At 36.6% G+C, this 57671-nt stretch carries 58 protein-coding genes and 1 riboswitch (2 of these 59 only partly in view); of the genes, 31 read left to right on the top strand and 27 right to left on the bottom strand.

Annotated elements, in window-relative coordinates:
* The 5 genes in view from aspS to W908_RS02895 are tightly spaced (at most 26 nt apart) and all read left to right on the top strand, a layout consistent with a single transcriptional unit that may run on beyond the window.
* Positions 1–828, top strand: the final stretch of a protein-coding gene (gene aspS / locus W908_RS02915) for an aspartate--tRNA ligase (protein ID WP_053819855.1). 927 nt of this gene lie to the left of the window's left edge; the window shows 828 of its 1755 coding nt (coding positions 928–1755); its start codon lies off the left edge, out of view; it ends in the stop codon at positions 826–828.
* Positions 829–830: 2 nt separating this feature from the next.
* Positions 831–1799, top strand: a complete 969-nt coding sequence (nadA, locus tag W908_RS02910; protein WP_053819854.1) for a quinolinate synthase NadA — start codon at positions 831–833, stop codon at positions 1797–1799.
* Between the two features lie 22 nt (positions 1800–1821).
* The gene (locus W908_RS02905; RefSeq protein WP_053819853.1) at positions 1822–2562 is read left to right on the top strand and encodes a YebC/PmpR family DNA-binding transcriptional regulator; all 741 of its coding nucleotides are present in this window, start codon (positions 1822–1824) and stop codon (positions 2560–2562) included.
* A complete protein-coding gene (gene purL, locus W908_RS02900; protein WP_053819852.1) occupies positions 2559–6398 on the top strand; it encodes a phosphoribosylformylglycinamidine synthase in 3840 nt (1279 codons plus the stop codon). Before W908_RS02905 ends, purL begins: the two co-directional genes overlap by 4 nt.
* 26 nt (positions 6399–6424) lie before the next feature.
* Positions 6425–7084, top strand: a complete 660-nt coding sequence (locus W908_RS02895; protein ID WP_053819851.1) for a M48 family metallopeptidase — start codon at positions 6425–6427, stop codon at positions 7082–7084.
* Between the two features lie 5 nt (positions 7085–7089).
* Here the strand turns inward: W908_RS02895 and grxD are convergent, their stop codons facing one another.
* The 3 genes from grxD to trhO all read right to left on the bottom strand — a co-directional run bounded on the left by grxD (position 7090) and on the right by trhO (position 9050).
* Complete coding sequence (grxD, locus tag W908_RS02890) at positions 7090–7416, bottom strand: Grx4 family monothiol glutaredoxin (protein ID WP_020024515.1); 327 nt, start codon at positions 7414–7416, stop codon at positions 7090–7092.
* 69 nt (positions 7417–7485) lie between these two features.
* On the bottom strand, positions 7486–8076 hold the full coding sequence (locus W908_RS02885) for a class I SAM-dependent methyltransferase (protein ID WP_053819850.1): 591 nt from the start codon (positions 8074–8076) through the stop codon (positions 7486–7488).
* Between the two features lie 44 nt (positions 8077–8120).
* Positions 8121–9050, bottom strand: a complete 930-nt coding sequence (gene trhO / locus W908_RS02880) for an oxygen-dependent tRNA uridine(34) hydroxylase TrhO (RefSeq protein WP_053819849.1) — start codon at positions 9048–9050, stop codon at positions 8121–8123.
* A gap of 177 nt (positions 9051–9227) precedes the next feature.
* Here trhO and dxs point away from each other — a divergent pair, with 177 nt between their 5' ends.
* Both dxs and W908_RS02870 read left to right on the top strand, forming a co-directional pair.
* Positions 9228–11036, top strand: a complete 1809-nt coding sequence (dxs, locus tag W908_RS02875; RefSeq protein ID WP_053819848.1) for a 1-deoxy-D-xylulose-5-phosphate synthase — start codon at positions 9228–9230, stop codon at positions 11034–11036.
* Positions 11033–11518 (top strand): DUF2062 domain-containing protein, encoded by a 486-nt coding sequence (locus W908_RS02870; RefSeq protein ID WP_053819847.1) that lies wholly within the window; start codon positions 11033–11035, stop codon positions 11516–11518. Before dxs ends, W908_RS02870 begins: the two co-directional genes overlap by 4 nt.
* On the opposite strand, the gene ispG is transcribed toward W908_RS02870, so the two are convergent.
* From ispG to W908_RS02845, 5 genes are all read right to left on the bottom strand, one after another.
* Positions 11502–12584, bottom strand: coding sequence for a flavodoxin-dependent (E)-4-hydroxy-3-methylbut-2-enyl-diphosphate synthase (gene ispG / locus W908_RS02865; protein WP_020024520.1), 1083 nt, complete (start codon positions 12582–12584; stop codon positions 11502–11504). The genes W908_RS02870 and ispG overlap by 17 nt on opposite strands.
* Positions 12562–12870, bottom strand: coding sequence for a hypothetical protein (locus W908_RS02860; protein ID WP_020024521.1), 309 nt, complete (start codon positions 12868–12870; stop codon positions 12562–12564). Before W908_RS02860 ends, ispG begins: the two co-directional genes overlap by 23 nt.
* Positions 12842–13936, bottom strand: a complete 1095-nt coding sequence (gene rlmN, locus W908_RS02855; RefSeq protein ID WP_053819846.1) for a dual-specificity RNA methyltransferase RlmN — start codon at positions 13934–13936, stop codon at positions 12842–12844. Before rlmN ends, W908_RS02860 begins: the two co-directional genes overlap by 29 nt.
* A gap of 21 nt (positions 13937–13957) precedes the next feature.
* Positions 13958–14383, bottom strand: a complete 426-nt coding sequence (gene ndk / locus W908_RS02850) for a nucleoside-diphosphate kinase (protein ID WP_020026027.1) — start codon at positions 14381–14383, stop codon at positions 13958–13960.
* Between the two features lie 102 nt (positions 14384–14485).
* On the bottom strand, positions 14486–15811 hold the full coding sequence (locus W908_RS02845) for an NAD(P)/FAD-dependent oxidoreductase (RefSeq protein ID WP_053819845.1): 1326 nt from the start codon (positions 15809–15811) through the stop codon (positions 14486–14488).
* Between the two features lie 123 nt (positions 15812–15934).
* On the opposite strand from W908_RS02845, the gene W908_RS02840 reads away from it, so the two are divergent.
* Positions 15935–16951 carry a hypothetical protein gene (locus W908_RS02840; RefSeq protein ID WP_053819844.1) on the top strand — a complete coding sequence of 339 codons (1017 nt, stop codon included), beginning with the start codon at positions 15935–15937 and terminating at the stop codon, positions 16949–16951.
* A gap of 96 nt (positions 16952–17047) precedes the next feature.
* Here the strand turns inward: W908_RS02840 and W908_RS02835 are convergent, their stop codons facing one another.
* Complete coding sequence (locus tag W908_RS02835; protein ID WP_026364982.1) at positions 17048–17320, bottom strand: HU family DNA-binding protein; 273 nt, start codon at positions 17318–17320, stop codon at positions 17048–17050.
* A 179-nt stretch (positions 17321–17499) separates the two neighbouring features.
* Positions 17500–17976, bottom strand: coding sequence for an SsrA-binding protein SmpB (gene smpB / locus W908_RS02830; RefSeq protein WP_020024527.1), 477 nt, complete (start codon positions 17974–17976; stop codon positions 17500–17502).
* Between smpB and W908_RS02825 the strand changes: the two genes are divergently transcribed.
* Genes W908_RS02825 through W908_RS02815 form a run of 3 tightly spaced genes read left to right on the top strand, consistent with a single transcriptional unit; the run spans position 17975 to position 19716 of the window.
* Positions 17975–18406: a type II toxin-antitoxin system RatA family toxin gene (locus W908_RS02825; protein ID WP_053819843.1), complete on the top strand. Its 432-nt coding sequence runs from the start codon at positions 17975–17977 to the stop codon at positions 18404–18406. The two genes, smpB and W908_RS02825, sit on opposite strands and share 2 nt — an antisense overlap.
* Positions 18399–18929 carry a pseudouridine synthase gene (locus W908_RS02820; protein ID WP_053819842.1) on the top strand — a complete coding sequence of 177 codons (531 nt, stop codon included), beginning with the start codon at positions 18399–18401 and terminating at the stop codon, positions 18927–18929. The genes W908_RS02825 and W908_RS02820 overlap by 8 nt, the downstream gene beginning before the upstream one ends.
* Complete coding sequence (locus tag W908_RS02815; RefSeq protein WP_053819841.1) at positions 18916–19716, top strand: ferritin-like domain-containing protein; 801 nt, start codon at positions 18916–18918, stop codon at positions 19714–19716. The genes W908_RS02820 and W908_RS02815 overlap by 14 nt, the downstream gene beginning before the upstream one ends.
* On the opposite strand, the gene rnhA is transcribed toward W908_RS02815, so the two are convergent.
* Complete coding sequence (gene rnhA, locus W908_RS02810) at positions 19709–20146, bottom strand: ribonuclease HI (RefSeq protein WP_053819840.1); 438 nt, start codon at positions 20144–20146, stop codon at positions 19709–19711. The two genes, W908_RS02815 and rnhA, sit on opposite strands and share 8 nt — an antisense overlap.
* Before the next feature lie 3 nt (positions 20147–20149).
* On the bottom strand, positions 20150–21922 hold the full coding sequence (locus tag W908_RS02805) for an N-acetylglutaminylglutamine amidotransferase (RefSeq protein WP_053819839.1): 1773 nt from the start codon (positions 21920–21922) through the stop codon (positions 20150–20152).
* Positions 21923–22053: 131 nt separating this feature from the next.
* Between W908_RS02805 and leuC the strand changes: the two genes are divergently transcribed.
* The 3 genes from leuC to ruvA are packed head-to-tail and all read left to right on the top strand — an operon-like array spanning position 22054 to position 24658.
* Entirely contained in the window at positions 22054–23457 is a 1404-nt protein-coding gene (leuC, locus tag W908_RS02800) for a 3-isopropylmalate dehydratase large subunit (RefSeq protein WP_053819838.1), read from the top strand.
* On the top strand, positions 23454–24068 hold the full coding sequence (leuD, locus tag W908_RS02795; RefSeq protein ID WP_020027817.1) for a 3-isopropylmalate dehydratase small subunit: 615 nt from the start codon (positions 23454–23456) through the stop codon (positions 24066–24068). Before leuC ends, leuD begins: the two co-directional genes overlap by 4 nt.
* The gene (ruvA, locus tag W908_RS02790; protein WP_053819837.1) at positions 24065–24658 is read left to right on the top strand and encodes a Holliday junction branch migration protein RuvA; all 594 of its coding nucleotides are present in this window, start codon (positions 24065–24067) and stop codon (positions 24656–24658) included. The genes leuD and ruvA overlap by 4 nt, the downstream gene beginning before the upstream one ends.
* Here the strand turns inward: ruvA and W908_RS02785 are convergent, their stop codons facing one another.
* Complete coding sequence (locus tag W908_RS02785) at positions 24659–27844, bottom strand: efflux RND transporter permease subunit (RefSeq protein WP_053819836.1); 3186 nt, start codon at positions 27842–27844, stop codon at positions 24659–24661.
* Positions 27845–27912: 68 nt separating this feature from the next.
* The gene (gene typA, locus W908_RS02780; protein WP_053820775.1) at positions 27913–29724 is read right to left on the bottom strand and encodes a translational GTPase TypA; all 1812 of its coding nucleotides are present in this window, start codon (positions 29722–29724) and stop codon (positions 27913–27915) included.
* A 138-nt stretch (positions 29725–29862) separates the two neighbouring features.
* On the opposite strand from typA, the gene rlmE reads away from it, so the two are divergent.
* From rlmE to dinG, 3 genes are read left to right on the top strand one after another with little or no spacing between them, the layout of a single operon-like run.
* Entirely contained in the window at positions 29863–30480 is a 618-nt protein-coding gene (rlmE, locus tag W908_RS02775) for a 23S rRNA (uridine(2552)-2'-O)-methyltransferase RlmE (RefSeq protein WP_082345002.1), read from the top strand.
* 6 nt (positions 30481–30486) lie between these two features.
* Positions 30487–31458, top strand: a complete 972-nt coding sequence (locus W908_RS02770; RefSeq protein WP_053819834.1) for a polyprenyl synthetase family protein — start codon at positions 30487–30489, stop codon at positions 31456–31458.
* A gap of 8 nt (positions 31459–31466) precedes the next feature.
* Positions 31467–33524 (top strand): ATP-dependent DNA helicase DinG, encoded by a 2058-nt coding sequence (gene dinG, locus W908_RS02765; RefSeq protein ID WP_053819833.1) that lies wholly within the window; start codon positions 31467–31469, stop codon positions 33522–33524.
* A 10-nt stretch (positions 33525–33534) separates the two neighbouring features.
* Here dinG and W908_RS02760 read toward each other — a convergent pair whose 3' ends face one another.
* Entirely contained in the window at positions 33535–34134 is a 600-nt protein-coding gene (locus W908_RS02760) for a peroxiredoxin (protein ID WP_053819832.1), read from the bottom strand.
* Positions 34135–34714: 580 nt separating this feature from the next.
* Between W908_RS02760 and W908_RS02755 the strand changes: the two genes are divergently transcribed.
* Entirely contained in the window at positions 34715–35851 is a 1137-nt protein-coding gene (locus tag W908_RS02755) for a cation diffusion facilitator family transporter (RefSeq protein ID WP_053819831.1), read from the top strand.
* 2 nt (positions 35852–35853) lie between these two features.
* Here W908_RS02755 and ruvC read toward each other — a convergent pair whose 3' ends face one another.
* The gene (ruvC, locus tag W908_RS02750) at positions 35854–36324 is read right to left on the bottom strand and encodes a crossover junction endodeoxyribonuclease RuvC (RefSeq protein WP_020026044.1); all 471 of its coding nucleotides are present in this window, start codon (positions 36322–36324) and stop codon (positions 35854–35856) included.
* Between the two features lie 87 nt (positions 36325–36411).
* On the opposite strand from ruvC, the gene trxA reads away from it, so the two are divergent.
* Entirely contained in the window at positions 36412–36777 is a 366-nt protein-coding gene (gene trxA / locus W908_RS02745; RefSeq protein WP_053819830.1) for a thioredoxin, read from the top strand.
* Here trxA and W908_RS02740 read toward each other — a convergent pair.
* The 8 genes from W908_RS02740 to ruvB form a co-directional block, all read right to left on the bottom strand.
* Positions 36774–37115, bottom strand: coding sequence for a Spx/MgsR family RNA polymerase-binding regulatory protein (locus tag W908_RS02740; protein ID WP_053819829.1), 342 nt, complete (start codon positions 37113–37115; stop codon positions 36774–36776). The genes trxA and W908_RS02740 overlap by 4 nt on opposite strands.
* Before the next feature lies 1 nt (position 37116).
* On the bottom strand, positions 37117–37554 hold the full coding sequence (gene dtd, locus W908_RS02735; RefSeq protein ID WP_053819828.1) for a D-aminoacyl-tRNA deacylase: 438 nt from the start codon (positions 37552–37554) through the stop codon (positions 37117–37119).
* Between the two features lie 4 nt (positions 37555–37558).
* Positions 37559–39592 carry a glycine--tRNA ligase subunit beta gene (gene glyS / locus W908_RS02730; RefSeq protein WP_053819827.1) on the bottom strand — a complete coding sequence of 678 codons (2034 nt, stop codon included), beginning with the start codon at positions 39590–39592 and terminating at the stop codon, positions 37559–37561.
* 65 nt (positions 39593–39657) lie between these two features.
* Positions 39658–41304, bottom strand: a complete 1647-nt coding sequence (locus W908_RS02725; protein ID WP_053819826.1) for a TonB C-terminal domain-containing protein — start codon at positions 41302–41304, stop codon at positions 39658–39660.
* Between the two features lie 13 nt (positions 41305–41317).
* Positions 41318–41770: an ExbD/TolR family protein gene (locus W908_RS02720; RefSeq protein ID WP_053819825.1), complete on the bottom strand. Its 453-nt coding sequence runs from the start codon at positions 41768–41770 to the stop codon at positions 41318–41320.
* Positions 41767–42438 (bottom strand): protein TolQ, encoded by a 672-nt coding sequence (gene tolQ / locus W908_RS02715; protein WP_053819824.1) that lies wholly within the window; start codon positions 42436–42438, stop codon positions 41767–41769. Before tolQ ends, W908_RS02720 begins: the two co-directional genes overlap by 4 nt.
* Positions 42425–42829, bottom strand: coding sequence for a tol-pal system-associated acyl-CoA thioesterase (ybgC, locus tag W908_RS02710; protein ID WP_053819823.1), 405 nt, complete (start codon positions 42827–42829; stop codon positions 42425–42427). The genes tolQ and ybgC overlap by 14 nt, the downstream gene beginning before the upstream one ends.
* Entirely contained in the window at positions 42826–43854 is a 1029-nt protein-coding gene (ruvB, locus tag W908_RS02705; RefSeq protein ID WP_053819822.1) for a Holliday junction branch migration DNA helicase RuvB, read from the bottom strand. Before ruvB ends, ybgC begins: the two co-directional genes overlap by 4 nt.
* A 159-nt stretch (positions 43855–44013) precedes the next feature.
* Between ruvB and hemA the strand changes: the two genes are divergently transcribed.
* Positions 44014–45282: a glutamyl-tRNA reductase gene (gene hemA, locus W908_RS02700; protein WP_053819821.1), complete on the top strand. Its 1269-nt coding sequence runs from the start codon at positions 44014–44016 to the stop codon at positions 45280–45282.
* A complete protein-coding gene (prfA, locus tag W908_RS02695) occupies positions 45282–46370 on the top strand; it encodes a peptide chain release factor 1 (protein WP_053819820.1) in 1089 nt (362 codons plus the stop codon). Before hemA ends, prfA begins: the two co-directional genes overlap by 1 nt.
* Here prfA and W908_RS02690 read toward each other — a convergent pair.
* On the bottom strand, positions 46367–47152 hold the full coding sequence (locus W908_RS02690; protein WP_053819819.1) for a metal ABC transporter permease: 786 nt from the start codon (positions 47150–47152) through the stop codon (positions 46367–46369). The genes prfA and W908_RS02690 overlap by 4 nt on opposite strands.
* Before the next feature lie 22 nt (positions 47153–47174).
* Positions 47175–47582, bottom strand: a complete 408-nt coding sequence (gene fur, locus W908_RS02685; RefSeq protein WP_053819818.1) for a ferric iron uptake transcriptional regulator — start codon at positions 47580–47582, stop codon at positions 47175–47177.
* A gap of 50 nt (positions 47583–47632) precedes the next feature.
* Between fur and W908_RS02680 the strand changes: the two genes are divergently transcribed.
* From W908_RS02680 to miaB, 10 genes are all read left to right on the top strand, one after another.
* On the top strand, positions 47633–48076 hold the full coding sequence (locus W908_RS02680; RefSeq protein ID WP_053819817.1) for an outer membrane protein assembly factor BamE: 444 nt from the start codon (positions 47633–47635) through the stop codon (positions 48074–48076).
* A 70-nt stretch (positions 48077–48146) separates the two neighbouring features.
* Entirely contained in the window at positions 48147–48749 is a 603-nt protein-coding gene (gene ccmA, locus W908_RS02675) for a cytochrome c biogenesis heme-transporting ATPase CcmA (RefSeq protein ID WP_053819816.1), read from the top strand.
* Positions 48750–48766: 17 nt separating this feature from the next.
* The gene (gene ccmB / locus W908_RS02670; protein WP_053819815.1) at positions 48767–49411 is read left to right on the top strand and encodes a heme exporter protein CcmB; all 645 of its coding nucleotides are present in this window, start codon (positions 48767–48769) and stop codon (positions 49409–49411) included.
* 152 nt (positions 49412–49563) lie between these two features.
* Entirely contained in the window at positions 49564–50697 is a 1134-nt protein-coding gene (gene metK, locus W908_RS02665) for a methionine adenosyltransferase (RefSeq protein ID WP_053819814.1), read from the top strand.
* Positions 50698–50731: 34 nt separating this feature from the next.
* A riboswitch (S-adenosyl-L-homocysteine riboswitch) is annotated at positions 50732–50802 on the top strand.
* A 19-nt stretch (positions 50803–50821) separates the two neighbouring features.
* Positions 50822–52234 (top strand): adenosylhomocysteinase, encoded by a 1413-nt coding sequence (gene ahcY / locus W908_RS02660; protein WP_053819813.1) that lies wholly within the window; start codon positions 50822–50824, stop codon positions 52232–52234.
* A 119-nt stretch (positions 52235–52353) separates the two neighbouring features.
* Entirely contained in the window at positions 52354–53250 is an 897-nt protein-coding gene (gene glyQ / locus W908_RS02655; protein WP_053819812.1) for a glycine--tRNA ligase subunit alpha, read from the top strand.
* Between the two features lie 14 nt (positions 53251–53264).
* Complete coding sequence (locus W908_RS02650; protein WP_053819811.1) at positions 53265–53843, top strand: YqaA family protein; 579 nt, start codon at positions 53265–53267, stop codon at positions 53841–53843.
* Complete coding sequence (locus W908_RS02645; protein WP_053819810.1) at positions 53833–54330, top strand: murein hydrolase activator EnvC family protein; 498 nt, start codon at positions 53833–53835, stop codon at positions 54328–54330. Before W908_RS02650 ends, W908_RS02645 begins: the two co-directional genes overlap by 11 nt.
* On the top strand, positions 54330–55364 hold the full coding sequence (locus W908_RS02640; RefSeq protein WP_053819809.1) for a mechanosensitive ion channel family protein: 1035 nt from the start codon (positions 54330–54332) through the stop codon (positions 55362–55364). The genes W908_RS02645 and W908_RS02640 overlap by 1 nt, the downstream gene beginning before the upstream one ends.
* Complete coding sequence (gene miaB / locus W908_RS02635; protein WP_053819808.1) at positions 55365–56702, top strand: tRNA (N6-isopentenyl adenosine(37)-C2)-methylthiotransferase MiaB; 1338 nt, start codon at positions 55365–55367, stop codon at positions 56700–56702. It begins immediately after the preceding gene.
* On the opposite strand, the gene W908_RS02630 is transcribed toward miaB, so the two are convergent.
* On the bottom strand, positions 56691–57671 hold the 3' portion of the coding sequence (locus tag W908_RS02630; RefSeq protein ID WP_053819807.1) for a polysaccharide deacetylase family protein. Its footprint extends 42 nt past the window's final position; 981 of the gene's 1023 nt are visible here — the last part of the coding sequence; its start codon lies off the right edge, out of view; the stop codon is at positions 56691–56693. The genes miaB and W908_RS02630 overlap by 12 nt on opposite strands.

Below are 57671 nucleotides of genomic sequence, written 5' to 3'. Positions count from 1 at the left end.
TCAGGGCCTGCAAATAATAAAAATGGAAGAGTTGCTGCGCTCAAAGTTGAAGGCGGGGCATCAATTAGTCGTAAGCAAATAGATGACTACACAAAGTATGTAAGCATCTATGGCGCTAAGGGCTTAGCCTATATTAAACTTAATGAAGATGGGCCTTCATCTCCCATTATTAAATTCCTAGGTGACGATGTCACTCAAAAAGTAATTGACCTAACTGAAGCAAAAACTGGAGATATTATCTTTTTTGGCGCCGATAAATCTAAAGTAGTCAATGAGGCTCTTGGTAATTTAAGGGAAAAACTTGCTCATGATTTAAATCTCTACAATAAAGAATGGGCTCCTATTTGGGTTCTCGACTTCCCTATGTTTGAAGTTTCAGATGATGGCTCCCTTAATGCCATTCATCATCCATTTACCGCGCCAAGTGTAGACTCAAAAACACTGATAGATAACCCTGAGGATTCGCTCTCAAGAGCTTATGATTTAGTAATCAATGGCTCTGAAGTTGGAGGTGGATCAATTCGTATTCACCAGAGTGACATGCAGAAAACTGTGCTAACACTTCTTGGTATTGATGATGAAGAAGCAAAAGAAAAATTTGGTTTTTTACTAGATGCGCTTGACTATGGTTGCCCGCCTCATGGTGGGATAGCTTTTGGCTTAGATAGACTCGTTATGACTTTAAGTCAAACTGAATCGATTAGGGATGTTATTGCATTCCCTAAAACACAAACTGCTGCATGTTTATTAACTGATGCGCCTTCAAGCGTTTCTAAAGCGCAGCTTAAAGATTTAAACATTAAGGTGACTCTTCCGACTAGAGTTTAATAATGCAAAACATTGAAATAGAACAATCGATTGAAAATTCAATTAAAGAGGCTCTTAAGCAAAATAACGCAACTTTGGTTGCTCATTACTACGTAAGCTCTGATCTTCAGGCCTTGGCTGAAGAATCGGGAGGTATTGTCTCGGACTCTCTTGAAATGGCAAGATTTGGTCAGAATAGTGATGCAGATACTATTATTGTTGCAGGGGTTAAATTTATGGGCGAAACTGCCAAAATTTTATCTCCTGAAAAGCGTGTTCTCGTTTTAGATACTGAGGCAAACTGCTCACTAGATTTATCATGTCCAATTGACGAATTTTCAAAATTTTGTGATCAAAAACCTGATCACGTCGTTGTCGTCTACGCAAACACTTCTGCAGAAGTAAAAGCCAGAGCGGACTGGGTTGTAACTTCTGGAAGCGCACTAAAAGTGGTCCAAAAGTTACACGATGAAGGGAAAAAAGTTCTCTGGGCCCCAGATAAACACCTAGGTCACTATGTGCAATCGATGACAGGTGTGGAGATGCTCATGTGGGATGGAGCTTGTATTGTTCATGAAGAATTTAAAGCAGAAGGACTCAAAAGGCTTATGGAGATACATCCAGAGGCTGGTGTATTGGTCCACCCTGAATCACCCAAAGAGGTGATCGCACTTGCTGATATTGTTGGATCGACAACTCAGCTTATCAATGCCGCTGCATCAAGGCCTGAAAACACCTTTATAGTTGCAACTGATAATGGCATTTTCCATAAAATGAAAGAGGTAGCGCCTCACAAAAAATTTATTGAAGCCCCAACTATGGGAGAGGGAGCTGATTGTGAATCATGTGCTCACTGTGGCTGGATGGCAATGAATAACCTTGAAAAATGCTTAGATACTTTAAATACTGGTAATAATGAAATCCTCATTAATAATCAAATTATTGATAAAGCAAAAAATTCAATTCAGCGCCTTCTGGACTTTACTAAGTAACTATAGGAGAAACTTTAAGAAAATGGCAGGACACAGCAAATGGCACAATATTCAACACAGAAAAGGTGCGCAAGATGCTAAGCGTGGAAAAATCTTCACCAAACTCATTAAAGAAATTGTTGTGGCGGCAAAAATGGGTGGTGGGGTTCTAGAAAATAATCCCTCTCTTCGTGCTGTAATAGACAAAGCTCTAGCAGCAAATATGAAAAGAGATACCATTGAAAATGCTGTAAAGCGAGGCTCAGGCGATTTAGATGGTGAAAACTATGAAGAAATTCGCTACGAAGGCTATGGCCTTGGTGGTACTGCCATTATGGTAGATTGTCTGACTGATAACAAAAACCGTACCGTTTCTGATGTTAGGCATGCATTCAGTAAACATGGTGGAAACCTTGGAACAGACGGCTCAGTATCCTACATGTTCTCCAAACAAGGTTTTTTAAGCTTTGGTTCTGGGGATGAGGACACAATTATGGAAATTGCAATTGAATCAGGAGCAGAAGATATTATCTCTAATGAAGATGGGTCAATTGATGTTGTGACGACTCCAGAGAATTTTTTTCCAGTTAAAGATGCATTAATTGCTAAAAACCTTATACCTGATCATTCACAGATCACTATGGAGCCAGCTAATAGAATCGAACTCAATCTTGAGGATGCAGATAAATTTATGAAGCTAATTGATAGACTTGAAGATCTTGATGACACTCAAGAAGTCTATCATAATGCTGATATTTCAGACGAAATACTGTCTGAACTATGATCGCTTTTCATACTGGAATTCAAGCGCTTAGAAATTTTAAAGTAAAGGCACTTAATAAAAAAATTAGTGCGCTCATCCCCAACATTGAGCTAATCTCTTCTGAATATATTCACTTTATTGAATCAAAAAATGATCTTAACCCTTCAACCAGATCTTCGCTTGATAAACTCTTAAATTATGCTCCAAAAGCGAATCTAGTTAACTCAAACTTCCAAATTACAATCTCACCAAGAATAGGAACTATTTCACCTTGGTCCTCCAAAGCATCTGAAATATGCAAACTTTGTGGATTATTGGATATCAAAAGACTAGAGCGAGGCATAACTTATCATTTCAACCGAAGCGCTAATGATAGGGAATTAAAAACTATCCTTGAATTCGTGATGGACAAAATGACTGAATCCTATCTTGAAAATATTGAGGATTCAAAATTATTATTTCATGAACTTCAACCCAGCAACTTTGATAGTATTGATATTCTTGAAAATGGGAAATCAGCAATTATTAAGGCTAATATTGAACTTGGACTTGCATTAAGTGGAAGTGAAATTAATTATCTATTTGATAGCTTTAAAGACTTACAAAGAAACCCTAGAGATATCGAATTAATGATGTTTGCTCAAGCAAACTCTGAACACTGCAGACATAAAATCTTTAATGCTGACTGGACAATTGACTCTGAAAAACAGGCGATTTCACTTTTTGGTATGATCAAAAATACTTATCATCAAAATCCTGATGGTCTTTTATCAGTCTACAGTGATAACTCTGCAGTTATGAGTGGCTATAAATCAGACTTCTTCGAGCCTGATGAAGAAGGTATTTATAAGACATCAAATGCTGAAAAAGCAGTCCTTATGAAAGTTGAAACACACAACCACCCTACTGCGATTGCTCCAGATCCTGGAGCAGCAACCGGCTCTGGGGGTGAAATTAGGGACGAAGGGGCAACCGGGAGAGGCTCTAAACCAAAAGCCGGTCTATGCGGCTTCTCAGTATCAAATTTAAAGATACCTAATTCAACTCAGGACTGGGAAAAGGATTATGGAAAGCCAAACCAAATAGCATCGGCACTTGATATTATGATTGATGCACCAATTGGCGCCGCATCTTTTAACAACGAATTTGGAAGGCCCAATACTTGTGGGTACTTTAGAACCTATGAGCAGCGATCTTATAATGAAGAGATAAGAGGCTACCATAAGCCAATCATGCTTGCCGGTGGAATCGGAAATATTAAGGAGAATCATGTTGATAAAGGTGTAATCTCGAATGGAGATAAGATTATTGTGCTTGGAGGACCTGCGATGCTTATTGGTCTTGGTGGGGGAGCAGCCTCGAGTATAGGAAGTGGTGATCAAAATGAAGATCTCGATTTTGCTTCTGTTCAAAGAGCCAACCCAGAAATGCAAAGACGCGCTCAAGAAGTGATCAGTGCTTGTGCCAATTTGGGTGATGCTAATCCAATTGTATCAATCCATGACATTGGAGCTGGCGGCCTTTCAAATGGAATACCTGAACTGGTAAATGACTCAAAAAAAGGTGCAAAGCTCCAATTAAGGTCAATACCCAATGACGAAAAAAAAATGTCGCCTCTAGAAATATGGTGTAATGAGTCTCAAGAAAGGTACGTCATTGCAATTAAGGAAAAAAGTATCGATCTGTTTAATGAGATTTGCGTTAAAGAGAGAGCACCTTACGCAGTTCTTGGAAATGCAACGAATGATAGACATTTAACGCTTGAAGATTCATATTTTGATAATAAACCTATCGATCTAGAGATGTCGCTCCTCTTTGGCTCATCACCTAAAACTCATAAAGATGTTGCTACCCTGCCTAATGCTGAAAAAGCTTTTGATGCGAGTAATATTTCTATAAGCGATGCCATTGATCGGTTATTAGCACTTCCTACAATAGCGAGTAAAAAATTTTTAATTACGATTGCAGATCGATCAGTGACTGGCCTTATTGCTAGAGATCAAATGATTGGACCCTGGCAAGTACCTGTAGCAGATTGCGCGATATCACTCTCAGATTTCAGAGGCTATCAAGGTGAAGCAATGTCTATTGGTGAGAAAACACCACTATCTCTTATCAATGCAGCTGCAGCAGCAAGAATGAGTGTTGGAGAGGCGCTGACTAATCTAATGAGTGCATACATTGAGGATATTAAACACATTAACTTATCTGCAAATTGGATGTGCGCCAGTGGGCATCCGGGTGAAGATGCAAAACTTTATGAGGCGGTTAAATCGATTGGGATGGAACTTTGTCCTGAGCTCGGATTAACTATTCCTGTTGGAAAAGACTCCATGTCCATGAAGAGCTCTTGGGATGAGAATGGGGAGAGTAAATCAGTTACAGCTCCTCTTTCGCTTATTATTAGTGCCTTCTCAAAAACACCTGATACTAGACAGCAAATTACACCTTTACTTGCTAATGAAATAGAGTCAGAACTTTTTTTAGTTGATCTTGGATTAGGAAAAAATAGAATGGGGGGATCGTGCTTAGCACAAGTATTTAACCAAATTGGAAATGATGCACCCGATCTTGATGACCCAAAACTTTTCTCTCAATTTTTTTCATTAATCAACACATTCAACAAAGAGAATTTAATTACTGCTTATCACGATCGATCCGATGGTGGCGCCTTAATCTCTTTATTAGAGATGGCATTTGCGTCTCATTGTGGTTTAGATATTTATACTTCAGACCTCTTACCTGAACTATTTAATGAGGAACTGGGATGCATCATTCAAATTCCAACAACTAACATCAATAGAGTTTTTGACTCTCTAAAAGATATTGGACTCAAACACTCAACCAAACGAATTGCTAGAATTAATTTAAATGATGAAATTGTAATCTATCATGAAAATGATATCGTTTTTCAAGACAAGAGAAAAAATCTTTTTAAAAAGTGGTCTTCAACCTCATACGAAATTGCAAAATTAAGGGACAACCCAGAATGCGTCGAATCTGAAAATATTGAAATCCTTAAGGACTCAAGTGGTCTCAAAGTTCGACCAACATTCGATCTCAATGAATCTATTATTACTCCTTATATAAATTTTGGTACAAAGCCAAAAATTGCTATCCTAAGAGAGCAAGGAATTAATGGGCATATTGAAATGGCAGCTGCTTTTACTCAGGCTGGCTTTGAAGCAACTGATGTTCATATGAGTCAGATTCTTTCTGGAAAAATATCCTTATCCAGCTTTAAGGGTTTGGCCGCTTGTGGAGGATTTTCCTATGGAGATGTTTTAGGTGCTGGAAGAGGCTGGGCAAATTCGATTCTTTTAAACAGCCTGGCCAAAGATGAGTTTTCTGAATATTTTTTAAGATCTGATAGTTTCACTTTGGGGGTGTGTAATGGCTGCCAAATGATTTCTAATCTTCAATCAATCATTCCAGGCTCAACAGCTTGGCCTTCCTTTGAGAAAAACACATCAGAACAATTTGAGGCACGTCTTACAGGCGTCAAAATTAGTAATTCGAAATCTATATTCTTTAGTGGAATGGAAGGCTCAATCATGCCTATAGCAATTGCACATGGAGAGGGTAAAGCTAGATTTGACTCTAAAACTAAAATTACTAGTATTGCTATGCAGTATGTTGACTATTCTGGAGATCCATCTAAAGTATATCCACACAATCCTAATGGCTCTGAAAACTCTGCAGCAGGCATTTGTGATGAATCTGGCAGAATTACAATCATGATGCCCCACCCTGAAAGAGTTTTTCGAACAGTTCAAAACTCTTGGCATCCAAATGAATGGCAAGAGAGATCGCCGTGGCTTAGAATGTTTGAAAACGCCAGGAAATGGATTGACTAAATATAGCTATAGAGGCCCTTATCCAAATGACGCCTTATAAGGTTATCAGGAGCAATAGAAGAACCCTAAGTATTTCAATTAATGAAAATGCTGAATTAATTGTGCGAGCCCCTCATCTACTTTCAATGAATAAAATTCATGACTTTATTAATGAAAAGAAAAAATGGGTCAACAAGCAACAAAAGATTATCAATAATCGTTTAAGTGATAGCGCCTTTGATAAAGATATGGCTTTAATGTTAGGATCCTTATATCCCATTAAAATAAAAACGGATCAATCCGAAAAATTAACTTTCAATGGTGAAGAATTTTTAGTGTGTTCAAGTGATCAAGAGTTGATTCACTCATCTCTAAAGAAATGGTACAAAAAAAAATTTAGAGAGGTTGCTATTCCAAGGCTTACTTATTTTGCCGATCAATATAATTTATCTGTAAACCAAGTTCGAATCAAAGAGCAGAAAACATTGTGGGGCTCTTGCTCATCCAGGAATAATATTAATCTAAACTACCTGTTAATTATGGCTCCCATGAACGTCATTGACTATGTCATTATTCATGAACTAGCACACACAATTCATAGGAATCATTCATCTCATTTTTGGAAAACTGTTGAATCTATGATGCCTAACTTCAAAGAAGCTAAAACTTGGCTAAAGGATTACGGCTACAAACTAAGAAAACTTTAATTTAATTAGCTATTGTATTTTTCAACAGCCTCTTGCATAGCATCCTTAAGGGTATCCTGCTCAGCCATTTCAATAATAATATCACCGCCGCCCACTAATTCAGAGTTGAAATAGATTTGGGGAAATGTAGGCCAATCAGCAAAGTCTGGGAGACTTTGAAAAACTTCTTGATCTTCAAAAATATTAACGTAAGCAAACTCAACTCCCGTTGATGCTAAAGTTTGAGATGCACGTGCAGAAAATCCACACTGAGGAAACTGTGGTGTTCCTTTCATATAAATAACAATTGCAGCGCTATCGACTTGCTTTTGAATTTTTTCTAATACTTCCACTTTATTGCTCCAATTTTTTTCTGCTATTTTAATCTAGTATTATAAATACTGCAAAGATACATACAATAATTATTGCTTAATTGCTTGGGAAATAAGATATTTTTGACCCTGTTTAATTTTTTTATAATTTCCAAAAACTGATTTAAAATTATTTTTTATAAAGTCCTTAAGACCATTAATGGTCACAACAGTTATTGACCCCCCTGGCTGCAGCGCATCAAATGCATCATTAAGAATAATTGAAAGCTGCTCTCTTCCGACTTTGGCAGGAATATTTGAAATGATTTGATTAAATTTTATATCATTTGGTACTTGCAAAAATGCATCAGAAAGATAGGCCTTAGCATTGCTAACATTATTAATCTTTGCATTGTATTTTGAAAGTTCAACCGCCACAAAGTCCTTATCTACCATATGAACTTTTCCCTTGTGACACTGCCTAGCCAATGCAAGACCAATTGGTCCATAACCACACCCTAAATCAAGACAAATGTCATTTTCATTGGCGCTAATATACTTCATCAGAAGAAGCGTACCATCATCAATCGATCGGGGGCTAAAAACCCCCCACCGAGTGTGTAGCTTAAATCTAGAATTTAACAGCTCCACATCTAAAACAATATCTTTCTTAAGTTGGGCAATATCTTTTCTATCAAACATTTGAATAACTATCTCTTATTTAAAAAATGTATTTATAAAATTATCTATGTTTTTTGTTGAGTGTGATTAGCATCATCACCAATATGAACCTCACCTCTTTTCTTGGCAAGTTGGACCTGCTTCTCTCTTTCTCGGTATCTACCTACTTGTTCAATGTTTTTTGTCCCATAACATCTTGGGCAGGATGTGCCCTTCTCATAGTGAGGGTGTTTTGTATCTTCTTCAGTAATCGGAAACCGACATGCATGACATTGATCATATTTACCTTGCTCAAGGTTATGCTTAACAGCTACTCTATCATCAAATACAAAGCATTCACCTTCCCAAAGACTCTCTTCCTCTTTAACCTCTTCCAAGTATTTAAGAATCCCACCCTGAAGATGAAAAACATTTTCAAAACCCTCAGACTTTAAATAGGCTGTAGATTTTTCACAGCGAATTCCGCCGGTACAAAACATGGCAATTTTTTTGTCTTGATATTGCTTTAGACTATTTTTTGTAAAACTTGGAAACTCCCTAAAAGTTTCAGTATTTGGGTTAATAGCACCCTTGAAGCTTCCAATTTCATACTCATAATTATTCCTTGTATCAATTAGTATGACATCAGGATCATTGATTAAATTATTCCAGTCTTTTGGCTTAATATAAGTTCCTACAGAATGATTAGGATCAATTTCTGAAAGACCCATGGTAACTATTTCTTTTTTTAGTTTGACTTTAAGTCTCTTAAATGGTGGTTTTTTGCTATATGAAAATTTATATTCCAATTCAAGAAATCTATCATCAGTTTGAAGGTAATCAAGAACTTTTTCAACACTATCTTTACCCCCTGAAATGGTTCCATTTATGCCTTCTCTTGCAAGCAGTAGAGTTCCTTTAACACTTAAAGCATCTAAAAATGACTTCAGTGGAGCCTGGATATCCTCAAAATCATCTAGCCGAGTAAACTTGTATAAAGCGCAAATAGCGTACATATTTCAAGATAACCCTACAAAAAATGTTAATTTTACTAGTAGCCGAAAGTAATTTAAGTTTATTTAGACTTATCATAAACATTAAAACTCCATTAGGGCTCCACTATTCTCAATACTGACAAGTGTATAATTCGACTCTTTTCTCTGCTATTTAATTAAGTTTTTTAACGAAGTCGAATGATCTTAAATCACATTCATAATCCTAGCGATATCAAAAAATTAGATATTAATGAACTTAATTCTCTTGCAGAAGAAATTAAGTTATTCTTAATTGAGAGCATTGAAAAGACAGGTGGTCATTTAAGTTCGAACCTTGGAACAATTGAATTGACCTTGGCAATGCATTATGTTTTTGACAGCCCTGATGATACTTTCGTCTGGGATGTGGGTCATCAGGCATACACTCATAAAATATTAACAGGTCGCAAAGATCTAATGTCAACTCTTCGTCAAAAAGATGGCTTATCTGGTTTTACAAAGCGAAGTGAAAGTGAGCATGATGTCTTCGGCGCTGGTCATTCCTCAACCTCCATTAGTGCGGCCCTCGGAATTGCTATGGCAAATAAACTCAATAATAATTCAGACACCTCAATAGCTGTCATTGGAGATGGTGCGCTAACGGGTGGCATGTCATTTGAAGCTATGAATCATGCTGGAGATACAGATGCCAACCTGCTCATCATTCTCAATGATAACGATATGTCCATCTCCAAAAATGTGGGTGCACTAAGCAAATATTTAACGCGTCTTATTTCTGGAAAGATATACTCAACTATGAAATCTAAATCGCTTGAATTCCTTGAAAGGCTTCCACGTATTCAAAAGTTTGCAAAACGATCTGAGGAGCATTTAAAAGGAATGATCTTGCCAGGTACTCTTTTTGAAGAATTAGGAATAGATTACTTTGGCCCAATTGATGGACATGATATTTCCATATTAGTCAAAACTCTAGAAAATCTTAAAAATCTTAAAAAACCCAGAATACTTCACATCATTACAAAAAAAGGTCATGGCTTGGAAGCTGCAGAAGAGAATCCACTAAAATTTCATGGTATATCGCCGCCATCATTATCAAGTAATAACTTTCCAAGCTATAGTAGCGTTTTTGGAAAATGGCTTTGTGATACTGCTAAGGATGATCAAAGTCTTATTGGAATAACCCCAGCAATGTCAGAAGGGTCTGGAATGGTTGAATTTGCAAATAGCTTTCCGGAACGTTTTGTAGATGTTGCCATTGCAGAGCAGCATGCAGTTACTCTGGCTGGCGGAATTGCAACTAAAGGACTAAAACCTGTAGTTGCAATTTATTCAACATTTTTACAGCGTGGCTATGACCAATTTATTCACGACATTGCTCTACAAAATTTAAATGTTACGTTTGCAATTGATCGAGCAGGACTAGTTGGTGCAGATGGTGCAACACATGCAGGTATTTATGATTTGAGTTTTTTAAGATGTATCCCTAACATTATTATTATTGCACCCAGTTCGTCATTGGAAATGTATAAAGCGCTTAATTTTGCTCATAATTTTGATGGGCCAGTTTGTGTGAGATTTCCAAGAGGAAAATCTGAGATTTTGGAATTTGTTTCATCCTCAACAATTGAGCTTGGGAAAGGAAATATAGTTAAAACTGGAAAAGATACTGCTATTTTTGCTTTTGGAAATATGCTTGAAATTGCGCTTGAAGCTTCTGAAAAAATTAATGCTACAGTTGTTGATATGAGGTTTGTTAAGCCCTTAGATAAAGCTTTAATTATTGAGATTGCAAATAACTCTAAAGTACTTATCTCTATTGAAGATAATACTGTCAATGGTGGTGCAGGTAGCGCCATTAATGAACTATTACAGGAAAATAACATTAATACGCCTTTGAAAATTCTTGGTGTCCCTGATAAGGTTACAGAGCATGGTTCCCAATCTGAGCTTTATGAGCTTTACGGACTCACATCAGAAAATATTATTAATGTGTCTAAAAATAAATGAAAGAGACATTAAAAAAATATAGCCCAAAGCGAGAAAATGTTAATTTAGGTTGGCTCAATAAGCACTTGGCTGATCCAGAGTTGTGGAAATGGAATAAAAGGACTATTGCCAAAGCTTTTGCTATTGGATTATTTTGTGCATTCCTTCCTATTCCCGGGCATACTCTATTGGGAGCAGTTCTTGCAGTTATATTTTCAGCAAACATCTTACTTTCAATGCTCTTGGTTTGGGTGAATAACCCAATCACCATGGTTCCCATTTTTTATTTCACTTATAAATTGGGTGCTTCAATTATGGGGATTGAAATGGATCCAGGCTTTGAATTTTCATTTTCATACCTAATGGATAACTTTGGAAGTGCTACTCTGGCTATGTGGGTTGGAGGAATAATAACTTCTACAATTACAGCAATACTTGGCTATTTTGCAATTATTACTATCTATAAATATAGGGCAATTAAAAGAGCTAAACGTTGGAAATAGGAATTCGCCTTCTTATCTGCGCCTCAAGAGTGTCGACTAATGAATCATTAGTAACCTTACTGTGAGTCTTTCCATCAATATAGAGAAGGTTTGGAGAGCCTCCCGTTAGGCCTACACTAACCTCTTTTGCCTCTCCCGGACCATTAACGACGCAACCAATAACGGCTACATCAATCGACTCAGTAATATCTTCAAGACGAGATTCAAGTTCATTAACAACTGAAATGACATCAAACTTTTGCCTAGAGCATGATGGGCAGGCAATTAAATTAACGCCTTTTTTTCTTAAATGAAGTGACTTTAAAATATCAAAGCCAACCTTGATCTCATCAACTGGATCAGAAGCAAGTGAAACTCGAATAGTATCTCCAATCCCCTCACTCAAAAGTAATCCCATGCCAATTGAAGACTTGACAGCACCAGAACGAAAAGAGCCGGCTTCAGTTATACCTAGATGAAGTGGGTTATCAATTTGCGAAGCTAATTGACGATAGGCGAACACAGTCATAAAAACCTCTGAGGCCTTTAATGAAACTTTATAGTTATCAAAATTCAGTCTATCAAGAATATCAATATGTCTAAATGCTGACTCAACCATTGCTTCAGGCGTTGGCTCCGTATATTTTTTTTGTAGATCTTTTTCAAGTGAACCCGCATTAACACCTATTCTTATTGGTATTCCATTATCTTTTGCTGAAGCAACAACTTCCTTAATTCGATCCTCTTTCCCAATATTCCCTGGATTTATTCTTAAGCAATCAGCGCCATACCCTGCTACTTTTAAAGCAATCTTATAATCAAAATGAATGTCAGTGATTAAAGGAATATTGACACGCTTCTTTATTTTTTTGAATGCCTCTGCTGCATCCATAGTGGGAATCGACACCCGAACTAAATCAGCCCCAGCGTTCTCAAGAGAAAGTATTTGATTCACTGTAGAATCTACATCGCATGTATCAGTATTAGTCATGCTCTGAACACTAATTGGAGAATCTCCTCCAATAGCAACATTTCCCACAAATATTTGCTTAGATAATCTTCGATTAATTTTGTGTATTTGCTTCATAATTACTAATTACTTCATCCAGACTTTCGCTATTATTAATAGTTGTTTCAGAAATCGATTCGTCAACTTGATTGACTGAACCTAATTGATTTTTTAATAAAGAAACAGGCTCACTATCCTCAATCGGCCTACTGATGATAATTGAACTGGAGCTTCCCTCTGACAACTCTAAATCCTGAAAATAATACCACATGCCTAATAGAATTATAAATAACAAAACAACCCAGAAGAGTTTTCCTTTAAGTTGTTTTTTCTTTTTAGGATAGTAATCTATTCCGCTCAGCATTTCTTCTGCTCTTGTCTAAGACTTTTCCAGCCAACTGGCCACATGCGGCATCAACATCATCACCTCTTGTTCTTCTTGTGGTCGTTCTTATACCAGCTTTAAAGAGGACATCTTGAAACTTGTCGATAGTTGAAGGGCTTGATGTTTTGTATTGAGACTCTGGAAAAGGGTTAAAGGGAATTAAATTAACTTTTGCTGATTCACTCTCAAACCAGTAATTTAAAAGCTTTGAAAGGGATTTAGCCTGCTCAATAGAATCATTGACTCCATCAAGCATGACATACTCAAATAATATATGCCTTTCTTGAGTTCCAGCTTTTAGGTAATAATGGCATGCCTTCATAAGCTCTTTTATAGGATATTTTTGATTGATGGGGACCAATATATCTCTAAGTATATCATCGGGTGCATGTAAAGAAATAGCCAAGCTAACCGGAACAGTGTCTGACATTCTTATGAGTGCAGGCACAATTCCTGATGATGAGACAGTTACTTTTCTCCTTGAAAGGCCAAATGCCCAATCATCCAAAAGAATTTCACATGCATCATAAACCGGAGATTCATTGAGAAGAGGCTCCCCCATTCCCATAAAAACAACATTAGTGATTCTACTATTATGGGCCTCAAGATAGTTTTTAGCAATCAAGACTTGAGCGATGATCTCGTGATTTTTGAGGTTACGATTAAAGCCCTGATAGCCAGTTGAACAGAAAGTACAAGCCAATGAGCATCCAACCTGCGAAGAAATACACAAAGTTCCTCTATCCTTTTGAGGTATGAAGACACTTTCAATATGATTGTCTTCACCAAGCTTTATAACCCACTTGACTACCCCGTCCTTAGAGTGATTCAAGGAGACAATCTCAGGCATATTTATTGAGGCGATTGAGTCAAGTTTTTGTCTTAAATCTTTAGAAAAGTTATGCATATCATCAAAGTCGGTAACACCTTGATGATAAACCCACTGCATAATTTGTTTAGTGCGAAAGGGTTTCTCATTTAAATCAGAAAAAAACTTCTTAAGCTTACTTTGCGTAAGCCCTAGAAGGTTTTGTTTTTCTAACATAAGACAATATCCTTCTTTTATCTATCTAGTTCTTGGACAAACGCCATCATCGCCAAAGAAATATGCAATTTCAATTGCTGCATTTTCCTGAGAATCAGAACCATGAACTGCATTTTCATCCAAGGACTCTGCAAAGTCAGCTCTTATTGTTCCTGCGTCGGCCTCTTTTGGATTAGTAGCTCCCATTATTTCACGATGCTTTGCAACAGCATTTTCACCCTCAAGAACTTGGATCATCACTGGACCAGATGTCATAAAACTTACTAGGTCATTAAAGAAAGGTCTGTCTTGATGAACGGCATAGAATCCACCAGCCATTTCATCATCCAGGTGAATCATTTTTGATGCAACAATTTTAAACCCAGCACTTTCAAAGCGTGAATAAATTTGGCCAATTACATTTTTAGCTACAGCATCCGGTTTAATTATAGATAGAGTTTGTTCCATGGATAAATCCCCAATTATTTAAAAAGGCGATATTTTACCATGCTAATGTAGATTTCTTTTAATTACAGAGAAAATTGAAAGCTCTTGTTATTAATGTAAAAATTAATCAAAATTAACTTTTTTTATTGATTTCACTCGTCTGAAATTATCATACAAATCAAAGCCTCTAAAATAGGCACTGGCAATTGGCAAAAACCATGGCTTTCCAAAGTAGTATGGCCTTGTTTCTAGAGGCGTTTGTTCAAAAACAGACACTCTTTGATCTGGATTTAATATTTTAAGTGCGGCTTTATGGCCCAAATAGGGGGCCATTGCAACGCCATTTCCACAGTACCCAAGTGCGGAATATATGCCATTTTTTGAGCTAAGATTTGGAAGCTGACTAAAACTAAAGCCAGTAAATCCTGTCCAGCAATGACTAATGTCAACATCCTTCAAAGAGGGAAAAATTTCAGACAGCATTTTCTTAAGCGTTGGCAGAGCGTCTTCAGCACTCATTGCGTGCATTGCAGCTCGGGTACCCAGCATAATTCTTTTTCCACAAGGAGTAGCTCGATAGTAACAATAACGTTTACGAGTCTCCACCATACAATGGCCTCCTGGTAATAACGATTTCACTCTATCCTCACCAATATCAACAGTTGTAATAATAAAGCTTGGAACTGGCAACACACGCCTAGATAAATACTTTGAAAGATTAGAGCGTGTGTATCCATTTGTTGCCATTAATACGTCTTTGCATTCAATAGAGGTGTCATCAGTATTAACTGTAAACAATAGTTCATTTGATTTTGATTTTTTAATAATTTTAGTTACAGGTCTACTTCCATAAACCATTGCACCTGCATTAATTGCAAGTTTCAATAAGCCATAATGAAATTTACGAGGTTGAACCGCTCCATGGTCTTCATAATACTGCCCTCCAAAATATAAATCAGTTTTAATTGACTTCTTTAGAAGATCTAAATTGATCATTTGAGAATTAAAATCTTCAATATCTTTTAATTTATTTAAATTATTAGACATATCTGTTTGGTTTTGAGGTAGCCATGAGGTTCTAAGCCTTCCACAAATTTGAAGATCACAATCAATCTGATTCTCTTTAATTAAATTAGTCGTATAAGCCAGTGAGGCATTAGCTTCTTTATGAAGATTGGAGGCTACCTCTGAGCCATATTTTTGCTGCGCATGATCATTCGAAACTTTATGGCCTGAACCTAACATGCCACCATTGCGAGTGCTGGCTCCAAATCCAATATCCTCAGCATCCAAAACAATAACTTTTTTACCATTATTTGCCAACGTTAAAGCAGCACTAAGACCTGTATAACCAGCTCCAACAATTACAACATCCACACTTTGAGGAAGTTCGGTATTGTTTTCAAATCGTGGCTGACCTTCCCACCAATAAGGAGTAAATTTAGTCATACAAAAAAAATAATTAAAACGCAGGAGTATCTTAACCTTTTTATGTATAGATTTCTATAAGAAAGGATGTTTTAGTTTTGTATATATAAGTATTATAATGAAACAGCAAAAAATGTATTTACTATGAAAAACCAACTATTAAATTCTCCGATCACATTTCCAAAGAACCTGCCAGAAGGATATCATTATCTTGAGGATGAGCCAGTTTATGATCCTAAAAAGCATCTTGCATTAGAGTATCCCAAAGACTCTATTTCATTAAAGGATCTTGGCTATAGTGCTGAAGAAATTTCAAAGTGTCCGACTGAGTTTGCTATTTCTGGTGTTGCGAGACTCTTATCTAATGAAGGCTCAGAAGAATTAATGAAAGTTATACAGAAGCTAAAAACATTTTCCTCAAGCGGTGGATCAAGGATTCAGCATATGTTAAGAGGCTGTGTATATCGCTCCCGCTTTCTAAGAGATCTATGTTTATGCCCTGAGGTTAGCAGTTTTATGTCAAAAATTTATGGCATTCCTGTATCCCCTCACTCAATTCCATTGCACCTTGGACACTGTAATTTTGCTCCGGATGATCTAAATCGAGCAGTAGATAGATGGCATACTGATACCATTGGACTTGACTATGTCATGATAGTTTCAGATCCAACCAAGCAAGTAGGAGGTGAATTTCAATACTACATGGGCACCAAAAATGAAGTAGAAAAAATAACAAATAAAGGTGAAAAACTATCTGAAAAAAAAATAAAGAGCCCTCACTTTCCTGGTCCTGGTTACATAGTAGTAATGCAAGGAAATATGGTTGTTCACCGCGGTGCAAAACTCAAAGAGCATTTTGACCGAATCACAATGGTTAATGGGTATGTGCCTCTGGAGATTGAATCAGATGATCCCTCTAGATTCTCAGATGTAAAAAGTGTTGACCCTCATCAGTTATTATTCCCGGAATGGGCAAAGCATAAGGCTTGGCTTTCAAGAGGAAAACTCAATCGATTAATTGAAGAACTTCCTTTTACTGATGACACTCATCTAATTATTAAAGAGCTCAAAGATGCAATAAAGGATGTAGAAACTGCAATCAATGATCTCAGTAGCAATGAAGATGGGCAACAAAACTATTATGTGGATCTCGACAAATGACTTTACTGAAGAAACGTAATTGAAAAATTTATAAATAATTTTTTAGAAATAAAAAAGGCGCCATAGGCGCCTTTTTAATGAAACAATATAACTTAATTAGTTACATGCATCCTTCAATGCCTTACCAGCTTTGAATGCTGCCACATTAGAAGCTTTAATTTGAATAGTAGCTCCTGTCTGAGGGTTACGACCAGTACGAGCTGCACGACTTCTTACAACAAAACTACCAAATCCAGTAAGTTGAACACCATCACCACTTGCCATAGCAGAAGTGATAGCACCAGTAGTAGCATTTAAAGCTCTTGCAGCATCTGCTTTAGAAAGGTTAGCACCTGAAGCGATTGCATCAATTAATTCTGATTTATTCATTTTAATTCTCTCCAATAAAAGTTTGTTAAAAAAATTAGACAGAGCGGAAGAGGTAACTTTTACACCTTTTTAGGAGGAAAGAATCAAAAGAAACCATCTGCCTCCAACGCTGTATCTAGTAGTTATTGTACTATCAAAAGAAAGTTATTTGAAAAATAATTTAAAAAAAATATTATATTTTATTGATTACTCTCTTTTAGTGCTCTAGCTTTATCCAGTTTCCAGTCTCTATCTTTAATATCTTGCCTCTTGTCATGTGCTTTTTTTCCTTTTGCAACTCCGATTTCAAGCTTTACATGACCCCTTGCCCAATATAATTTTAGAGGAACAACAGTTGCTCCTTTTTGCGTAATTTTTTCCCTTAATCTATTAATTTCAAGTCTATTAAGTAGCAGCTTTCGAGTTCTAATTGGGTCACAATCTACATGGCTTGAAGCTGATCTTAATGGAGAAATATGGGCACCAAAAAGAAAGAGCTCATTATTTTTATAAATAACATAGCTTTCTTTAATTTGAACTTTATTCTCTCTAAGGCTTTTAACTTCCCAGCCTAGTAAACTTAGACCTGCCTCTAGACTTTGTTCGATAAAATAGTCATGCCTAGCTTTTTTATTTAAAGCAATAGTATTTGAATTATCTTTTTTATTTTTTGCCATGCATCGTATTTCTAAAAGTGCAATTGTTCCATACACACCTCAGCAAATGTTTGAGCTAGTTAATAATATAGATGACTATTCTCAATTTTTAAACTGGTGTGACTCTTCCTCTATTTTAAATGAATCTGGTAATCAAATCACTGCCTCAGTTCAGATTAATAAAAGTGGCTTTAAACAAACATTTACAACGATCAATACTTTAACTCCATTTCAGTCGATAGAAATGAAACTACTGGATGGCCCTTTCGATGAGCTTTCTGGGGAGTGGCGATTTGAATCGCTTGGTGAAAATGCTGCAAAGGTCCATCTAGAACTTGAATTTAGCTTTAAATCAATGCTACTCGACATGACAATCTCCCCTGTATTTAAAAGTATTGCCAACTCACAATTAGACGCTTTTGTTGATAGAGCAAAAATTGTTTATGGCTAAAGTTATAGCATTTAATAAACCATTTGGAGTGATATGCCAGTTTAGTGGTGAGGGGGATACATTAGCAAATTATGTAAATATTCCAGATATATATCCAGTGGGTAGACTCGATAAAGACTCCGAGGGCTTGGTCATACTAACTGATGACGGCTATCTTCAAAATCGCGTCTCTGATCCAAAATATAAGAAAATAAAAACCTATGTTGTGCAGGTTGAAGGAGAGATAACAAATACCGCAACTTCTGCTCTAGAAAAAGGAGTTAAGCTTAAAGATGGAATGACAAAGCCAGCCAGTATTAAAAAAATTGAAGAGCCAGATTGGCTTTGGGATAGATCAAATCCAATTCGAAAAAGAAAAAATATACCAACCTCCTGGATTGAAATCTCAATTAGTGAAGGAAGAAATCGTCAAGTGAGGAGGATGACTGCATGCGTTGGCTTTCCTACTCTCAGATTAATTAGAATAAGCGTTGATCGATGGAAACTAGGAAATATTAAAGTGGGCTCATATGTCTCTTTTTAGACTAGCATATGATGCTCTAATCTGCAATGATGTGAGTGAGAAAGTAATTTTAACTAGTAAACTTATTCATTATAAGGGTCTGAAAGATGCCTATCCAAAATGCAAGATTAAAAAAATTCCAATTCCTGGTCGACCCCAAAAGCCAACCTTAGTTAATTTTAATGGAGCTCCAAAAAGAGATAAGTCTGAACTAGGCATGATAAAAAATATTCATGCCATTTGTCACATTGAGTTCAATGCAATCAATTTAGCGCTTGATGCAATTTACAGATTTCAAGAGATGCCAATTGAATACTATGATGACTGGATTAAAGTTGCCATTGAGGAATCCTATCACTTTACACTTCTAAGAAAATATCTTGAGAGCCTAGAATATCAATATGGAGATTTCGATGCTCATAATGGCTTATGGCAAATGACAGTTGAAACTGACTATGATGTATTGGCAAGAATGGCGCTAGTTCCAAGGGTTCTTGAAGCAAGAGGATTGGATGTCACTCCGAGCATCAAAAAAAAATTTAGCGGCTCAAAGTACAACGAAATGGTTTCAATATTAGATATTATTTTTGAAGATGAAATTGGGCATGTAAAGATTGGAAACTTTTGGTATCAATATTTATGCAAAAAGAGGAAGATTGATCCCATTAAAACTTTTGACCAGTTAATAAAAAAACATATTGGAACAAATTTACGTGGGCCATTTAATATTGAAGCAAGACTGCTCTCAGACTTCAGTCAAAGTGAATTAGATTATTTAGAGCATCCCGAACTATTAATTATTAAATGAGTTCATCCATAGCCTGATTAGCCAAAAGATCAGCCATATCATTTCCAGGGTCGTCACTGTGACCTTTAACCCAGTGCCAGTTCACACTGTATTTCTGATTAAGGGTATCTAGTCGCTTCCAAAGCTCGACGTTCTTTACTGGTTTTTTGCCAGATGTTTTCCATCCTTTAGATTTCCAGCCATCAATCCAATCATTTATACCTTGGATAACATACTTAGAATCTGTATATAAATCAATTGATATTTCAGATGATTTCACTGCCTCCAGTGCCTTTATGGCTGCAGTTAATTCCATTTTATTATTGGTTGTATTCAGCTCTGAACCTTTTAATTTTTTATCATGATCTCTATAACGAAGCCATACTCCCCATCCACCAACACCCGGGTTACCTCTACATCCACCATCTGTATAAATTACAATATTTTCCATTATTTATTTGTCCACATTAATTTGAAACCAATACTCGAGTAATGCTAAGTGCCAGAGTCTAGAGCCATTCAATGCAGTCATATAATCTCTTGGTGAATCAATTATTTTATTGATATATTGTTTGTCAAAAATACCTCTATTGATGCATGCGCGTGATAGAAGTATATCAGACATAAATTCCAGAAATTCGCCCTGAATATATTTCAACGCTGGCATTGGGAAATAACCTTTTTTTCGATCAATAACAGAGTCTGGCAATAGCCCCCTAGAAATATCTTTTAATGGATACTTGCCCTCTTCTCTCATCTTAAGATTTGGAGGGATAGATAGCGCCCATTCAACAAGCTCAGTATCCATAAATGGAACTCTAGCCTCTAGCCCCCATGCCATAGTCATATTATCAACTCGTTTAACAGGATCATCGACTATCAACCGAGTCATATCAGTCCTAAACACTTTATCTATAAAAGAGTCAGCGCCAGGTTTAGAAAATTCTTTATTTAACCAATTATGTGTGTGGTTTTCTCCTTGATATTGAGATGCAACAGTTTTTAAATACTCCTTGTGCGGTCTATCAACATAATGTCTAGAAAAGCGCTCAATGTCACTACCATTTTCTTTAGCCATTCTTGGATACCAAAAATATCCAGCAAAAGCTTCATCGGCTCCTTGCCCTGAAAGTACCACCTTAGTGTGCTTTGAAACCTGTTCTGATAGGAGATAAAAAGCTACAGCATCTTGACCAACCATTGGCTCAGACATATTCATAACTGCCTCTGACAATCTTGGAAGTACCTCTTGATTACTGATCTTATACTTTTGATGCTGAGTCTTAAATCGAGAAACAATTTGATCAGAGTATTCAAATTCACTTCCAGCCTCATCATCAATATCTTCGAAACCAATCGAAAAAGTTCGAATATCTTCATGACCAGCTTCTTTAAGTAATGCCACAATAAGAGACGAATCAAGGCCACCAGAGAGTAAAACTCCAATTGGAACATCAGATGCATCCATCCTTTTTGTAACAGCTGCAGTCAAGAGCTCATGTGTTCTCTCAATATACTCTTGATCAGAAATATTCTCTGAAGGTCTATTTGCGCTGGGACTCCAGTATGTTTTTTCTTGAATTTGACCATCAGAATTTAAAATAATAAATGTGCCTGGTTTTAATTTTTGAATGCCATTAATAATTGTATTTGGAGCAGGCACAACACCATGCAAAGAGAGTTGCTGCTGAAGAGCAACAGGGTTTATACTTTTATCAAGATCCTGCGTGAGAAGCGCTTGAGAGTTGGAAGCAAATGTAAACGCCTTACTAGAAGTATTAAAATAGAATGGCTTAATTCCCATCCTATCTCTTGCAATAAATAGCTTTTGAGAGGCGTCATCCCAAATTGCAAAAGCAAACATACCATCTAAACGCTCAAGACATCCCACGCCCCAGCAATGGTATGCTTTTATGATCACTTCAGTATCAGAATTTGAAAAAAAAGTATAGCCAAGACTAATTAATAAAGCTCGAAGTGATTTATAGTTATAAATCGTTCCATTAAAAACAAGTGTTAATCCAAGCTTTTCATCAACCATTGGCTGAGAGCCTAAATTTGATAAATCAATAATACTGAGACGCTGATGTCCGAAACCAATTGCGCCTTCAATCCATTTACCACTAGAATCAGGTCCTCGTCGGGCAAGTTTGGACATCATCATATCTAAAGACTTTGAAGAAACTTTTTTTCCATCAAAGCGAAACTGGCCGCAAATCCCACACATAAAATTAAACCCTAAAGCGTAAAAACTAAAATAAATTTAATATCCAACATATAGACACTTTTGATTATTTCTATAATGAAGGTTATCTTAGAAATGTAAAATAGTCATTTTATCAAGTATTGTTATCAATAATGCCTCAAACACTCTACGATAAACTAATGAGCGCCCATAAAGTTTTAGAACAAGATGGTTCAACGCTTATCTATATTGATCGTCAACTAATTCATGAAGTTACTTCTCCCCAAGCTTTTGAGGGTTTAACCTTAACAGGTAGAAAAATCTGGCGTAAAAAAGCAAATCTAGCTGTCCCAGATCACAATGTTCCCACAACTGATAGATCAAGCGGAGTAAGTAGCATTACTGATCCAATTTCTAGACTTCAGGTTGAAACTTTAGATAAAAACTGTGAGTCATTTGATATTAACGAAATTCAAATGAATGATATCCGTCAAGGCATAGTTCATGTAATTGGTCCTGAACAAGGGGCAACTCTACCTGGCATGAGTATTGTTTGCGGTGACTCTCATACGACAACCCATGGTGCACTTGGAGCTTTAGCATTTGGCATTGGAACTTCTGAAGTTGAACATGTTTTAGCGACTGGCTGTCTATGGCAAAACAAAGCAAAGAATATGAAAATAGAAATTAATGGTGACTTAGGTATTGATGTTACTGCCAAAGACATTGCACTTTATGTCATTGGAAAAATTGGAACTGCAGGTGGAACAGGATTTGCAATAGAGTTCTGTGGATCAACAATTGAAAATATGAGCATCGAAGGAAGAATGACGCTTTGTAATATGTCAATTGAAGCAGGAGCGAAGGTTGGACTGGTGGCAGTTGATAATAAAACAATTGATTATGTAGAGGGCAGACCGTTTTCACCGACAGGTGAAAACTGGCGACTAGCCCTTGAGTATTGGCAAACTCTTCATAGTGACAGTGGATCTCATTTTGATGAGTCTATACTGATTGATGCAAGTCTCATTAAACCACAAGTCACTTGGGGAACATCGCCAGAAATGGTTGTTGATATAAACGGATCAACACCTGATCCTAAAAATGAAAAAGATGCTATAAAGGCAGACAGTATTAGAACTGCTCTTGAATATATTCACTTAAAACCAAATACTGCAATGAGTTCAGTAACCATAGATAAAGTGTTTATTGGTTCTTGCACAAATTCTAGAATAGAAGATTTAAGAATTGCTGCTTCAGTTGCGAAGGGTAAAAAAATTGCAAGTAATATTAAATTAGCACTTGTCGTTCCAGGCTCTGGACTTGTAAAAAAACAAGCTGAAGAAGAAGGTCTTGATCTAATTTTCAAAGATGCTGGATTTGAATGGCGAGAGCCAGGCTGCTCAATGTGTCTTGCAATGAATGCAGATAAATTAGAAGTTGGTGAGAGGTGTGCAAGCACATCTAATAGAAATTTTGAAGGGCGTCAAGGTCAAGGCTCTTTTACACATCTTGTAAGCCCTGCTATTGCAGCAGCTAGTGCAATTGCTGGCCATTTTTCTGGAGTAAGCTCATGAAAAAATTTAGCTCAATTAACTCAATTGCTATGCCACTTGATCGTGCTAATATTGATACAGATGCAATTATTCCAAAACAATTTCTAAAATCAATTAAAAGAAGTGGTTTTGGTCCAAATCTATTTGATGAATGGCGCTATCTTGATCATGGAGAGCCAGGCATGGATAATTCAATCCGTCCAATTAATCCAGACTTTGTTTTAAACAACCCAACCTACTCTGGTGCACAAATATTATTAACAAGACGCAACTTTGGATGTGGCTCTTCTAGAGAACATGCACCTTGGGCTTTAGAAGATTATGGCTTTAGAGCAATTATTGCCCCCAGTTTTGCTGATATATTCTATAACAATTGTTTTAAGAATGGTGTTCTTCCAATAGTATTGAGTAGTGAAATTGTTGATAGCTTATTCAGTTATTCAGGACTTATAAATATTGACCTAGAAAAGCAAATTGTAAAGATTGATCAAAATTCGTTTGAATTTGAGGTGGACCCTGAAAGAAAGCGAAGACTAATCAATGGACTCGATGATATTGGTTTAACATTACAGAACGAAAATCAAATTCGCATATTTGAAACAGCGCATTTTGCGAAATACCCCTGGCTATGATTGGACATCTAAAAGGAACAATTATCAGTAAGAATCCACCCGAGGTGATTCTTGAGGTTGGTGGTATTGGATATGAAGTACTTTGCCCAATGTCCACATTCTATCAACTTGATAATTTATCTGAGGATGTTTTATTATTTACTCATCTTAGCATTAAAGAGGATGGGCATACTTTATTCGGCTTTATTACTAAAGATGAAAAAAATATTTTTAGAGAGTTAATACGAGTGAATGGTGTTGGGCCTAAAGTCGCTCTAGCTATTCTCTCTCATTTAACTGTCAAATCTTTAATTGAGTGTATCTCAACAGAAGATGCGGACCTTCTTGCAAAAACTCCAGGAATTGGTAAAAAAACTGCCCTTAAGCTCATCGTTGAACTACAAGACAGACTTGTTAAGTTAGAATTAGTTGGAAGCCCAGAAGCCACTAATCAGATGGATCAAAGAAATAACCCTAATTCTAAACAGGCTATAGAGGCGCTTCAATCTCTTGGCTTTAAAACAAAAGAAGCCAATAGAATGGTTTCAAAAATTGATGACCAAGATCTTTCAACTGAGCAATTGATTCGCTTAGCACTTCAAAATAAATAATTAAGCTGTAGTTTTCTTCCTAGAAAACTTAGCTCTTATCCTTCCAAGCATATTGATAAAGTCATAGTTCATCATGTACATACATGGAAGCAAGATTAAAGTTAAAACTGTTCCAAATATTAGGCCATAACCAAGAGCAAGAACCATTGGCTGCAAGAACACATCTGTACCACCAATACCATATGCAAGTGGCAATACACCAGCCATCGTCGTTAAAGTAGTTAATACTACCGCTCTAAGACGATCTCTAGAGCCTCGCGCTATCCAGACGATTTTGTCTTCAAGTTCTGCGCTCTTTGCTTTGATATAGTTTAAGTGACTTACCATTACTAAAGAGTCATTTACAATTACTCCCATTAAGGCTAATGAGCCTGTCAATGCAAAGAAACTTAGTGGCTCACCATGAAAATAAAATGCCCAAACAACTCCAATTAAAGAAAATGGAACTGCAGCTAATACAAGCATTGGCTGTGAATATGAGTTAAAGAGTATTGCCAATAAAAGATAAATGCCACATATTGCAACAACGAAAGCCCTCAGAAAGTCTTGAAGCGAATCTATAGACTCTTGCGCTCCTCCAGCAGTAATAACTGAAACTTGTGGATAATCAACTGCAGCATTGAGCTCTTTTAATGCCTGCGCTAATATTATTGTCTTAGAAGGCGGTCGTCCCCCTCTTGCTTTTGGAGCTCCCTCAGGTTTTTGGTCTAGGGATTGGAGCTCACCAGTGTTTTGATTTTCACTTTGATCTTTCTGAACACTACTTGGCCTTCCTCTAGGGCGCCCATCAGCAATACTTGCAGTAACTTTTATAGAGCGATCACCATCTAAGTGGTTGTAGTCAGGCTCACCAGCAATTTCTCGTAGAGTTGAAAACTGACTCATTGGGATTGAGTTGCCTTGACGATTTTTAACTGAAGTATTTTTAATAAAGTTTTCAGTGTAATCATTCTCACCAATATAAATCCTAATATCCTCATCCTTCCCAGCAATTGTTGCATCAGTCACATATGACCCTGAAAAAGCGGTCCTAAGATGACGATATACAGAAGAATAATCAACACCTAAACGCGCCATCTCATCAAAATCAAGTACTGTTTCAATTCTAGGCTTTCCGATCTCATCGTTACGGTTGATATTATCAACACCCTTAATTGTTTTTAGAATCTCTTCAAGTCTATCGGCAGCAAGAGCTCTCTGAGAATCATTATCAGATACAAGAGTTACCTCAATATCTGCGCCTTGAGGTGGTCCAGGTCTAAGTAATGAAATTTTAATTTCTTCAGCACCTTCAACACTCTTGACTAATTCTTTAAGTTTTTCTTGCATATCTTCTGCAGTTCTCTCACGATCACTTGTAGGAGATAGAGCAATTTCAATATCCGCCTTATTTGTGAAGTAGGCACCAACTTTACTAGTGTAAGACTTGAGATCATCACCAATCTCGCTAACAATTAGATTTTCAACGTCAATAACAATATTCTCGGTGTAAGAGGCTGAGCTTCCATTGGGTGCTTCAATGTTAGCAAACATTACTGTTGCACCCCTTGAAGGAAATAAATTAAATGGAATATTTTTCATTGCAAACATTGCTGAATAAACAAGTAAGGCAATAAAAATAGGAACAATTAAGTAGCGCCATCTTAGAAAGCGGTACATGCATTTATTGTAGAAATTTTCAACAGGTATAAACCAGGTTTTTTGTTTTCCACTTTTATTTGGAGTTGCTAAATGAGCAGGCAAAGCAAAAGTGATTTCAAGAAAAGATATTCCGAGAGCAAAAATTACTACTACAGGAAGTACATAAATAAATTTTCCTAAGACTCCACCCATTAGGAAAAAAGAAGACATGACAAGCATGGTTGAAATAATCGTTGTAATTACAGGCAAAATGACTCGCTTTAAACCTGTTACTACATTTTTGTATAGACTCCCTTCTTTGGATTTGTAATGATGAATACTCTCAGCAATGACGATGCTATCATCCACAACGATACCAAGAACAAGGATAAACCCAGAAAGTGAAATAAGATTTATCGTATTACCAGTTAGACCGAGCCCGAATACTGTTCCTAGAAGTGTTACTGGAATACTCACAGCAACCCAAAATGCCGTCTTAATCGAAAGGAAGATGCCCAAAACAACTAAAACTAATGCAAGGCCAATATAGCCATTTTTAATAATAATATCGAGTCTATTTTCAACTGCCTCTGACGAGTCATCTGTATAAAAAATATTGATATCATCTGGAATATTAACTTGAATCTCTGAAACTTTTTCTCTTACTCTTTTAACTGTTCTAATAATATCCGCTTGAGCCTGTTTTCTAACCTGGAGGACAAAACCTTTAGTTCCATTAACTCGCGTAATGGACATTTCTTCTTCTTGTCCTCTAAAAACCTCAGCAATATCGCCCAACCTAATGACAGGTCCATCAAAACTTGACTTTATGACTACATTTTTAATATCATCAATACTCTCAAATTCAGAGAGAATTACAATGTTTTTCTCAAGACTCTCTTGATTATTTCCACCTACAGTAAAGCGTGCATTTCGACTTGAGATTGCAGCTATAACCTCATTAATAGACATGTTAAATTTATCAAGCTTAACAGGATTGACCTTTATCTGTATTTCACTTTCAAGGTAGCTTGGATTATCAACTGCGGCAACACCTTTAATTCTAGACAATGAAACCTGAAGTTCGTCTGTAATTTGTCTCGCCTGATCAAAATTTCCCGATGTACTGTCAATATTGACAGTAAGAACTGGAAAGTCACTGACATTAAAATCAACAACTGCAGGCAAGTCTGTTACTTCTTCAGGAAATGATTTGACACGATTTACTGCATTCCGAACATCATTCTTAACAGTGGTGACATCTTTTAAATCTGCTTCAAGTGTAACAATAATCGATGAAAGTCCTTCCCGAGACGAAGATGTAATTTCTTTAATTCCACTGACGCCTAGTAATTCATCTTCGATAATATTTGTAACTTTTTTCTCTACATCTTCAGGGGAAGCTCCAGGATAAGCAGTAGTCACACTCAACACTTCAAAGTCAACCGTAGGGAACTGATCTCTTTGCATCCCAACAACTGATAAAACACCAATAGCAATGAAGGCAAGTGAAAATACAATTGCAAACTTTTTTTGCTTGACTAAAAACTCTAAAAATGCTTCCATAAATTACAATATAAATAGGTCAAAAAGATTGCATTATATAGTTGTCACATGAAGAAATAGTGGAGACTTTATGAACTTCTAGAGCGTTTTCTTTGATTTTCAGTCAACAACCTTTTGCGAATTCTAATATTATGAGGAGTAACTTCTACCAACTCATCATCATCAATAAACTCCAGGGCTTGCTCTAAGTCAAGACTAATCTTTGGTGTCAAGGCAACTGCCTCATCGGTTCCAGATGCCCTCACATTAGTCAGCTGCTTACCTTTCATGACATTGATCACAAGGTCTTTATCGCGTGTGTTTATACCTACTACCATTCCTTCATAAATATCTTCTCCATGCCCTACAAAGAACTTTCCACTTTTCTGGAGGTTAAATATAGCATAAGCTACCGATTTTCCCTGATTCATTGAAATAAGTGAGCCATTCGTTCTTTGACCAATTTTTCCATCTTTTTGAGGCCTATAAGAGTCAAATGATGAATACATCAATCCCGTTCCTGTTGTTGCAGTAAGGAATTCAGTCCTAAAACCTATAAGACCTCTAGCTGGAATAATAAAGTCAAGTTTTACTCGGCCTTTACCATCAGGAGTCATATTGGTAAGTTCGGCCTTTCTTTCTCCAAGTTTTTCCATAACAGATCCCTGATGAACTGACTCAACATCTACCGTAAGGTCTTCAAAAGGTTCACAAATTGTTCCATTAACCTCTTTGAGAATAACTTGAGGTCTTCCGACTGAAAGTTCAAAGCCCTCTCTTCTCATTGTTTCTATTAGAATAGAAAGATGCAACTCTCCTCTTCCTGATACTAAGAATTCAGAAGAATCCTGCGTATTTTCAACCCTAAGCGCAACATTATAAATCAGCTCTTTATCTAACCTTTCTCTGATATTTCTAGAGGTTATATACTTTCCATCTAGGCCTGCGAAAGGGGAATCATTCACTCTAAAAGCCATACTTACTGTCGGCTCATCAACACTTAGAGGCGGCAAAGCCTCAACACTTGATGAATCACAAATAGTATCAGAAATAGATATGTTTTCAATTCCCACAATGCCAACAATATCCCCTGCATTCGCAGAATTGACTTCATGCCTATCTAAACCATTAAATCCTAATAATTGAACAATTTTTACGTTACGCTTGGATCCATCTGGCGCAATCAAGACATTCTGCATATTCTTTTTTGCAATACCTCTTTCAATTCTTCCAATACCTATAGCTCCAACAAATGAAGAATAATCTAACGACGTTATTTGCATTTGAAATGGGCCATTAATATCAACTTTTGGTGCTGGTGCTTTGTCGACAATTAATTCAAACATTGGAGTCATATCTCCATCTCTAACACTATCATCTTCAGAAGCATATCCGCCAAGTGCTGAGGCATATATAACGGGAAAATCTAACTGTTCTTCAGTAGCGCCAAGCTGATCAAAAAGCTCAAATACTTGATCAATAACCCAGTCTGGTCTTGAGCTATCTCTATCAATTTTATTAATCACTACTATAGGATTAAGGCCTTGCTCAAAAGCCTTTTTTGTAACAAATCTTGTTTGTGGCATTGGGCCGTCAGTAGCATCCACTAAAAGTAGAACGCTATCAACCATTGAGAGAACTCTCTCCACCTCACCACCAAAATCAGCATGTCCGGGAGTATCAACAATATTAATTCTATAGTCACCCCACTTAATAGCGGTGTTCTTAGAGCTAATTGTAATTCCCCTTTCTTTTTCAAGATCATTTGAATCCATCATCCTATCAGTCGCCTGAAAACGCTCATCAAAGGTTTGAGACTGTGAAAGTAATTTATCTACAAGCGTAGTCTTTCCATGGTCTACGTGAGCAATGATTGCAATATTTCTTAAATTGACTGCCATAATATATTTTTTCAAAAAAATCGATGGCATATTATCCCGTAAAAATCAACCATACCCAACATAAATGAGAAATCAATTTAATTTAAGTTAAAGGACTTATCTTATAAAATAAAGTAATAATTACTAATTATTTTGACTGTGGCCAAAAAAGGGAGTTCTCGTCGCTGGATGCATGAACATTTAAGTGATGAGTTTGTAAAAAAAGCACAAAAAGAGGGTTATCGCTCTAGAGCTGTTTATAAACTTCTTGAAATCGTTGAAAAAAAAGCAATTATTAGAAATGGTAATAAGGTCTTAGATCTTGGAGCTGCTCCGGGTGGCTGGTCTCAGGTTGCTGCAAAACTTGTTGGCTCTCAAGGCAAAGTTATTGCAAGCGATATATTGCCCTTAGAATTAATTGATGGTGTAGATTTTCTTCAAGGAGACTTTACAGAACAGTCAGTTTATGATGACTTATTAGTCATGACCGATGGTGCTAAAGTAGATGTAGTTCTATCAGATATGGCGCCTAATATGAGTGGACAATTATCAGTTGATCAACCCAAGTCAATGTACCTTGCTGAACTTGCAATTGAGATGGCCATAAAAACCTTAAATCCAGGTGGAAGTTTTGTTGTCAAAGTGTTTCAAGGTGACGGTTTTGATGTATTTGTTCAGAATGCTAAAAAAGCATTTAAGAAAGTCTCTGTAATTAAACCAAAAGCTTCTCGACCTAGATCTAAAGAAGTATATTTATTAGCAAGTCAGTTAAAATAAATCTTTATGCAAAACTTCGCTGAAATACAAGCGCTCATGAAGAGCGAACTTGAACTAATGGATAAGATTTTAGTCAATCGGCTAGATACAAATGTTGACCTCATTAGTCAGATGAGTCATTACATAATAAATTCAGGCGGAAAACGCATACGGCCACTGCTACTTCTTTTGTGTGCTAAAGCCACAGATTATGATGGAGATTATCATTACTCGATGGCAGTGGTGATTGAGCTTATTCATACTGCAACTCTTCTCCATGACGATGTAGTTGACCAATCATCAACGCGTCGTGGTCAAGAGACTGCAAATGAGTTATGGGGAAATGCACCCAGCGTTCTTGTAGGAGACTTTCTTTATTCAAGAGCCTTTGAAATAATGGTTGAACCAAACTCAATGGCAATTATGAAAATCTTATCAAAAGCCACCAATCAGATTTCTGAGGGAGAGGTTTTACAATTATTAAATATAAAAAATGCAAAAGTTACTCAATCTGAATACTTTCAAGTCATTGAAAGAAAGACAGCGTGCTTATTCAAGGCTGCTTGCCAGATAGCTGGGATTTTATCCGGTTCAAATCAAAATATCATTGAGGCACTTGGAAGTTTTGGAATGCATCTTGGTAATGCTTTTCAAGTTATTGATGACACGTTAGATTACGAATCTAACGCACTAATCATTGGAAAAGAAATTGGGGATGACTTATCCGAAGGCAAGGTGACATTGCCCATGATTTACGCTTTAGAGAAAACTAGCGGTTCTAAAAATAAAATGCTCTCCAATGCAATAAAACAAGCTGACTCATCTAATATTGAAAGCATTGTTGAGATTCTTTTAAATGTGGACGCATTTAATTACAGTCGAAATATAGCCAGAGAGCAGTCAGCTAAAGCAATAGAATCCCTAGACCTAATACCAAGTTCAGAATATAAATCTGCTTTAAGGTTGCTTTGTGAACTCTCTCTTGAAAGGAATTCATAGCTCAATTAATGCTGACTCCAAAACTTAAACAGCAGATTCGAACCTCTTTTGATGGGGCTAAAACTCAATTGAGTAATTATAGTAATCGATCATCTCAGAATAAAATGATCGCTGAAATTTCAAAAACCTTGATGGGTGAATACCCCAATATGAATCCAATTATCTGCGTTGAAGCGCCAACTGGAACTGGAAAAACGATGGCTTATCTTGTCAGCTGTTTACCGATTGCCAAAACGCTTAAAAAGACACTAATTATTGCATCAGCAAATGTTGCTCTTCAAGAACAAATACTTAACAAAGACATTGTTGAGGCAAAAAAATACTCTTCTGTAGATTTCGAATATGCTTTGGCAAAAGGCAGATCTAGATATGTCTGCATCAGAAATTTAATCAATCTTACAGAAGAAAATTCAAACTCTCCTGATGCGTTTGAGGATGCGCTTCTTTGGGACGAAAAACCAACTAAAAGTGATTTAGACGAACTTTCAGAGATGGCTGATAGTTATTCATCAACCAGATGGAGTGGAGAGATCGATGATTTGGAGAGTCCTCCAGATAATAGCCTTTGGCAAAAAATTGCTTGCAATAGGTTCACATGCAATTCAAAGAATTGTGAATTTTATAATGATTGCTCTTTTTTTAAAGCTAGAAAAAAGGCATCCCAGTCTGATGTAATTATTGCAAATCATGATCTTGTCCTCGCTGATATCATCAATGGCAATAATGTTCTTCCAGATGTCGAAGATTGTCTCTTTGTATTTGATGAGGCACACCATTTATCGCAAAAAGCTCTATCTCATTTTTCAGAAGGTGGAAGTACTGAATTTATGAAGACCTCGATTCGACAATGCCATAGTGCTATAGATCAAATTATTAAAATCTCAAAATCCAAATCTTCTAATAATTATATTGAGAAGGTTGATACTGCTTTAAATGAGCTCTCTGATTTACTATCTGATCTAGATTACTCTGATGACGTGTCTCTATTTCCTATAACTGGGATACCCAATGAAATCGTCAATCAAACCAAACAGATATTCATTCTATTCAACTCTGCCTACAATGATTTTTATGAGCATAAAGAACAATGGGAGGAATATACCAAAGCCAACAAAATAGAACAAACGACTACTGATAACTTAAATAACATTATTGGTCAAAACAATCAGAATTTATCCTCCATTCTGTCTCTTCTCAGTACATTTAATCGTATGCCCGATAAAGATAAACCGCCTTCAAGTAATTGGATCAGCCGTTCTCGACTTGCAAACAGGAAAAATAATTATCAACTAAATTCTGCAAAAATAGATGTCTCAAGCTCACTTGATCAGATGATATGGTCTAAGGCAGCTGGAGTGGTTCTGACATCTGCCACTTTAACAGCACTTGGCAGCTTTAATAGACTCAATCAGCAGCTTGGATTAGACGCTTCTAAAAATCAATACCTTAGGCTTGCATCACCTTTTAACCATAATTCAGTAGAGTTTAAAATTGCTAAGATTGAAGCAAGTCCAACAAATTCATTTGATCATACTGAAGAGGTTGCACTCGCACTAAAAAATCGAATCGATACTGAATCTGCAACTCTAGTTTTGTTTGCCTCAAATAGTCAAATGCAAAGTGTCGCCGATATAATCGAAAAATCAATTGATTGTGAGCTACTAATACAAGGCGAATATAGTAAAAAAAATATCTTAGAAAGGCATATAGAAAATAGAAAAAAAGGCAAAGGAAGTATTATTTTTGGATTAGATAGCTTTGCTGAAGGGGTTGATCTTAAAGGTGACTACTTAAACCATGTATTTATAGCCAAACTTAGATTTAGCGTCCCAACCTCACCCATTGAAATGACTACCCAGTCTTATCTAGAATCTATGAATCGAAACTCATTTATGGAAATATCACTTCCAGATGCATCGTTGAGGCTGATTCAGGCTTGTGGAAGGCTGATTAGAACTGAGACTGATACGGGAACAATTACTATTTTTGACAATAGATTGATCCAGAAATTTTATGGAAAACTACTGCTTAAGGCACTTCCTGATTTTAAAATCATTGTTGAGTGAGTTGACTTTTCTATAGGTTACTTACATTTTTTGATAAATATTCTGCAATACCATCTGCATTTTCTTTGATTCCTTCATCACCCTTGTTCCATCCAGCTGGACATACTTCTCCATTTTCAGTATGAAAATCAAGTGCATCGACCATTCTGAGCATTTCATCTGCATTCCTACCTAATGGATGATCATTAACTACTTGATGACGAACAACAAAATTCTCATCTATTAAAAAAGATGCTCTTAATGCTGTCCCTTCAGGGTGTTCAATTCCATATGAGCTCATAATTGAATGATTCATATCTGAAACTAGTGGAAAGTCTATTACTCCTATTCCACCATCATTAATGTTAGTATTTCGCCAAGCATTATGAGTATGTTTAGAATCTATTGAGACTCCAATAAGCATTGTTTCTCTCTCAGCAAAAGCTTTGACTCTTTTGTGATGGGCCAAAATCTCAGAAGGACAAACAAATGTAAAGTCTAGTGGGTAGAAAAAAAGTACTATTTTTTGACCTTTAAATTTTGATAGTTGAAAATTTTCAACAATACTTCCATCTGCAAGAATAGCGGATGAACTAAAATCTGGTGCTTCTTTAGTAACCAATACGCACAAAGCACTCTCCTATTTAATGTTCTCGGGCTTTTGTAGTAAGATGCTAATTCTTTATTGAAGTCATTTTTTACTTCATCTAAAATAATTTGTCCAATAATTGTCTTTGGAATACCGTACTGTCTCATCGATATAAAGTTCAAACGATTCGTTTTTTTTAGTAAATATATTTTGTAGCTATACCAAAGTTTCATAATTAATTTTTTATAAAAAAAGCCCTATGTAAGGAGGAAGACATAGGGCCAATTAATTACAAATAGAGCTACTAAAGGAAGTAAATAACTTTTATAGGTAATTAAAATATCACTTATTTAAAATCTCCTTTGATATTTTGTTTCATCATAGTTCGGAGGGCTATTATGAAACAGTTGAAATGATTAAAAAAAAACATCAGATTGAGGAAGTCAGTTTTGTTAATAATCATTTCAAACTTTCTTAATTTCTTATTTAATGATAATGATACTCATTCTCATTTGTGTTTGCAACCTTTTTTTTAAAAAAAATTAATAATTTTTATTGAAGTCAATAAATACGGGCAAGATAACCTAAAATAGTTGTAATAAATCTATTAACACTGACCTAAATGCAGTCTAATAATCGAACTAAAGCTAGCCAAAAAGTAACAATTGTTGGAGCATTGATTGATTTCTTACTCTCAATCATCAAAATCATTTTGGGCTTCATTGGTCAATCTGGTGCTTTAATTGCTGATGGAGTTCATTCATTCTCTGACTTGCTAACTGACTGGGTCACCTGGTATGCTGCTAAGCTTTCTGGGGACGCACCGGATGCAGACCACCCTTATGGGCATGAAAGGTTTGAAACTGTTGCCACCTTAGGTTTAAGTATTTTTCTTGCAATTGTAGGAACTATTATTATCTTTGAGGGTTTTGGTCGATTCTCAAATCCCAATGAACTTAGACATGAAAACTGGCTTATAGCCGCTGCTGCATTGTCTGTACTTAGTAAGGAGGCACTTTACTGGTATACAGTAAAGGTTGCCAGAGATATTAATTCAGACCTACTTAAAGCAAATGCTTGGCATCATCGAACTGATGCCTTTTCCTCAATTGTGGTGGTTATTGGAATAATAGGTGCTGCAAATGGTTATTTTTTCCTTGATAGTGTTGCTGCAATTATAGTTGGAATCTTAATTATTTATATTGGATGGCAACTAGGATTTGAGGCGACCAAGGAGTTAGTTGATACATCTATTGATCAAGAGGATATAAAAGCACTTCGTGTTGCCCTATCAGAAATCAAAGGTGTTAACAGTGTTCACACACTTAGGACAAGAAAAGTTGGCCATAAAAAGTCTGCAGATGTTCACGTACAAGTTAACCCGTTTTTGTCTGTGAGTGAAGGTCACATTATCAGTGTTAGTGTTGAAAGAGTTGCAAAGAAGTGTATCGAAGAGCTCGATGATGTTACCGTCCATATAGATCCTGAAAATGATGAGGAAAAAGAAGAAGCCCCATATAAAGACCTTCCAGAGCGAGCCCAAGCTTTAAAGATTATTAGTCAATCTTTAAAGCTTGAAAATGTTAATTACAACATTGAAAAAACTCAATTGCACTACCTTGAGGGGGAGATACTAGTAGATTTTTTCTTGTCAGCTGATTATCTTAAAAATCAAGAGTTAAATAATATTAAATCTGAACTCAGTGCAGCCTTAGAAAAACTTCCAGATTTTGGCGAGGTAAAAGTCTACTTTAGTTGACTTTAAAGTGCATGATAAGCATGACAAATAGCTCCCGCAAGAGCATCGCCAGCATCAGCTTGAGGAGCCTTGTTAAGCTTCAAAAGCTGCTGAACCATAAATGAAACTTGCTCTTTTGATGCATGCCCTCTTCCTACGACTGACTTTTTAATTTGGTTTGCTGTGTAATCAACAATTGGAATCCCTTTGCCGCCTGCAGCTGAAATGATTGCCCCTCGAGCATGCCCCAACTTAATTGCAGCATCTGGATTGGGTCTATCTGGTCTCATGAATACCCTCTCGACAGCAACAATATCTACTTCGTGGTTAGTGATGATTTCTTTGATGCCTTCATAGATCGTAATAATTCTCTCATTTAAATCACCTTGGGTTCTTATGCATCCACTATTAATGTAAGAAAACTTTAGTTTATTAGCCTCTATTAAGCCGAAACCAGTAATTCTTGAGCCAGGATCTATGCCGAGTATTTTCATGAAGCTATTCTATCAGCTAAGTAAAAACAAGCCAGTATTTTAGTAAAAAAGTTATAATGCACTTTAATTTTTTATGAGAAAAGCTTTATGTCAGTTGTTGAACTTACTCAATCAAACTTTGATGAGACCATTAGTAATAATGAAATAGTGATTATTGATTTTTGGGCGCCTTGGTGTGGACCTTGTCTTCAATTCGCTCCAACATTTAAAGAGGCCTCTGAAAAGATTGAAGGCGTAACTTTTGCTAAAGTAAATACTGAAGAAGAGCAATCACTTGGAGCACATTTTGGCATAAGGTCAATACCTACCCTCATGATTTTTCGAGAAACTATTGGCATTTTTTCACAGCCTGGATCAATGACTGCAAAGGATTTAGAGGATTTATTAAGCAAGGCCAAATCAATTGACATGGATGAGGTCAGAAAAGAACTTGAAAATCAGAAGCAGGCTTAAAGTAAAAAATTCAAATATTTCTTTTCGTTAAAACCAACAACAACTTTATCATTTTTAATTAATACTGGCCTCTTGATAAGAGTTGGATATTTTGATATCAACTCAAAATCAATACTTTGTTTCTCTTTCTCTGATAAAGATCTGTAAGTGGTGGACCTTCTATTAACTAATTCTTCAATGCCAACAGCATCCTTAAAGTCTTCATATTGTTTTTCTGAAATTGGTCTCTCTCTGTAGTCAATAAATTGATAGGATATAGAGTGACCTGCAAGAAACTTCAAAGCCTTTTTGACAGTGTCACAGTTTTTTATTCCGTATACAGTAATTGAATTATTCATTTTAAACTTCTAGTAAGAATGTCACTGGGCCATCATTAATAAGAGAAACACTCATATCTGCACCAAAAATACCGCACTCAGTTTTAAGATTAAATGCTCTTGTTTTTGCAACAAAATAGTTATATAGATTCTCTGCTTCATTTGGGGGCATTGCAGTTGAAAACCCTGCACGCGTTCCGTTCTTTGTGTCTGCAGCAAGAGTAAACTGTGACACAAGTAAAATATCACCTGAAATATCTTTGAGACTTAAGTTCATCTTTTGATTTTCATCGGGAAAGACTCGATATGATAGAACCTTACTAATCATTTTATCGGCATCAAGTTCACTATCTTTTTTTTCCAGACCAAGAAAAACTAGTAGGCCCATATCAATTTCTCCAACCACCTTTCCATTAACCTCAACATGTGAAGAACTAACTCTCTGAATTAAGGCCTTCATCTAGTTATGATGAGAGATAAGAGATATCTGCAACAGATAAAAATAATAATCTTATCTTTCTGATTAAAGCCAGTCTTGAGCTTTTTAACTTATCGTCGTCTGTGTTAACCATGACGTTATCAAAGAATGAATCAATTGAGTCTTTTAGATCTATTAATGACTTCATGACTTCCTGATAGTCTTTACTTCCAGATAGTTTTTTAGATAATGACTCACTGGCATTAAAAAGTTTAATCTCAGAGTCATCAATTAATATCTTCGGATTCAGTGTTTCATTTTTTTCATTAGAATCTTTGAGTATATTTGCAATCCTTTTGTTTGCTTCTATCAAACTCTTTGAGTTTTCAATTTGTGTGAATTCATTTAGCGCTTCCACCCTGAGATGAAAATCAAGAGGGGATTCTGGAGAAACAGCTAAGACAGCCTCATAAACATTACTATCAATATTTGCATCTTTATAGTAAGCTTTCAGTCTATCCATCATAAAGCTGTAAATATCATCACCGCAAGATCTATCGACTTCTTTTAGATGTAAGTTTAATGAATAATCAATCAGAGACTTGAGGTTTAATTCTATTTTTGCCTCGAGCAGAATTCTTAACAAACCCAGAGCAAGTCTTCTAAGCGCATAAGGGTCTTTAGAGCCAGTAGGTGCTTGTCCAATACCATAGATGCCTGAAATTGTATCTAGCTTATCGGCAATAGCAACGACAAGACCTTCGTTGGTAGATGGAACCTTGTCACCCGCAAATCTTGGCTGATAATGCTCTCGGATTGCTACTGAAACTGCTTGAGTCTCTCCATCATTAGTGGCATAGTATCCACCCATAATTCCTTGAAGGTCTGCAAATTCACCAACCATCTCACTTAATAAGTCAGATTTTGACAGCAAGCCTGCCCTTGCAGACGCTTTTTGATCAAAGCCAACTAAATCAGAAATATGTGAGCTAAGGCTTTCAATACGTTTTGCTTTTTGACCCATAGAGCCTAATGACTTCATAAACATCACGCTATCTAAATCAGGTAGTCTTTCCTCAAGCTTTTTAGCCTTATCTTGACTCCAAAAAAACTCTGAATCTGCTAGTCTTGGATGAATAACCCTTTCATTACCATCAACAATTGCCTTAATATTGGTTGATTCAATATTGGCAACAGAGATAAATAATGGCAATAATTGGCCTTGAATGTCAACTAAGTGAAAATATTTTTGATGTGATTTCATAGCGGAAATAATCGCTTCTTGAGGAATATCCAAAAACTTCTTATCAAAACTGCCAGAGAACGCCCTGGGGTACTCAACTAGAGCACAAACCTCATCAAGGAGTGATTCATCAATAACGACTTCAGCATTATTTTTTTGAGCTTCAGATAAAACTTGATCTCGAATAAGCTCTTTTCTCTTTGCAAAGTCAACCAAAATTTGAGCTTTATCACTCATAACTTGCTCATAATCCTTTGCATGTTTAAGCTCAATAATTGGATCTGTAAATCTTAAGCCTTTAGTTATCCTATTACTTTCAAGTCCCATTATTTTTGCAGATACAATATCCTTATCAAGCATAATAACTAACCAATGAACGGGTCTTACAAACGAATAATCAGAACTTCCCCACTTCATCGCTCTAGTTATTGGAATATCTTTTATTGATTTTTCAATAGCTTCTGGTAACAGTTCGCTAACACTCTGGCCTATCTCCTCTTTTGAGTAATAGAAATATTCTTTTCCACCCAACTCTTTTTTCTCAAGTTCGCTTACGTCTACGCCGCATGATTTAGCAAAGCCACTTATTGCCATTTCTGGTGATTGTATTGAAGGCCCCTTCTTTTCGATAATTTGATCAAGCTGTTTACCTTGAACTGCACTTATTGTTATTGCCAAACGTCTAGGCGTTGCAAATGCTTTAATAGTATCAAAGCCAATATTAAGTTTTTTAAGCTCAGAGCTAAGGTTGTCCTTAAGGGCATAAGATAGCTTTAATAAAAGTTTTGGTGGCAGCTCTTCTGTGCCAAGCTCCAATAAAAAGTCGTGCGTTTTCATGCCCAATATTTTAGCTTATTGTATTGATTATTATTTGGTTTGATTAAGAAACTTGGATACTTAGGTTAATTTACGCCAAATATGAAAATAAGCTCCTTATCAAAGACAGCTTCATCTGGAGCAGCTGGAAGCGGTGAAGCCTTATAAACTGCTCTTCTGATAGAGTCTTTAAATACTTTAGCTTTACTACTATCATCGACATTTGCATTTCGAACGTCTACCGCAACAACAGTTCCATCTCTATCTTGAACCACATAAACTTCAGCAGTCCAATCATCCTCAGCACCCTGATAACGCCAGAATGATTTGACCCGTGCAGCAATATTATTAACATAGGCAGACTTCAAGGTGTTTAATTGATCCTCAATCTTAACCAACCTTTCTTGATCCTGCTCCGCTTGAACCTCTTCAGTCAATAAGCGATTGTACTGTTCATTTTCAAAAGCTAACTGCTGGGCAGTTCTCTCAGCTTCAAGCTCATCAAGTTTAATACGCTCTTCTTCAGTAAGTTTTGTTGCCTCATCTTTCTCTTTTTCAGCTTCTTTAGCTTTCTCTTCCTCTATCCTTCTTTTCTCTTCAGCTTCTTTTGCTTTTTCTTCTTCAGTCTTTCGCTTAGCTTCAGCCAATTTAGTTTTTTCTTCTTCAGCTTTTCTTTTTTCTTCTGCCTTCTTGACTTGCTTAGCAACTTCTTGAGCTAGAATTTCAGCTTCCTTAGCTTTTTCTTCGGCCTGCTTTTCAGCTTCCTTGACCGCATCTTTTGCTTTAAGCTCTTCCTCTATTCTTTTCTCCTCAGCTTGCTTAGCAAGAATCTCAGCCTCTTTTGCAAGAATCTCAGCCTCTTGAGCTTCTTTCGTAGCCTCTTTTGCGAGTAACTCAGCTTCCTTTGTTTTTGCTTCTTCGGCTTTACGTTTCAACTCAGCAAGTTTTGTTTTGACCTCTTCAGCTTTGCGAAGTGCTTCAGCTGCTGCCTTTTGTTTTTCAGCTTCTAAGACCTGCATTTCAGCTTCCTTCGTTTTGGCCTCCTCTAAAAGCCTTTTTGCTGCTGCTTCTTTAGCTTTTTTCTCTTCAAGTTTTACTTTTGTTTCAGCTTCAGCAACTTTTTCAACAGCCTTGGAAGCTAATTGTTCAGCTTCTTTTGTTTTTGCTTCTTCAGCCTTCCTCTTAACCTCTGCAAAAACTTTTTGAGCCTTCGCTTTTAAGGCCTCTTGTTCAGCTACTTTTTGATCTTTTTTAGCAGTTTCAGAACGCTTTTCCTCATTTTTAAGCTTTTTTTGCTTTTGTTTTTCAACATCCTTTAAGCGATCTTGCTCTGCCTCAATAATCTCCATATCAATCATCACAGCCTGAACTGGAGCTGCTTGCGATGTTGCAGATACTTGAGGCGTATCCCATTTCTCAACGTTAGCATAAAGAAGCGCAAACAGAATTGATGCATGCAAAATGACTGCAGCCCAAAAAGCAATCGGATGTTTTTTTGAGATCTTGATCATTGGCTGCATCATTGTATTGATAAGACCAAGGACAAATATTAGAAACCTTTTAAGATAGGCGTATATAGAGACTGATACTTGTTTTAAAAGAGTTAAAAACTTCGATTCATTTGAAGTTTCACTTTCTTCTGAAGCTGCAGCGTTATTTTTTTGAGATGCAGACTCAGCCTTTTTAGAAAACAGGTCTCTAATAGAGCTGACAATCTTTTTCACAAAATTCATAAATAAAAATTAGTTAATTTGGGTTTTCAGTCATAAAACCGACTTTATCTATCTTGCTGTACTGTTTCAATAAGGCAATAATTTCTATGACTTTTTCATATTCAACTTTTTTATCACCTTTAACAAAAACTTGCATATCTGGATAAATTTCTTTTCTTGCAAGTATCTGGTTAATAGCCACATTTAAAGAAACTGGCTCATAGTCTTCAATTTCTTCAGTTCCTGGACTAGTCATAGCATTTATAAAGTAATTTCCCTCTGCATCTACTGAAATAACTGAAGGCGTCTGATCTTGATAATCTACAACATTTGCTTGTGCACTAGGCAAGTCAACCTCAACACCTTGCTCAATAATAGGTGTAGTCATCATAAAGATGACTAGCAAGACCAGCATTACATCAATATAGGGAACAATATTGATATCTGCATGGATATCGGGTCTTGAACGCTTTGGAAGTTCGATCATTTTTGTCTCTGAAGAATAACAAATATCTCTTCAACAAAGGCGGTGTATTTGTTACCAATCTCCTCTACTTGCGACACCAATCTATTGTAGGCAATGGTAGCTGGTATTGCGGCAAATAAGCCGAAAGCTGTTGCAATAAGAGCCTCTGCGATACCTGGTGCAACAACTGCAATGGTCGCTTGCTTGACTGAAGCAAGACCAATAAAGGAGTGCATAATTCCCCAGACAGTTCCAAAGAGTCCAATATATGGACTAGAAGATGCAATCATAGCAAGGATAGAAAGGCTTGAGTCAAGTCGATCAATCTCATTGCTTGCAGAAGTGTTCATTGCCCTATAAGCCCGCTCAGAATTCATTATCAGTGATTGATTTGAAGTAGATTTCGAATGAGTAAATTCTTTGTAGCCTGAACCAAAAATATCTTCCATTGCACTCCAATCAGAGGCAAGTTTTGGGAGGTTTTTATATAAATCTGGAAGCTTTTCATTTCTTTCAAACTCTTCATGGAAGATCTCAATATCATTTGAAGCATCCATCAAAATCTTCTTCTTGGACATAATAACTGTCCAGGAATAGATCGACATTAAAACCAAAATAATCATAACTAGCTGAACGACAAATCCCGCATTAAAGATTAAACTGACGATTGATAAACTATTTTCTTCCATTAAGTTTCTCCAAGATTTCTTGCGGAAAAGCGCAAGGTTTTAAATTATTTTTCATTACAGAAACAACCTTGACTTCTGCTTTAAATAATACCGTATTTTTCTCTATATTCAGAATTTTCTGAGCAAAAACAAGACTTGCATTTTTAATTAAATCAATGCTAGTTTGAACCTCAATAACATCATCTAGATAAGCAGGCGATATATAATTCGCACTCACCGACTTAACAACAAAAACTATACCATATTGTTTTGCCAGAGAGCTCTGCTCAAAGCCTAGATCCCTGAGATATTCAGTTCTTCCTCTTTCAATATATTTCAGATAGTTGGCATAAAACACAACCCCGCCAGCATCTGTATCTTCGTAATAAACTCTAATCCTTTGTTGATTCATTTACCAAATAAATCTTGTGATTGTACCTCTCTAACTTCACCCAAATGAGAAAAAGCAAGATCTGTAGCAACTCTTCCTCTTGGGGTTCGCATTATAAAACCCTGCTGAAGGAGATATGGCTCTATCATATCTTCCAAAGTTGTCCTTTCTTCACCCAAGGCAGTCGCCAAAGTATCTAAACCCACAGGACCTGCTGAGAATTTATTAATGATCAAACTGAGGTAATCTCTATCGAGCTGCTCAAGGCCTGCTTCATCAACCTTAAGGGTTTCAAGCGCCTCCTTTGCAATATCTACATTGATGATTCCTTTTGTTTTAACGTCTGCAAAATCACGAACCCTTCTAAGAAGGCGATTTGCAATTCGAGGGGTTCCTCTAGAGCGTTTTGCAATCTCTTTTGATCCATGTTTTTCAATTGTAATATTTAGAATAGAGGCAGATCTTTCTATAATTTCTTGCAGCTCATTAAGCTTATAAAAAGACAGTCTATGAACAATACCAAATCTATCCCTTAGAGGTGAGGTTAGCATTCCAGCTCTAGTTGTTGCACCTATAAGGGTGAATGGAGGCAATTCGAGCTGAACTGAGTGAGCAGCAACTCCTTCACCAACCAAGATATCTAATTTGAAATCCTCAAGAGCAGGATACAAGATTTCTTCAACAACAGGATTCAGCCTGTGTATTTCATCAATAAAGAGTATATCAAATGGCTCTAGTTTTGTGAGTATTGCAGCCAGGTCACCTGAGCGCTCAAGAACAGGTCCTGATGTTTGTTTAATACCTGCACCCATCTGGTTGGCAATGACATTCGCTAGGGTTGTTTTTCCAAGTCCAGGAGGCCCATAAATGAGGCAATGGTCAAGAACGTCTGAACGAGATTTTGCAGCTTTGATGAATAATGACATTTGTGATTTAACATCTTCTTGACCAATATAATCTGCAAAAGAATTAGGACGCACAGAGGCAGTCTTGAGATCTTCATTTGATTGATTTTCACCACCAATCAATCTGTCCTCTTCAATCATGCAAAATATTTTATTAAAAGATTATTATTTGTATTTTAGACCAATCAATAACTTGGATTATTGTTTATATAAAACTAGAATTAGATCTTGATTCATATATTGGATTGAAATTAAAATGAAAGGTATAATTAACTGATTAACTTATTATCATTTTTTTCAATGTCAAATATTGCGGTACTGAGTGTAAATCATCAATTGGCTCCAGTTGAAATCAGGGAAAAAGTAGCGTTTGCTCAAAATGAATTGCCTTCAGCTATATCCAGTTTATTAGCTGTTCAAGACATCAAAGCGTGTGTAATTTTCTCTACTTGTAATAGATCAGAGATTTATGTTTCTCATTCATCAAAAAATATTCGTGATGTCTTAATACAATATATGGCTACAACCCATGCTATTGATCAATTATCTCTTGAACAATATATTTCCTTTTACGAATCTAATGAGGCAATAGAACATACTTGCAAAGTGGCTTGTGGTTTAGAGTCTTTAGTTTTAGGAGAGCCACAAATTTTTGGCCAACTCAAAGAGGCTTATCACTTTTCAAAGACGCAAGGTGCATTAGATAAGATTCTGGAAAAACTTTTTCAACACGTATTCAAGACGGCTAAAAAAGTTAGGACAGATACAGATATTGGATCATCTCCAATTTCAGTTGCCTATTGTGCGGTTAAGCTCAGTGAAAAAATATTTACAACTCTAGAAAATCAAACAGTGCTATTAATTGGTGCTGGTGAGATGATTGAATTGAGTGCTCAGCATCTCAGTAAAAAGGGCGTCAAGGATATGATTTTTGCAAATAGAACACTCGAAAATGCTCAGCCTATTGCACTTAAACATAATGCTGAAGCAATCACTCTAAAAAGTTTGTCCGAAAATCTGCATAGAGCTGATATTGTTATCACTTCAACTGCAGCGCCCATTCCAATTATTGGTAAGGGCCTCATAGAAACCGTTCTTCATCAAAGAAAACATCAGCCAATGCTATTGATCGATCTTGCCATTCCAAGAGACATCGAGCCTGAAGCAAATCAACTAGAAGACGTCTTTCTTTACACCGTTGACGACTTACAACAAATTGCAAATAGTAATCTTGAGGATAGACTCAAGGAGAAAGTAATTGCAGAAAAAATAATCCAAATAAGAAGTGTTGATTTCCTTGAGTGGATTAACAATATTCCTAATGAAGAGGTTATTAAAAACTTTAGAAGTCAAGCGAACTTACTTAAAGATGAGCTTCTTCAAATTGCACTCAGAAAACTGAAGTCCGGATCTAATCCAGACTTAGTTGTTGAAGAGCTTGCAGACAAGCTAACAAACAAACTCCTTCATCAGTCCTTAGAAAATATAAAAAAACCAGCTAAATCTAAAGAAACTTCAGAAAATATAGTTGGTAAAGATACTAAAAAGCATACCAAGATTGGAAACTAATGAACCCTTCTATCCTTGCTAAGTTAGAGCAATTGTCAATGCGCCTTGAAGAAATCAATGCGCTTCTATCGGATCAGTCAATTGCCTCCGACCAAAATAAATTTAGAGAACTTTCAATAGAGCACTCTCAGTTATCTCCCGTTAATGAAAAGTATGAGGAGTATTTATCAACTGTTGATGACATAAATGTGGCAGAAAAACTACTTGAAGAGGAAGATGACGACATCCAAGAAATGGCTGAGGAGGAAATTATTTCTGGTCAAAAAGCTTTAGAGCAACTCGAACTTGACCTTAAAAAGGCTCTTCTCCCAAAAGACCCTAATGACTCTAGAAATATTATTATAGAAATCAGGGCTGGAACAGGTGGTGACGAAGCTAGCATTTTCTCTGGTGATCTTTACAGAATGTACACTCGCTATGTTGAGAGATCAAAATGGCAATTAGAAATCTTAAGCTCAAACATGGGTGAGCATGGTGGATTTAAAGAAATCATAGCAAGAATTAGTGGGACTAATGTTTACTCAAAACTTAAATTTGAATCGGGTGCACATCGTGTTCAAAGAGTTCCAGAAACTGAATCTCAAGGCAGAGTTCATACCTCTGCTTGTACAGTCGCAGTGATGCCAGAAGTCTCAAGTATTGAAGAGGTTAATATCAATATGAATGATGTCAGAGTTGACACGTTTAGAGCCTCTGGAGCTGGTGGTCAGCATGTTAACAAAACCGATTCAGCTGTCAGAGTCACTCATATCCCAACCGGCACAGTAGTTGAGTGTCAAGATGGGCGCTCTCAGCATAAAAATAAAGCACAAGCTATGTCTGTATTAGCATCTAGAATTCTTGATGCACAGCAGCAAGAACAACAAAAAGAGCAGGCTTCACAAAGAAAAGAGCTAGTTGGAAGTGGTGATCGCTCTCAAAGGATTAGAACTTATAATTACCCCCAAGGGAGAGTCACTGATCATCGAATTAATTTAACTCTATATAAGTTAAATGAGGTCATGGAAGGTGAACTAGAATCAATCATTGACCCATTGATCATTGAGCAGCAAACCAATCAGCTAACAGAGCTCAATGCAACGCTTTAAATTCTTTTTGGAAAAAACTGAGCAATAAAAAAAAGTACGCCTAACGTTATTACAATTGTAGGTCCTGTTGCCAAATCAAAATCAATCGAAAAATACAGTCCCATCAGAACTGAAGAAATGGATACAATCATGGACGTTACTATCATTGCAAGGGGTGAATTTGAAAAGACTCTAGCAATAGCAGGTGGAATGATCAATAGTGATGTGATAAGCAACACCCCAACGATTTGGACTGAAACTGAAACCGCCAAAGCTATTAAAAACATAAATAGAAGGTCATAAAACATCTTATTAATACCTTCTGCCTTAGCAAGCTCTTCATTAAGTGTAAGTAATAATAATTTTTTCCAGTTCATTATTAAGATTGAAATGACGATCACTGCAACAGAGAATATCCAATATATATCACTTGTTGTTATAGATAAAATATCGCCAAATAGATAAGAAAAATAATCAGTATTTTGATTTCCAATGATCCCCAAAACCACAATTCCCAGCGATAGTGAAATATGAGAGAAAATCCCCAGAACAGCGTCACTTGACCAAAACTCTTTTTGTTGTAATATCACGATTAGTGTTGCAAACAGACCACCAATAAAAACTAAACCAAAGTTAATACCTAGTCCCGTTACCAGACCCAAAGCAACACCCAATAGAGCACTGTGGGAGATTGAATCAGAAAAATATGAGAGCCTCTTCCATATAACGAAACAGCCTAAAGACCCAGCAATGACCGAAACACCTATCGCTGCAACTATAGCTCTATAAATAAAATCGTCCATTTTCTATAAAGCCTGAATGATCTTAGTGACAGTCCTTACACAAGCCATAAAGGTAAAGAGAATGATCAGTCAACTCAAAGCCGTGTTTTCTTGCAATCTGAATTTGGTGTTGCTCAATAACATCATCTTGAAACTCTATAATTTTATTACACTTCACGCAAACTAAATGATCATGGTGTTCTAAGCCGCACAATTCATAAACCGCCTGGTTGTTCTCGAAATTAAGTTTCTGCACGATCCCTGATTCTTCAAATTGTGACAAAACACGGTAAATTGTTGCAACGCCCACCTCTTCATGCTGATCAATGAGAACTCTGTATATGTCCTCAGCACTGAGGTGATGATTTGGAGACTTCTCTAAGACCTCTAAAATTTTCAGTCTTGGCAGGGTAACTTTTAGACCAGCACTTTTTAAATCTTCAGCATCCATTAAAAAATCCTTAAGGTAAAATCTACTTTATATTTTATATGTTTATAGCTATGAAGAAATTAACTTTTATTTTGCTTATTGCTTTAATGGCTTCTGGTTGTTCTAATTCTCTTCCAAAAACCCCTGAACTTCCAAAGATGCCTAAGTTATCTATGCCAGAGCTTCCAAAGATGCCTAAGCTTTCGTTGCCTAGCTGGGCAAAGCCAAAAATGCCTTCAATTGATGTCTATAAGCCAACCATTATGCAGGGTTCAGTTTTAGATATGAATGAAGTCAATAAGCTTCAGTTAGGAATGTCGAAAGAGAGTGTCATGAATTTAATTGGCTCGCCTAGTATTATTGACCCATTTCACCAATATCAATGGGACTATATCAATCATTCTTCGATTGAAGGAGAAATTGAAATACAGTACCGCTTAAGATTGATTTTTAAAGACAACCTTTTGACTGAAATTGATAAAAGTGGACTGGAAAGCTTATCAAACGATAAGTAACTCCTTTAGTTATTTTTTTTGATAACTAGATTTTTCAGTGTTTATTTAGCTTATCAACTAAAATAAACGAATGTTAAAACTAATAGTAAATAACTTAAGCTGCCAAAGGGGCTACAAACTCCTCTTTGAAAATTTATCGTTTGAGTTAAATTCTGGAGAAGTATTAAAAGTCTCTGGTCCAAATGGTTCAGGCAAGACCTCATTAATGAAAATACTTGCCGGTCTTAGTTCATTTGAGACAGGCTCAATTGATTATGATGACACTAAAATTAATAGTGAGAGATACAATCTTGATTTTCTTTATATAGGTCATTTGGCCGCTCTTAGTCCAGAGTTAAGCTGTTTAGAAAATTTAAAGTATACAATGCGCCTCGGAAATGATAATCTTGATTTAGATTTTTCTGATGCCCTTAAAAAGGTTGGCTTAGAAAAATTTGAAAATGAGCTTGTAGGCAAACTGTCAGCTGGTCAGAAAAAAAGAATCGCACTTTCTGTTTTATTCATTACTCAATCCAAAGTATGGCTTTTAGATGAGCCTTTTTCAGCACTTGACTCAAAGGCAATCAAAATAATTGAAACTAGAGTTGAGGATCATTGCAACTCTGGTGGCATCTGCATCCTAACTACGCACCAGGAGTGTAATATTAAAAACATGAAGGAGATTTCTCTTTGAATATCTTCGTGCAAACAATGACAAGGGATCTTAAAATGGCCTTGAGAAATCCGTCAAGTTTCTTGAACCCTCTTATGTTTTTTGTAATCTCAATCTCTTTATTTCCGATTGCAATTAGTCCAGAAGCGCAAACTTTATCAAGCATTGCACCTGGAATAATTTGGGTTATAACAATGCTTTCAGTTCTATTATCTCTCAATTCATTATTTCACTATGACTATGATAGTGGGGTCCTAGAGCAAATGGTTATTTCTCACCACTCATTGCCTTTAATCTTACTGGCTAAAACTTTAGCTCATTGGATGCTTTCAGGGCTTCCAATAATCATTTTGTCTCCTTTTCTTGGAATGGCACTTTTTATAAATACTGAAGGGATCTATATTCTCCTTTTGACTTTAATTATAGCTACGCCATGTCTAAGTCTGATTGGCTCAATTGGAGCCTCCCTGGTTGTTGGCATTAAAAACTCAGGAATGCTTTTATCTCTATTAATTCTCCCCCTTTACATACCGATCTTGATTTTTGCAACAAGCGTAGTATCTCAATCTCAATCTAATCTTCCAATTGATGGTCAGTTATATTTTCTAGGATTTATCTTAATTCTAAGCTTACTTATAACTCCTTTTTTAAGTGCACTTTCATTAAAAATAAGTCTCGAATAGACTTTACTTTTCCAAGTTAAAGATTATAATTAATTAACGCTGATTTGTTCCGATTGCTAGCGTTGTTACATTGTGTGACTAAAACAAGCTAAAGCTGGCCTCTCTTTCAAGAAATCCATCTTTAGTATTAAATAATTTTATAGGATTTTATTATGATATTTACTTCTGAATCTGTTTCTGCTGGCCACCCCGATAAAGTATGTGACCAAATTTCTGATGCCATTCTTGATGCTGCACTTAATCAAGATCCTAACTCTAGAGTTGCTGTAGAGACACTTGTCAAAGACAATCAAGTCGTTTTAGCTGGAGAAATTACAACTGATGCTAATATAGATTATGAATCTATAGTCAGAAAAACAATTCTTGGAATTGGTTATAACCAAGAAGAGTATGGATTCAATGGTGAAACATGTTCAGTTATGAATTTGCTTGGCAGGCAGTCTCAAGATATTTCAATGGGTGTCACCGAAAGTGATAGTCATGAGCAAGGCGCAGGTGACCAAGGCCTTATGTTTGGTTATGCAGAAAATTCAACAGAAGAGCTAATGCCAGCCCCCATTATGCTGTCACATCAATTAGTCAGGCAGCAAGCAGATTTAATGCTAGATGACTCGATACCTTGGCTTCGTCCAGACGCTAAATCTCAAGTCTCTTGCATCTATGAGGGTAATCAAATTGTAGGTATTGACGCTGTAGTTTTATCTACTCAGCACGATGGAGACATCTCACTTGAGGAGCTTAGAGAGAGTGTTTTAGAAAATATTATTAAGCCAATCCTTCCTGAAAAGTGGCTTACAAGCGAGACGCAATATCACATAAACCCAACAGGAAATTTTGAAATTGGAGGTCCGGTTGGTGATGCTGGACTAACTGGAAGAAAAATTATAGTTGACACATATGGCGGCATGGCTAGACATGGCGGTGGTGCTTTTTCAGGCAAAGATCCTTCAAAAGTAGATAGAAGTGCTGCCTATGCTACACGTTATGTTGCTAAAAATATTGTTGCAGCTGGCATCGCTAAGCGCTGTGAAATTCAAGTTTCGTATGCAATTGGAGTTGCTGAACCAACGAGTATAAGCGTTGACACATTTGGAACTGGAGAGCTACCAAATCATGAAATTGTTGCTCTTATCAGAGAGCATTTTGATCTTCGCCCTAAAGGTTTAATTGCAATGCTAGATTTAAAACGTCCAATTTATCAGCAGACTGCGAGTTATGGTCACTTTGGGAGAAAAGAAGACTCAATTAGCTGGGAGAAGACTGATAGAGCAGATTTACTAAAATAGTTTCTTTTTCATATGTTTTTGGTATAATGCGTCTCGTGCCAAGGGGCGTTGCATTGAAAATATTTTTTCAATCAGGCTTGGTAATCAAAACGACGCTCATTTTTTTAACTTAACGGGAAATAAAATGAGCGATTCTACAATAGATAATAGTGGCTTTAAAGTAGCCGATCTAAACCTTGACTACAAAGTAGCTGATATTAATTTATCAGATTTTGGTCGTAAAGAAATTGAGCTTGCAGAAGCTGAAATGCCTGCATTAATGGCTCTTAGAGAAAAGTACAGCAAAGAGCAGCCTCTTCAAGGCGCAAGAATTATGGGCTGTATTCATATGACAATCCAAACTGCGGTCCTAATGGAAACATTAATTGATCTTGGAGCTGAAATTCGTTGGTCATCTTGCAATATTTTTTCGACACAGGATCATGCTGCTTCTGCTATGGCAGCAAGAAATATTCCTGTATTTGCCTGGAAAGGTGAGACTGAAGAAGAGTTCTTGTGGTGCATTGAGCAGACTATTCTTCATAACGGTAAGCCATGGGATGCCAACATGATTCTTGATGATGGCGGTGATCTAACGGGCATGGTCCATGATAAGTATCCAGAAATGCTTGATAAAATTCATGGTATCAGTGAAGAAACAACGACTGGTGTTCATCGCCTTTTAGAGATGATTGAGAGTGGTGAACTTAAAGTTCCTGCTATCAATGTAAACGATGCTGTTACTAAGGCAAAAAATGATAACAAGTATGGTTGTAGGCACTCTCTTAATGATGCTATTAAGCGAGGTACGGATATGCTTATGTCAGGCAAGAAGGCCTTATTGATTGGTTATGGCGATGTTGGTAAAGGATCTGCCATGTCACTTCGTCAAGAAGGAATGATTGTTAAAATTTCTGAAATTGATCCTATATGTGCTTTCCAGGCGTGCATGGATGGCTTTGAAGTGGTTTCACCTTATATTGATGGAATCAATACTGGTTCTGTAGATTGTATCAATAAAGATTTACTAGCCAACACTGATTTAATTGTCACAACGACTGGAAATACTAATGTTTGTGATGCTTCAATGCTTCAATACCTCAAAGCAGGCTCTGTAGTGTGTAATATTGGTCACTTTGATAATGAAATTGATACAGCATACATGCGTAAAAATTGGAAATGGGATGAAGTGAAAGCGCAAGTTCATCGCATCTATCGCTCTGATGATAAAAATGATTACTTAATTCTTCTTTCAGAAGGTCGTTTAGTTAATTTAGGAAATGCAACTGGACACCCTTCTAGAATTATGGATGGCTCATTTGCAAACCAAGTTTTAGCACAAATGCATCTTTATAGTAATAAATTTGCTGACTTACCAAAAGACCAGAAACCTGCTAATGTTTCTGTCGAGCTTCTCCCTAAGAAACTTGACGAAGAAGTAGCGGCTGGAATGGTAGGTGGCTTCGGTGGTGTTATGACTGTCTTAACGGATACGCAAGCAAAATACATCAATACGCCTAAGGAAGGCCCTTTTAAACCAGAGGCCTATAAGTACTAAGATTTTTTGTGATTATTAAAAAAATGCGGGTTTATCCCGCATTTTTTTTAAAATTTAAATGTAAACCCTCAAAACTTTGTGGTGAGGTAAAATTTTTGTTATTTCTTAGTTGAATTTCAATGTCTAACTTAGACCTCGACACAAGCAAATCATTTCAGAATTTAATCCTCAAGTTGCAGAGTTATTGGGCTGAAAAAGGCTGCGCAATTACTCAGCCATTTGATATGGAGGTTGGTGCAGGAACTTTTCATCCTGCAACCTTTCTAAGGTCAATAGGACCCGAGCCCTGGAAAGTAGCTTATGTTCAGCCCTCAAGAAGACCCGGAGATGGTCGTTATGGTGAAAACCCTAATCGTCTTCAACACTATTATCAATTCCAAGTTTTATTAAAGCCGTCGCCTGATGATATTCAAGACTTATACCTCGACTCACTCACAGCAATCGGCATTGATTTAAAAATGCATGATGTTAGATTTGTAGAGGACAACTGGGAATCGCCCACACTAGGGGCCTGGGGTCTTGGATGGGAAGTCTGGCTAAATGGAATGGAAGTCAGTCAGTTTACTTACTTCCAGCAAGTAGGTGGACTCTCATGCAAACCTATTTCAGGAGAGCTGACTTATGGTCTTGAGAGGCTAGCAATGTATTTGCAAGGCGTTGATAGCGTTTATGATCTAATTTGGACAGAGGGGCTTACCTATGGTGATGTATTTCATCAAAATGAAGTTGAGCAATCAAAATATAACTTTGATATTGCAGATACTGAAGTTCTTTTCAGGCAGTTTGATGAAGCCGAGGCTATGAATTTAAAACTTATTGAGGAAAATCTTCCTTTCCCTGCATACGAACAAACTATGAAGGCGTCTCACATTTTTAATCTTCTTGATGCAAGAAAAGCAATCAGTGTAACTGACAGAGCAAGATTCATTCGAAGAGTAAGATCTATGAGTCAAAAGGTTGCAAAGGAATATTATGACTCAAGAGAAAGACTAGGCTTTCCAATGCTAAAAAAATAGTTTTATTGAAACTAATGAGGCCTTTTCACTCAATTTATAATAAAGTCTTAGTTTGGTCATCCAGTAGGTTTGCCATTTTATGGCTATCTATCATAAGCTTTTTAGAGTCCATCATTCTTCCACTGCCACTTCAAGATTTATTGTTGGCATCAATGTCCTTGAGAAATAGGTCAAAGGCATTCTATTTTGCCGCTATTTGTACTTTTTCCTCTGTTTTGGGTGCAATTTTAGGTTACTTCATTGGAGTACAAGCTGAAAATTATATTTTGCCTATATTGGTTAATTTAGGTTACGAGTCAAAGTTCAATACTGCACAAATTTACTTCCAAACTTACGGCATTTATATAATCCTCATTGCAGGTTTTAGTCCAATCCCTTATAAAGTTTTTACAATTGCGGCTGGAATGATGTCGATGGCTTTATTTCCCTTTATCGTATTTTCTTTAATTGCTAGAGGTGCGAGATACTTTTTAATTTCTTTTCTAGTAAGAAAATTTGGAAAAATGGCTGATGCGTGGTTAAATAAGTATATCGACTGGCTAGGGTATTTTCTGATTATCGCTATTGCTTTATTTCTATGGTATGAATACTAAACTAATAAATCTTCTCTTATTAATTTTTCTATCAGGCTGCCTAACGAACCAGCCTGGGCAAGTTACTGTTGAAGAAAAATCATTCAACGTAATTGATGTAAAAAGCTCAAAAACTTCATCCAAATCAAGCAAAAAAAATATTAAAAAGGACTGGTCATTGCCAGTTGACTCATCAATTCTTAAAAACTATTCAGAAAAGGACGGTCATTTTGGTCTGACTTATAATAATAGCTCAGGCCAAGAGGTAAGGGCAGTAAGAAAAGGTGAAGTGGTATACAGTGGAGACAGGATGGCGAGTTATGGAAAGATGATCATAATTAAACACTCTTATGGTTTTTATAGCATCTACAACCAAAATCAAGAGCTGCTTGTGATTGAGGGTGACACAATTGAAAAGGGTCAGTTAATTGCATTAACTGGTGACAAACCTTTTTATTTCGAAATGAAAAAATACGAAGAACCTATTAATCCATTAAAATACCTCTGATGAACGACTTTATCCAAAATATAAGCCCAATTCAAACCATTGCAGTTCTTCTGGTCATTACGATTATTACGCATGTTGTTTTAGGTAGTATTTTAAAACAAATTACCAAACACTCTGGGAGCACCAAAACCCAAATCGATGATTATTTAATTGGTGCTATTTCAGCGCCACTTAAACTTCTCATTTGGTATGGCTGGCTATATTTTTCTCTAAAAGAGTTAACATCTGAGATTCAATCATTAAATGATATTGTCGGCTATATCGCTATTGCACCAGTATTTATTTTAACTTGGGGAATCTTAAGATTAATCTCAAGCGTTGAAAACTATCTTTTAGAATCTGAAGGCAGTGTTGATAAAGACTCTATTCGACTCTTTACGCGCTTAGTTAAGATTCTTTTTGTATTTGCTATCATCCTTGGCGTTGCTCAATTTTATGGTTATGCGGTCTCTTCCATTCTTACCCTGGGTGGTGTTGGTGGAATCGTTGTTGGCTTTGCAGCAAAAGATATGCTTGCGAATGTTTTTGGTGGCCTCATGATTCAAATGGACAAGCCATTCTCAACTGGTGACTGGATTCGAACAACTGACAAAAGTATCGAAGGCGTTGTAGAGAAAATTGGCTGGAGGATGACACGAATTAGAACGTTCACTAAAAATCCGGTCTACGTTCCAAACTCGATCTTTGCCACAATCCCAATTGAAACTCCATCGAGGATGACCAATAGACAAATACATGAAGTTATTGGAATTAGATATGATGACATTGCACAAATGGAGAGTATCATCAAAAAAGTAGAAGAGCTATTAACGAATAGCGCAAACATTGATAATGACCTACCTTGTCGAGTTAATTTTGATTTATTTAATGCGTCATCACTAGACTTTGTTATTTGGGCATCCAGCTCTCTTACAGATGCAGGCGAATTTAAGAAATTTAAAGGAAAGTTACTCCTTGATATAGCTCACATCATTGCTGATCATGGTGCTGAGATTGCATACCCCACTCAAACTTTACACATTCAGAAAGCATAAATGACCATCTCCAAGCTTCATATTCGCACTTTTGGGTGCCAAATGAATGAGTACGATTCTAATAAAATGAGTGACGTCCTTAAAGCATCCCATGACTTAGATCTAACTGAAGATATTAGCGAAGCTGACGTTTTATTAATAAACACCTGCTCTATTCGCGAAAAAGCTGAAGATAAGCTATTTCACCAATTAGGTCGCTGGAGAAAACTGAAAGAAAAAAATCCAAACTTAGTGATTGGAGTCGGTGGCTGTGTTGCTTCTCAAGAAGGTGATCTCATTCTCAAAAGAGCTCCATACGTTGATATGATATTTGGACCTCAAACTCTTCATCGACTTCCAAACATGCTGAATGAAGCACTCAATGAAAATGAAATAAGTATTGATATTTCTTTCCCTGAAATTGAAAAATTTGACCACTTGCCTGAGCCTCACAGTGATGGCGCTTCTGCTTTTGTTTCGATCATGGAAGGATGCAGCAAATACTGCACATTTTGTGTCGTCCCCTACACAAGAGGTGAAGAAATATCTAGGCCATTCAATGATGTAATTCAAGAAGTCGAAACACTAGCGAATCAGGGTGTTAAAGAAGTGAATCTTTTAGGGCAAAATGTGAACTCCTATAGAGGCTTAATGGATGATGGAGAAATTGCTGATTTAGCTCTTTTAATTGCAATCGTTGCCCAAATTACTGGCATCGAGCGAATAAGATATACTACGTCACACCCTGTAGAGTTCAGTAATCGATTGATTGATGCATACGCCGAAGTGCCAGAACTGGTCTCTCACCTTCACCTTCCAGTCCAAAGTGGCTCAGACAAAATACTAGGGCTAATGAAAAGGGGGCACACTGCAATTGAGTATAAATCTAAGATAAGAAATTTAAAGAAGATTAGGCCTGATATATCTATTTCTTCAGATTTTATTATCGGCTTTCCTGGTGAAACAGAAAAGGACTTTAACGATACTCTAAGCTTAATTGCTGAAATTGGCTTTGATAAATCTTTCAGTTTTATCTACTCTAAAAGACCTGGCACTATAGCCTCAAGTATGCCAGATGATGTAAGCTCAGAAATAAAAAAACAAAGACTTGCAATTATTCAAGATAGGCTGAATGCTAACACTGAAGAGATTTCTAAATCCATGATTGGGAGTCTTCAACAAGTTTTAGTTGAAGGTGCTTCAAAAAAAGGTGGGACCTTATCCGCTAGAACTGAAAATATGAGAACTGCTCACTTTACTGGAAGCAGTGATCTCATTGGAAAGATAGTAACAGTCAAGATTCTCGATGGAATTGGGAACTCTCTTCAGGCTAGTTTAGTAAAAAAATCAGAGCCTTAGCCATAACTTTGAAAACCAATAATATCGCCCTGCCTCTTTATAGGGCATAGTGCAGTTATATCGGCTGCGTCCAATTGCTAGAGGCTCATTTGGCCATATACTGACTGACTGCAGACCATCCCATTTAAGATTAACCTTATCCTGACCAGAGACATAGCAAGAAAAATTACTTTTTTCATAGCTGGTCAACTCTCGAGAGAAGTTAAGATTCAATACCGGCATCAGATCTCCTGAAAAAATCATTGACCTCGGATCAGAGCTTTCAATCGGCATGGCTAGTGTTTTAACTTTGAGAGAAAAACTATTCATTTGTGCATACGGCCCTGACATTGAAAATCTAGGTATATTTAAAAAGTCACTTGTTTGACTTGCAACGCCAGACTGCTGTCCAAAGGCAATGTAACCCTCTGACTTAAGGTACGAGTAAGACGAGTCATCAAACTCCCCATATGGATAAGCAAAAAACTTATCATTTGTGCTCATTTCAGTCGCTATCCTTTCCTGGGCTGAAAGGATCTCATCTTCAATAATCTGAGCACTCTGATTAACTAAATGAAGATGATTAACGCTATGGTTATAAATATCGACCAAAGGTGCCATTTCACGAAGTTGACTCCAGGTCATCATAGATGCATATTTTTTATCAATAGGGTTGGTAGATACAAAAACTGACATCGGAAATTGATATTCAACTAACAATGGATAAGCTTCAGTGTAGATTGATAAAAAACCATCGTCCGCTGTAAGACTTATGCAATTGGATGGCAAGCTTTCTTTTGACTGCAGACTACTGATTACATTTTTTAATGGAAGAACACTGTAATTATTATTTTTTAAGTATTCTAGGTGCTGCTTAAAGATCTCTGGTGAGGTGCTCGTTGACTTAGGTCCGTCATCAGAGAAACGATGATACACAAGAAGAACGCAGTCATTCTCTAGAGCATGCGAACTAAAAGGAGTATAAATTAA

The sequence above is a fragment of the Candidatus Pseudothioglobus singularis PS1 genome, assembly GCF_001281385.1.
GTDB classification, from domain to species: Bacteria; Pseudomonadota; Gammaproteobacteria; order PS1; family Pseudothioglobaceae; genus Pseudothioglobus; species Pseudothioglobus singularis.
Note: the sequence above shows the minus strand (reverse complement) of the source record. Positions and strands in the feature narration are given on the sequence as shown.

What these genes read in the sequence shown, in the direction of transcription:
- nadA (WP_053819854.1), top strand. Translation starts at nt 831, where the DNA reads ATGCAAAACATTGAAATAGAACAATCGATTGAAAATTCAATTAAAGAG.
- W908_RS02905 (WP_053819853.1), top strand. Translation starts at nt 1,822, where the DNA reads ATGGCAGGACACAGCAAATGGCACAATATTCAACACAGAAAAGGTGCG.
- purL (WP_053819852.1), top strand. Translation starts at nt 2,559, where the DNA reads ATGATCGCTTTTCATACTGGAATTCAAGCGCTTAGAAATTTTAAAGTA.
- W908_RS02895 (WP_053819851.1), top strand. Translation starts at nt 6,425, where the DNA reads ATGACGCCTTATAAGGTTATCAGGAGCAATAGAAGAACCCTAAGTATT.
- W908_RS02885 (WP_053819850.1), bottom strand. Translation starts at nt 8,076, where the DNA reads ATGTTTGATAGAAAAGATATTGCCCAACTTAAGAAAGATATTGTTTTA.
- trhO (WP_053819849.1), bottom strand. Translation starts at nt 9,050, where the DNA reads ATGTACGCTATTTGCGCTTTATACAAGTTTACTCGGCTAGATGATTTT.
- dxs (WP_053819848.1), top strand. Translation starts at nt 9,228, where the DNA reads ATGATCTTAAATCACATTCATAATCCTAGCGATATCAAAAAATTAGAT.
- W908_RS02870 (WP_053819847.1), top strand. Translation starts at nt 11,033, where the DNA reads ATGAAAGAGACATTAAAAAAATATAGCCCAAAGCGAGAAAATGTTAAT.
- ispG (WP_020024520.1), bottom strand. Translation starts at nt 12,584, where the DNA reads ATGAAGCAAATACACAAAATTAATCGAAGATTATCTAAGCAAATATTT.
- W908_RS02860 (WP_020024521.1), bottom strand. Translation starts at nt 12,870, where the DNA reads ATGCTGAGCGGAATAGATTACTATCCTAAAAAGAAAAAACAACTTAAA.
- rlmN (WP_053819846.1), bottom strand. Translation starts at nt 13,936, where the DNA reads ATGTTAGAAAAACAAAACCTTCTAGGGCTTACGCAAAGTAAGCTTAAG.
- ndk (WP_020026027.1), bottom strand. Translation starts at nt 14,383, where the DNA reads ATGGAACAAACTCTATCTATAATTAAACCGGATGCTGTAGCTAAAAAT.
- W908_RS02845 (WP_053819845.1), bottom strand. Translation starts at nt 15,811, where the DNA reads ATGACTAAATTTACTCCTTATTGGTGGGAAGGTCAGCCACGATTTGAA.
- W908_RS02840 (WP_053819844.1), top strand. Translation starts at nt 15,935, where the DNA reads ATGAAAAACCAACTATTAAATTCTCCGATCACATTTCCAAAGAACCTG.
- W908_RS02835 (WP_026364982.1), bottom strand. Translation starts at nt 17,320, where the DNA reads ATGAATAAATCAGAATTAATTGATGCAATCGCTTCAGGTGCTAACCTT.
- W908_RS02825 (WP_053819843.1), top strand. Translation starts at nt 17,975, where the DNA reads ATGCATCGTATTTCTAAAAGTGCAATTGTTCCATACACACCTCAGCAA.
- smpB (WP_020024527.1), bottom strand. Translation starts at nt 17,976, where the DNA reads ATGGCAAAAAATAAAAAAGATAATTCAAATACTATTGCTTTAAATAAA.
- W908_RS02820 (WP_053819842.1), top strand. Translation starts at nt 18,399, where the DNA reads ATGGCTAAAGTTATAGCATTTAATAAACCATTTGGAGTGATATGCCAG.
- W908_RS02815 (WP_053819841.1), top strand. Translation starts at nt 18,916, where the DNA reads ATGTCTCTTTTTAGACTAGCATATGATGCTCTAATCTGCAATGATGTG.
- rnhA (WP_053819840.1), bottom strand. Translation starts at nt 20,146, where the DNA reads ATGGAAAATATTGTAATTTATACAGATGGTGGATGTAGAGGTAACCCG.
- W908_RS02805 (WP_053819839.1), bottom strand. Translation starts at nt 21,922, where the DNA reads ATGTGTGGGATTTGCGGCCAGTTTCGCTTTGATGGAAAAAAAGTTTCT.
- leuC (WP_053819838.1), top strand. Translation starts at nt 22,054, where the DNA reads ATGCCTCAAACACTCTACGATAAACTAATGAGCGCCCATAAAGTTTTA.
- leuD (WP_020027817.1), top strand. Translation starts at nt 23,454, where the DNA reads ATGAAAAAATTTAGCTCAATTAACTCAATTGCTATGCCACTTGATCGT.
- ruvA (WP_053819837.1), top strand. Translation starts at nt 24,065, where the DNA reads ATGATTGGACATCTAAAAGGAACAATTATCAGTAAGAATCCACCCGAG.
- W908_RS02785 (WP_053819836.1), bottom strand. Translation starts at nt 27,844, where the DNA reads ATGGAAGCATTTTTAGAGTTTTTAGTCAAGCAAAAAAAGTTTGCAATT.
- typA (WP_053820775.1), bottom strand. Translation starts at nt 29,724, where the DNA reads ATGGCAGTCAATTTAAGAAATATTGCAATCATTGCTCACGTAGACCAT.
- W908_RS02770 (WP_053819834.1), top strand. Translation starts at nt 30,487, where the DNA reads ATGCAAAACTTCGCTGAAATACAAGCGCTCATGAAGAGCGAACTTGAA.
- dinG (WP_053819833.1), top strand. Translation starts at nt 31,467, where the DNA reads ATGCTGACTCCAAAACTTAAACAGCAGATTCGAACCTCTTTTGATGGG.
- W908_RS02755 (WP_053819831.1), top strand. Translation starts at nt 34,715, where the DNA reads ATGCAGTCTAATAATCGAACTAAAGCTAGCCAAAAAGTAACAATTGTT.
- ruvC (WP_020026044.1), bottom strand. Translation starts at nt 36,324, where the DNA reads ATGAAAATACTCGGCATAGATCCTGGCTCAAGAATTACTGGTTTCGGC.
- trxA (WP_053819830.1), top strand. Translation starts at nt 36,412, where the DNA reads ATGTCAGTTGTTGAACTTACTCAATCAAACTTTGATGAGACCATTAGT.
- W908_RS02740 (WP_053819829.1), bottom strand. Translation starts at nt 37,115, where the DNA reads ATGAATAATTCAATTACTGTATACGGAATAAAAAACTGTGACACTGTC.
- dtd (WP_053819828.1), bottom strand. Translation starts at nt 37,554, where the DNA reads ATGAAGGCCTTAATTCAGAGAGTTAGTTCTTCACATGTTGAGGTTAAT.
- glyS (WP_053819827.1), bottom strand. Translation starts at nt 39,592, where the DNA reads ATGAAAACGCACGACTTTTTATTGGAGCTTGGCACAGAAGAGCTGCCA.
- W908_RS02725 (WP_053819826.1), bottom strand. Translation starts at nt 41,304, where the DNA reads ATGAATTTTGTGAAAAAGATTGTCAGCTCTATTAGAGACCTGTTTTCT.
- W908_RS02720 (WP_053819825.1), bottom strand. Translation starts at nt 41,770, where the DNA reads ATGATCGAACTTCCAAAGCGTTCAAGACCCGATATCCATGCAGATATC.
- tolQ (WP_053819824.1), bottom strand. Translation starts at nt 42,438, where the DNA reads ATGGAAGAAAATAGTTTATCAATCGTCAGTTTAATCTTTAATGCGGGA.
- ybgC (WP_053819823.1), bottom strand. Translation starts at nt 42,829, where the DNA reads ATGAATCAACAAAGGATTAGAGTTTATTACGAAGATACAGATGCTGGC.
- ruvB (WP_053819822.1), bottom strand. Translation starts at nt 43,854, where the DNA reads ATGATTGAAGAGGACAGATTGATTGGTGGTGAAAATCAATCAAATGAA.
- hemA (WP_053819821.1), top strand. Translation starts at nt 44,014, where the DNA reads ATGTCAAATATTGCGGTACTGAGTGTAAATCATCAATTGGCTCCAGTT.
- prfA (WP_053819820.1), top strand. Translation starts at nt 45,282, where the DNA reads ATGAACCCTTCTATCCTTGCTAAGTTAGAGCAATTGTCAATGCGCCTT.
- W908_RS02690 (WP_053819819.1), bottom strand. Translation starts at nt 47,152, where the DNA reads ATGGACGATTTTATTTATAGAGCTATAGTTGCAGCGATAGGTGTTTCG.
- fur (WP_053819818.1), bottom strand. Translation starts at nt 47,582, where the DNA reads ATGGATGCTGAAGATTTAAAAAGTGCTGGTCTAAAAGTTACCCTGCCA.
- W908_RS02680 (WP_053819817.1), top strand. Translation starts at nt 47,633, where the DNA reads ATGAAGAAATTAACTTTTATTTTGCTTATTGCTTTAATGGCTTCTGGT.
- ccmA (WP_053819816.1), top strand. Translation starts at nt 48,147, where the DNA reads ATGTTAAAACTAATAGTAAATAACTTAAGCTGCCAAAGGGGCTACAAA.
- ccmB (WP_053819815.1), top strand. Translation starts at nt 48,767, where the DNA reads ATGACAAGGGATCTTAAAATGGCCTTGAGAAATCCGTCAAGTTTCTTG.
- metK (WP_053819814.1), top strand. Translation starts at nt 49,564, where the DNA reads ATGATATTTACTTCTGAATCTGTTTCTGCTGGCCACCCCGATAAAGTA.
- ahcY (WP_053819813.1), top strand. Translation starts at nt 50,822, where the DNA reads ATGAGCGATTCTACAATAGATAATAGTGGCTTTAAAGTAGCCGATCTA.
- glyQ (WP_053819812.1), top strand. Translation starts at nt 52,354, where the DNA reads ATGTCTAACTTAGACCTCGACACAAGCAAATCATTTCAGAATTTAATC.
- W908_RS02650 (WP_053819811.1), top strand. Translation starts at nt 53,265, where the DNA reads ATGAGGCCTTTTCACTCAATTTATAATAAAGTCTTAGTTTGGTCATCC.
- W908_RS02645 (WP_053819810.1), top strand. Translation starts at nt 53,833, where the DNA reads ATGAATACTAAACTAATAAATCTTCTCTTATTAATTTTTCTATCAGGC.
- W908_RS02640 (WP_053819809.1), top strand. Translation starts at nt 54,330, where the DNA reads ATGAACGACTTTATCCAAAATATAAGCCCAATTCAAACCATTGCAGTT.
- miaB (WP_053819808.1), top strand. Translation starts at nt 55,365, where the DNA reads ATGACCATCTCCAAGCTTCATATTCGCACTTTTGGGTGCCAAATGAAT.